Source organism: uncultured Pelagimonas sp., from assembly GCF_947498515.1.
Taxonomy (GTDB): Bacteria; Pseudomonadota; Alphaproteobacteria; order Rhodobacterales; family Rhodobacteraceae; genus Pelagimonas.
Genome location: NZ_CANMKO010000008.1, coordinates 222966 through 277904, shown reverse-complemented (window position 1 = coordinate 277904; position 54939 = coordinate 222966). Strand labels below are relative to the sequence as shown.

Annotated in this window: 59 protein-coding genes (2 of these 59 running past the window's edge); 35 read left to right on the top strand and 24 right to left on the bottom strand. The window is 56.2% G+C overall.

Annotated elements, in window-relative coordinates; all coding sequences use genetic code 11:
- Nucleotides 1–36 carry the 5' end (the start) of a hypothetical protein gene (locus Q1A43_RS16615; protein ID WP_299937003.1) on the bottom strand. It extends 213 nt beyond the left edge of the window, so 36 of the gene's 249 nt are visible here — the first part of the coding sequence; it begins with the start codon at nt 34–36; the stop codon falls past the left edge of the window.
- Nucleotides 37–1038: 1002 nt separating this feature from the next.
- Here Q1A43_RS16615 and Q1A43_RS16610 point away from each other — a divergent pair.
- Nucleotides 1039–2715 carry a methyl-accepting chemotaxis protein gene (locus Q1A43_RS16610; RefSeq protein WP_299937000.1) on the top strand — a complete coding sequence of 559 codons (1677 nt, stop codon included), beginning with the start codon at nt 1039–1041 and terminating at the stop codon, nt 2713–2715.
- A 476-nt stretch (nt 2716–3191) separates the two neighbouring features.
- On the opposite strand, the gene Q1A43_RS16605 is transcribed toward Q1A43_RS16610, so the two are convergent.
- On the bottom strand, nt 3192–3614 hold the full coding sequence (locus Q1A43_RS16605; RefSeq protein WP_299936997.1) for a MarR family transcriptional regulator: 423 nt from the start codon (nt 3612–3614) through the stop codon (nt 3192–3194).
- 172 nt (nt 3615–3786) lie between these two features.
- On the opposite strand from Q1A43_RS16605, the gene Q1A43_RS16600 reads away from it, so the two are divergent.
- Nucleotides 3787–5700 (top strand): FAD-dependent monooxygenase, encoded by a 1914-nt coding sequence (locus tag Q1A43_RS16600; RefSeq protein ID WP_299936995.1) that lies wholly within the window; start codon nt 3787–3789, stop codon nt 5698–5700.
- Nucleotides 5701–5769: 69 nt separating this feature from the next.
- Here Q1A43_RS16600 and Q1A43_RS16595 read toward each other — a convergent pair whose 3' ends face one another.
- From Q1A43_RS16595 to Q1A43_RS16585, 3 genes are read right to left on the bottom strand one after another with little or no spacing between them, the layout of a single operon-like run.
- A complete protein-coding gene (locus Q1A43_RS16595) occupies nt 5770–7176 on the bottom strand; it encodes an aldehyde dehydrogenase family protein (protein ID WP_299936993.1) in 1407 nt (468 codons plus the stop codon).
- A 21-nt stretch (nt 7177–7197) separates the two neighbouring features.
- Entirely contained in the window at nt 7198–8814 is a 1617-nt protein-coding gene (locus Q1A43_RS16590; protein WP_299936991.1) for a thiamine pyrophosphate-dependent enzyme, read from the bottom strand.
- A 59-nt stretch (nt 8815–8873) separates the two neighbouring features.
- A complete protein-coding gene (locus Q1A43_RS16585) occupies nt 8874–9557 on the bottom strand; it encodes a GntR family transcriptional regulator (protein WP_299936988.1) in 684 nt (227 codons plus the stop codon).
- 195 nt (nt 9558–9752) lie between these two features.
- Between Q1A43_RS16585 and Q1A43_RS16580 the strand changes: the two genes are divergently transcribed.
- Both Q1A43_RS16580 and Q1A43_RS16575 read left to right on the top strand, forming a co-directional pair.
- Nucleotides 9753–11186: an FAD-binding oxidoreductase gene (locus Q1A43_RS16580; RefSeq protein WP_299936986.1), complete on the top strand. Its 1434-nt coding sequence runs from the start codon at nt 9753–9755 to the stop codon at nt 11184–11186.
- 46 nt (nt 11187–11232) lie between these two features.
- Nucleotides 11233–12186 (top strand): MBL fold metallo-hydrolase, encoded by a 954-nt coding sequence (locus tag Q1A43_RS16575; RefSeq protein WP_299936984.1) that lies wholly within the window; start codon nt 11233–11235, stop codon nt 12184–12186.
- Between the two features lie 166 nt (nt 12187–12352).
- Here the strand turns inward: Q1A43_RS16575 and hpaR are convergent, their stop codons facing one another.
- Complete coding sequence (gene hpaR, locus Q1A43_RS16570) at nt 12353–12793, bottom strand: homoprotocatechuate degradation operon regulator HpaR (protein WP_299936981.1); 441 nt, start codon at nt 12791–12793, stop codon at nt 12353–12355.
- Nucleotides 12794–12919: 126 nt separating this feature from the next.
- Between hpaR and Q1A43_RS16565 the strand changes: the two genes are divergently transcribed.
- The 9 genes from Q1A43_RS16565 (at nt 12920) to Q1A43_RS16525 (ending at nt 21517) form a co-directional block, all read left to right on the top strand.
- Nucleotides 12920–13309, top strand: a complete 390-nt coding sequence (locus Q1A43_RS16565; RefSeq protein ID WP_299936979.1) for a 5-carboxymethyl-2-hydroxymuconate isomerase — start codon at nt 12920–12922, stop codon at nt 13307–13309.
- On the top strand, nt 13306–14817 hold the full coding sequence (gene hpaE / locus Q1A43_RS16560) for a 5-carboxymethyl-2-hydroxymuconate semialdehyde dehydrogenase (RefSeq protein ID WP_299922444.1): 1512 nt from the start codon (nt 13306–13308) through the stop codon (nt 14815–14817). The genes Q1A43_RS16565 and hpaE overlap by 4 nt, the downstream gene beginning before the upstream one ends.
- On the top strand, nt 14817–15671 hold the full coding sequence (hpaD, locus tag Q1A43_RS16555; protein ID WP_299936976.1) for a 3,4-dihydroxyphenylacetate 2,3-dioxygenase: 855 nt from the start codon (nt 14817–14819) through the stop codon (nt 15669–15671). The genes hpaE and hpaD (Q1A43_RS16555) overlap by 1 nt, the downstream gene beginning before the upstream one ends.
- Before the next feature lie 9 nt (nt 15672–15680).
- Complete coding sequence (gene hpaD / locus Q1A43_RS16550; protein WP_299922447.1) at nt 15681–16664, top strand: 3,4-dihydroxyphenylacetate 2,3-dioxygenase; 984 nt, start codon at nt 15681–15683, stop codon at nt 16662–16664.
- Nucleotides 16661–18133, top strand: coding sequence for an NAD-dependent succinate-semialdehyde dehydrogenase (locus tag Q1A43_RS16545; protein ID WP_299936973.1), 1473 nt, complete (start codon nt 16661–16663; stop codon nt 18131–18133). The genes hpaD (Q1A43_RS16550) and Q1A43_RS16545 overlap by 4 nt, the downstream gene beginning before the upstream one ends.
- Before the next feature lie 2 nt (nt 18134–18135).
- On the top strand, nt 18136–18990 hold the full coding sequence (locus Q1A43_RS16540) for a fumarylacetoacetate hydrolase family protein (protein ID WP_299922451.1): 855 nt from the start codon (nt 18136–18138) through the stop codon (nt 18988–18990).
- Nucleotides 18987–19787, top strand: a complete 801-nt coding sequence (gene hpaH / locus Q1A43_RS16535; protein ID WP_299936970.1) for a 2-oxo-hept-4-ene-1,7-dioate hydratase — start codon at nt 18987–18989, stop codon at nt 19785–19787. Before Q1A43_RS16540 ends, hpaH begins: the two co-directional genes overlap by 4 nt.
- A 10-nt stretch (nt 19788–19797) precedes the next feature.
- The gene (locus Q1A43_RS16530) at nt 19798–20580 is read left to right on the top strand and encodes an HpcH/HpaI aldolase/citrate lyase family protein (RefSeq protein ID WP_299936967.1); all 783 of its coding nucleotides are present in this window, start codon (nt 19798–19800) and stop codon (nt 20578–20580) included.
- A gap of 415 nt (nt 20581–20995) precedes the next feature.
- Nucleotides 20996–21517: an acyloxyacyl hydrolase gene (locus tag Q1A43_RS16525; RefSeq protein ID WP_299922459.1), complete on the top strand. Its 522-nt coding sequence runs from the start codon at nt 20996–20998 to the stop codon at nt 21515–21517.
- A 31-nt stretch (nt 21518–21548) separates the two neighbouring features.
- Here the strand turns inward: Q1A43_RS16525 and rnc are convergent, their stop codons facing one another.
- The 10 genes from rnc to folK form a co-directional block, all read right to left on the bottom strand.
- Entirely contained in the window at nt 21549–22226 is a 678-nt protein-coding gene (gene rnc / locus Q1A43_RS16520; protein WP_299936964.1) for a ribonuclease III, read from the bottom strand.
- Nucleotides 22223–23059 carry a signal peptidase I gene (gene lepB / locus Q1A43_RS16515; protein ID WP_299922462.1) on the bottom strand — a complete coding sequence of 279 codons (837 nt, stop codon included), beginning with the start codon at nt 23057–23059 and terminating at the stop codon, nt 22223–22225. Before lepB ends, rnc begins: the two co-directional genes overlap by 4 nt.
- A 111-nt stretch (nt 23060–23170) precedes the next feature.
- The gene (gene acpS / locus Q1A43_RS16510) at nt 23171–23599 is read right to left on the bottom strand and encodes a holo-ACP synthase (RefSeq protein ID WP_299936961.1); all 429 of its coding nucleotides are present in this window, start codon (nt 23597–23599) and stop codon (nt 23171–23173) included.
- A gap of 12 nt (nt 23600–23611) precedes the next feature.
- The gene (locus Q1A43_RS16505; protein WP_299936958.1) at nt 23612–24058 is read right to left on the bottom strand and encodes a hypothetical protein; all 447 of its coding nucleotides are present in this window, start codon (nt 24056–24058) and stop codon (nt 23612–23614) included.
- A 69-nt stretch (nt 24059–24127) separates the two neighbouring features.
- Entirely contained in the window at nt 24128–24562 is a 435-nt protein-coding gene (locus tag Q1A43_RS16500; protein ID WP_299936956.1) for an ABZJ_00895 family protein, read from the bottom strand.
- A gap of 15 nt (nt 24563–24577) precedes the next feature.
- Nucleotides 24578–25330 (bottom strand): pyridoxine 5'-phosphate synthase, encoded by a 753-nt coding sequence (locus Q1A43_RS16495; protein WP_299936954.1) that lies wholly within the window; start codon nt 25328–25330, stop codon nt 24578–24580.
- Nucleotides 25331–25420: 90 nt separating this feature from the next.
- Complete coding sequence (locus Q1A43_RS16490; protein WP_299922472.1) at nt 25421–26059, bottom strand: DUF2062 domain-containing protein; 639 nt, start codon at nt 26057–26059, stop codon at nt 25421–25423.
- A 15-nt stretch (nt 26060–26074) separates the two neighbouring features.
- Complete coding sequence (locus tag Q1A43_RS16485) at nt 26075–28213, bottom strand: bifunctional (p)ppGpp synthetase/guanosine-3',5'-bis(diphosphate) 3'-pyrophosphohydrolase (protein ID WP_299936952.1); 2139 nt, start codon at nt 28211–28213, stop codon at nt 26075–26077.
- A 28-nt stretch (nt 28214–28241) separates the two neighbouring features.
- The gene (gene rpoZ / locus Q1A43_RS16480; RefSeq protein ID WP_099242972.1) at nt 28242–28595 is read right to left on the bottom strand and encodes a DNA-directed RNA polymerase subunit omega; all 354 of its coding nucleotides are present in this window, start codon (nt 28593–28595) and stop codon (nt 28242–28244) included.
- 77 nt (nt 28596–28672) lie between these two features.
- A complete protein-coding gene (folK, locus tag Q1A43_RS16475) occupies nt 28673–29233 on the bottom strand; it encodes a 2-amino-4-hydroxy-6-hydroxymethyldihydropteridine diphosphokinase (protein ID WP_299936949.1) in 561 nt (186 codons plus the stop codon).
- 142 nt (nt 29234–29375) lie between these two features.
- On the opposite strand from folK, the gene Q1A43_RS16470 reads away from it, so the two are divergent.
- Nucleotides 29376–29948, top strand: a complete 573-nt coding sequence (locus Q1A43_RS16470) for an NYN domain-containing protein (RefSeq protein WP_299922480.1) — start codon at nt 29376–29378, stop codon at nt 29946–29948.
- A gap of 119 nt (nt 29949–30067) precedes the next feature.
- Here Q1A43_RS16470 and Q1A43_RS16465 read toward each other — a convergent pair whose 3' ends face one another.
- Nucleotides 30068–30541 (bottom strand): cytochrome c, encoded by a 474-nt coding sequence (locus Q1A43_RS16465; protein WP_299936947.1) that lies wholly within the window; start codon nt 30539–30541, stop codon nt 30068–30070.
- Nucleotides 30542–30689: 148 nt separating this feature from the next.
- Between Q1A43_RS16465 and ispH the strand changes: the two genes are divergently transcribed.
- The 5 genes from ispH (at nt 30690) to Q1A43_RS16440 (ending at nt 34320) form a co-directional block, all read left to right on the top strand.
- Complete coding sequence (ispH, locus tag Q1A43_RS16460) at nt 30690–31631, top strand: 4-hydroxy-3-methylbut-2-enyl diphosphate reductase (protein WP_299936944.1); 942 nt, start codon at nt 30690–30692, stop codon at nt 31629–31631.
- 385 nt (nt 31632–32016) lie between these two features.
- Complete coding sequence (locus Q1A43_RS16455) at nt 32017–32631, top strand: LysE family translocator (protein WP_299936941.1); 615 nt, start codon at nt 32017–32019, stop codon at nt 32629–32631.
- Nucleotides 32631–33218: a class I SAM-dependent methyltransferase gene (locus tag Q1A43_RS16450; protein ID WP_299936938.1), complete on the top strand. Its 588-nt coding sequence runs from the start codon at nt 32631–32633 to the stop codon at nt 33216–33218. Before Q1A43_RS16455 ends, Q1A43_RS16450 begins: the two co-directional genes overlap by 1 nt.
- Nucleotides 33211–33672 (top strand): ribonuclease HI, encoded by a 462-nt coding sequence (gene rnhA, locus Q1A43_RS16445; RefSeq protein WP_299922490.1) that lies wholly within the window; start codon nt 33211–33213, stop codon nt 33670–33672. Before Q1A43_RS16450 ends, rnhA begins: the two co-directional genes overlap by 8 nt.
- A gap of 30 nt (nt 33673–33702) precedes the next feature.
- Nucleotides 33703–34320, top strand: coding sequence for a trimeric intracellular cation channel family protein (locus tag Q1A43_RS16440; RefSeq protein WP_299936935.1), 618 nt, complete (start codon nt 33703–33705; stop codon nt 34318–34320).
- A gap of 32 nt (nt 34321–34352) precedes the next feature.
- On the opposite strand, the gene Q1A43_RS16435 is transcribed toward Q1A43_RS16440, so the two are convergent.
- Nucleotides 34353–35528, bottom strand: coding sequence for a MalY/PatB family protein (locus Q1A43_RS16435; protein ID WP_299936932.1), 1176 nt, complete (start codon nt 35526–35528; stop codon nt 34353–34355).
- Nucleotides 35529–35726: 198 nt separating this feature from the next.
- Between Q1A43_RS16435 and def (Q1A43_RS16430) the strand changes: the two genes are divergently transcribed.
- The 7 genes from def (Q1A43_RS16430) to Q1A43_RS16400 all read left to right on the top strand — a co-directional run bounded on the left by def (Q1A43_RS16430) (nt 35727) and on the right by Q1A43_RS16400 (nt 39913).
- On the top strand, nt 35727–36245 hold the full coding sequence (gene def / locus Q1A43_RS16430) for a peptide deformylase (protein ID WP_299936929.1): 519 nt from the start codon (nt 35727–35729) through the stop codon (nt 36243–36245).
- Nucleotides 36242–36733 carry a peptide deformylase gene (def, locus tag Q1A43_RS16425; protein ID WP_299936925.1) on the top strand — a complete coding sequence of 164 codons (492 nt, stop codon included), beginning with the start codon at nt 36242–36244 and terminating at the stop codon, nt 36731–36733. Before def (Q1A43_RS16430) ends, def (Q1A43_RS16425) begins: the two co-directional genes overlap by 4 nt.
- Entirely contained in the window at nt 36730–37227 is a 498-nt protein-coding gene (gene def / locus Q1A43_RS16420; protein ID WP_299936922.1) for a peptide deformylase, read from the top strand. The genes def (Q1A43_RS16425) and def (Q1A43_RS16420) overlap by 4 nt, the downstream gene beginning before the upstream one ends.
- An 89-nt stretch (nt 37228–37316) precedes the next feature.
- Nucleotides 37317–38228 carry a methionyl-tRNA formyltransferase gene (gene fmt / locus Q1A43_RS16415; RefSeq protein WP_299936919.1) on the top strand — a complete coding sequence of 304 codons (912 nt, stop codon included), beginning with the start codon at nt 37317–37319 and terminating at the stop codon, nt 38226–38228.
- Nucleotides 38229–38328: 100 nt separating this feature from the next.
- Nucleotides 38329–38565, top strand: coding sequence for a hypothetical protein (locus Q1A43_RS16410; protein ID WP_299922504.1), 237 nt, complete (start codon nt 38329–38331; stop codon nt 38563–38565).
- A gap of 3 nt (nt 38566–38568) precedes the next feature.
- Nucleotides 38569–38805 carry a GlsB/YeaQ/YmgE family stress response membrane protein gene (locus Q1A43_RS16405; RefSeq protein ID WP_299936916.1) on the top strand — a complete coding sequence of 79 codons (237 nt, stop codon included), beginning with the start codon at nt 38569–38571 and terminating at the stop codon, nt 38803–38805.
- 118 nt (nt 38806–38923) lie between these two features.
- Nucleotides 38924–39913 carry a glutathione S-transferase family protein gene (locus Q1A43_RS16400; protein WP_299936913.1) on the top strand — a complete coding sequence of 330 codons (990 nt, stop codon included), beginning with the start codon at nt 38924–38926 and terminating at the stop codon, nt 39911–39913.
- Nucleotides 39914–39915: 2 nt separating this feature from the next.
- Here Q1A43_RS16400 and Q1A43_RS16395 read toward each other — a convergent pair whose 3' ends face one another.
- On the bottom strand, nt 39916–40278 hold the full coding sequence (locus Q1A43_RS16395) for a hypothetical protein (RefSeq protein ID WP_299922510.1): 363 nt from the start codon (nt 40276–40278) through the stop codon (nt 39916–39918).
- Between the two features lie 181 nt (nt 40279–40459).
- Between Q1A43_RS16395 and Q1A43_RS16390 the strand changes: the two genes are divergently transcribed.
- Nucleotides 40460–41635, top strand: coding sequence for a lytic murein transglycosylase (locus tag Q1A43_RS16390; RefSeq protein ID WP_299936911.1), 1176 nt, complete (start codon nt 40460–40462; stop codon nt 41633–41635).
- Nucleotides 41636–41708: 73 nt separating this feature from the next.
- On the opposite strand, the gene ade is transcribed toward Q1A43_RS16390, so the two are convergent.
- Nucleotides 41709–43403 carry an adenine deaminase gene (ade, locus tag Q1A43_RS16385; protein ID WP_299936909.1) on the bottom strand — a complete coding sequence of 565 codons (1695 nt, stop codon included), beginning with the start codon at nt 43401–43403 and terminating at the stop codon, nt 41709–41711.
- Between the two features lie 146 nt (nt 43404–43549).
- Between ade and choX the strand changes: the two genes are divergently transcribed.
- The 4 genes from choX (at nt 43550) to choV (ending at nt 46995) form a co-directional block, all read left to right on the top strand.
- Nucleotides 43550–44473 (top strand): choline ABC transporter substrate-binding protein, encoded by a 924-nt coding sequence (gene choX, locus Q1A43_RS16380; protein WP_299937027.1) that lies wholly within the window; start codon nt 43550–43552, stop codon nt 44471–44473.
- 72 nt (nt 44474–44545) lie between these two features.
- A complete protein-coding gene (locus Q1A43_RS16375; RefSeq protein ID WP_299936907.1) occupies nt 44546–45157 on the top strand; it encodes a LysE family translocator in 612 nt (203 codons plus the stop codon).
- Between the two features lie 3 nt (nt 45158–45160).
- Nucleotides 45161–45997: a choline ABC transporter permease subunit gene (gene choW / locus Q1A43_RS16370; RefSeq protein ID WP_299922518.1), complete on the top strand. Its 837-nt coding sequence runs from the start codon at nt 45161–45163 to the stop codon at nt 45995–45997.
- The gene (gene choV, locus Q1A43_RS16365) at nt 45994–46995 is read left to right on the top strand and encodes a choline ABC transporter ATP-binding protein (RefSeq protein WP_299922520.1); all 1002 of its coding nucleotides are present in this window, start codon (nt 45994–45996) and stop codon (nt 46993–46995) included. The genes choW and choV overlap by 4 nt, the downstream gene beginning before the upstream one ends.
- A gap of 76 nt (nt 46996–47071) precedes the next feature.
- Here choV and Q1A43_RS16360 read toward each other — a convergent pair whose 3' ends face one another.
- On the bottom strand, nt 47072–47677 hold the full coding sequence (locus Q1A43_RS16360; RefSeq protein WP_299922522.1) for an enoyl-CoA hydratase/isomerase family protein: 606 nt from the start codon (nt 47675–47677) through the stop codon (nt 47072–47074).
- Complete coding sequence (locus Q1A43_RS16355) at nt 47674–48423, bottom strand: SDR family oxidoreductase (protein WP_299936904.1); 750 nt, start codon at nt 48421–48423, stop codon at nt 47674–47676. The genes Q1A43_RS16360 and Q1A43_RS16355 overlap by 4 nt, the downstream gene beginning before the upstream one ends.
- 130 nt (nt 48424–48553) lie before the next feature.
- Between Q1A43_RS16355 and Q1A43_RS16350 the strand changes: the two genes are divergently transcribed.
- Complete coding sequence (locus Q1A43_RS16350; protein ID WP_299936902.1) at nt 48554–50071, top strand: DUF2125 domain-containing protein; 1518 nt, start codon at nt 48554–48556, stop codon at nt 50069–50071.
- Nucleotides 50072–50235: 164 nt separating this feature from the next.
- Nucleotides 50236–51204 (top strand): glycerophosphodiester phosphodiesterase family protein, encoded by a 969-nt coding sequence (locus tag Q1A43_RS16345; protein WP_299936899.1) that lies wholly within the window; start codon nt 50236–50238, stop codon nt 51202–51204.
- Here Q1A43_RS16345 and Q1A43_RS16340 read toward each other — a convergent pair.
- Both Q1A43_RS16340 and Q1A43_RS16335 read right to left on the bottom strand, forming a co-directional pair.
- The gene (locus tag Q1A43_RS16340; RefSeq protein WP_299936896.1) at nt 51201–51953 is read right to left on the bottom strand and encodes an SDR family oxidoreductase; all 753 of its coding nucleotides are present in this window, start codon (nt 51951–51953) and stop codon (nt 51201–51203) included. The genes Q1A43_RS16345 and Q1A43_RS16340 overlap by 4 nt on opposite strands.
- 86 nt (nt 51954–52039) lie before the next feature.
- Nucleotides 52040–53287, bottom strand: a complete 1248-nt coding sequence (locus tag Q1A43_RS16335) for a UbiH/UbiF/VisC/COQ6 family ubiquinone biosynthesis hydroxylase (RefSeq protein ID WP_299936893.1) — start codon at nt 53285–53287, stop codon at nt 52040–52042.
- Nucleotides 53288–53335: 48 nt separating this feature from the next.
- Here Q1A43_RS16335 and Q1A43_RS16330 point away from each other — a divergent pair, with 48 nt between their 5' ends.
- Both Q1A43_RS16330 and Q1A43_RS16325 read left to right on the top strand, forming a co-directional pair.
- Entirely contained in the window at nt 53336–54664 is a 1329-nt protein-coding gene (locus Q1A43_RS16330) for an amidase (protein WP_299936891.1), read from the top strand.
- Nucleotides 54665–54810: 146 nt separating this feature from the next.
- Nucleotides 54811–54939 carry the 5' portion of an aminotransferase class I/II-fold pyridoxal phosphate-dependent enzyme gene (locus Q1A43_RS16325; RefSeq protein WP_299936888.1) on the top strand. Its footprint extends 1041 nt past the window's final position, so 129 of the gene's 1170 nt are visible here — the first part of the coding sequence; its start codon is at nt 54811–54813; its stop codon lies beyond the right edge, outside the window.

Genomic DNA, 54939 nt, shown 5'->3' with positions numbered 1-54939 from the left:
CAACAGAATATTCCACCCCTTCTTGGTCAGCATCATAGGCAGAACTTGGGTAGGAATTGATCCCGATTAGGGAAGCTTTCGCGCGGAGATGCACCTCCATTTCGAAAATATGTAAGTCGATATGAGCAAAGGTGTGCGCCATTGAGGTTGCGCTGGCCTAGTTTGTAAGGTCGCTCTGATCAGCACCTGAGTTGACACTCGTCGGGCCCGCGGTCACGTCCAGATCTGCATAGTTTTCCAGAGAGATGACATGAAAGGTCGCTGCGGTCGGCGGCGTCCTTTATCCCAAAAACAGTTGAGCGAAAGTAGTGGGCTATTCTCTAAGAACACTTAAAAACCCGGTCGCATCTCCCAGAAACTATGAGAAAAACCGCGTTTCTTCGCAAAACAATCAGTTTTATTGCCCGTGTTGGTCCCGCGAATAAAATGGATACGCGCAATTACAGTTTACCGATGTTTTAAACTGTATAGACCAAGATGCAGCACCTTTGGGTCAGCAAAAGGCCGCAATGGATGAGCGGTTGCCCTTCGCACGTCGCTTGACGGCAGATGCGTCAACAATCCCACCTTTGACCGTCAATATTGCTAGGTACGGTCTCGAACCTCAGCTCAGTTGATGCGGCGCTTCGCAAAATCTATGCCGACTATGCAAACTTTTGGCATGATTTCTCACTCTTTGATGATGCTCTCACGGACATCACAGTAGCACATCACGAAGCCGGCGGGCGGGGCATTCCCACCAATAATTTGGTCGGTTCAAACCTAAAATTGTCTAGGTTTTGGTGACCATTCGTCGGGGCAAGAAAACGATGTCTTCAGCCTTATAGGGCAGGAATAGCGCCGAGCCTCCCAATCGATGAACATCATAGGAATTGCATGGAAAATTTTTCACTGCGCACCAAGATATTTCTTTTTGCTTCGCTGCTTATTGCCATGCAGCTTGCAATGACTGCGGCCTCTTGGGCGATAAACCAAAAGCTAACTTACAGCATAAGTCATTCGCAACATTTGGTAACTCAGCTGAAAAGCTTGGATGACATGAAAGAAGACATCGAACAGGGTATTGGTGACATTTTGGCGTATAGCTTGGGCGAAGATCAAGGGATTACACGACTGCGCGGCAACTTGGACGAAGTCCAAACCGAAGTCGATCTAGCGCAAGGTCGGTTCTTTGACGTCGAGGTCAAAGCATTTCGCCAAGAGGCCGCTTTTGAAGTGGTGATGTCAATTCAAGGCCAACTTGACGAGCTGAGTGTCGCGCTAAAAGCCCTAGAAGCGGTCGACATGACGGACCGGCACGCGTTTGTGAAACAAAATGTTCTTTCCCTAATCGGTTCCATTCGCGATGCGGTGAACGGTCTGCAAGACACGCTTTTGGAACAAAACACGGCTGCGAAAACAGCGATTTCGCAGCTCGTTACCAGAAGCGAAACCATTCAACTTGTTATTAGCCTGATTGCGACGATCGTCGCGGTTTTGATTGCTGTCGTTTTTGGAAACCGTTTGACCGCACCAATCATTGACATTGCTCACGTCGTCCAGAGACTTTCCCAAAAAGACTATGCCAATGCGATTTCCAATACAGATCGTGGAGATGAGGTCGGTGTCATCGCCCAGAATCTGGATGAATTACGAGGCCGATTGCAGTGCAGCGATGAAGCCGATCAACAGGCTGTGGCCGCCAATGCACGGCGCGTTCAGCTTTTTGAGCAATTGGGACAAGTTATGAGTAACCTGCAAAAAGGTGACCTTTGGCAAAGCATTCCCTCAGAAGAGTGGAACGACTTGGGACCAAACTATACCGGTCTTTGTGACGACTTTAATCGTTTGGCAAAATCGCTGCAAAGCTTGGTGACCCGACTTGATGAAAGCTCGGAAGCAGTTGATAGAAACGCCACAAATCTGGCAACAATGTCCAACCAAATGGCGAATAGGGCTGAGACGCAAGCCGCAACATTGGAGCAATCTGCTGCAGCCCTTGAAGAGTTGTCGACCGGTTTGGCTTCAAATGCATCTCAGGCCCGTCAATCCGACGATCAAGCCAAAGAAAGCTTGCGGTTCGCGGAACAGGGTAGCCACGAAATGGAACAAGCTATGAATGCCATGAGTGCGATTTCGGCTTCATCCCAACAGATCAGCCAAATTATCACATCAATTGATGATATTGCCTTTCAGACCAGCTTGCTTGCACTTAACGCGGGTGTCGAAGCGGCAAGGGCCGGTGAATCAGGACAGGGGTTTGCGGTCGTCGCGTCCGAAGTTCGCGGATTGGCCGAAGTTGCCGCACGATCCGCTAGTGAAATCAAAACCTTGGTTGAGGAAAGTTCGTCGCATGTGAGCGATGGTGAACGCCTGGTGGAATCAACAGCCGAAACGCTCGGCAAGATTGCCGTTAGTGCAGCAGCCGTGTCGTCAATGGTGTCCGACATTTCCCATTCTGCTGGTGAACAAGCAACAGCGTTGCAAGAAATCAATGGTGGCATATCGCATTTGGATAGTGTCACACAACAAAACGCCGCAATGGTTCAAGAAACCAACGGCGCTAGCCAAAGCATGCAAGTTGAAGCCTCTCAGCTAAAGCAAGTTTTGGGCAGTTTTGTAAAGACGAACAGCCTCGCGCCACAAGACACCGATGGCGGTCCACATGTTGTAAAAGAACCGATGGATTTGGATGAAGAATCCGGATTGCGCATGGCGCGCGCAGTGGGGCGATAACCACTATTGGCCCGGGAAATGCCTTCGAAATCCGGCGTGTTGCGACCCAGTTTTGATAGGGCACATCTATTGTAGAATGGGCTACCCAGTCGTCGGATGAACCAAGGTACTTGGCTTTAGTCGTTGGCTCGGCACTGTGTCGATCAACCCGTGCCTCGTGCGAGAGGCATTATGGTCAAGCATAACTGAGTTCTCTTACGTCAGCGCAGCGTTTCTCCACTCTTGGCAAGACTTCCGAGTTCGCACCCAAAGCCACACAGACTCGGTGGTGCGAAACGGCGGCCCATATCGAGATCGACGAGAAAACGCTACAGCTCCGCATGGCCGTACCCAACGGTGACACTGCACTCGGCCAATCCGGAACAGTGGCCATAGTGCAAATCCCGTCGGGAAAAGGGGACGTCCGGCCTGCAACAGATTTGGAACATCGGTCCATGCAAAGGAACGCGGATACTCCGGGTGGGAGGGGAGGCGGATCAGGTGGACGGCAAGGCTTGGCGCGCCAGCGCGAGAAATTGCTGTTGTTCGGCTTCTGTTAGGCCGGACAGAATATCGCTCTGCAATGCAGAAACCACTGGCAAAAGACCGCTATAAATTTTTTCCCCTTCAGGGCTCATGCGAACCTCTCTGGCTCGACGGTCCCGACTACTGGTTTCGCGCAGCACAAAGCCCTTCTTTTCAAGCCGGTCAATTACGCCACCGATCGTAGCCCGGTCATAGGCGATTAGGGCGGCTATTTTGGCTTGATCAGCCCCCGGGTTGGCGTGGATGGCATCCATCGCGGCAAACTGGACAGGGGTTAGGTCAAACCCGGCCTGCTGAGTTTCCTTAGCAAATACCTGCGTTGAAACTTGGTGCAGACGCCGTATCAGATGTCCGGCCATTGCGTTTGCTTCCATGTGCGGCCCCTTTCGTTTCGCCCAGCAATCATCCCTAAAAAACATCATTTTCAGACCGAGTACACAATAAAGTATGCATGCATATCTTTTTTAGTTGACCGAATAAAGTATGTACAGTTACTAATTGAGGCGAGCCAATGTGCAACGCGACGCCAAAAAGCAGGGACGAGACATGCAGTTTCATATGAACGGTTTCAAACCGGGGGATCCGGACGAGTTTGAGCCAGCCGCTGGGCGCGCTCGGGTTAATGGGGCAAACGGCCTGCCTGAAAAGGTCGACGTTCTTGTCGCGGGCTGTGGCCCGGCGGGGTTGTGTCTTGCTGCACAGTTGGCCGCTTATCCGGAAATCGCTGCGATGATCGTCGACCTTAAAGATGGACCTATGGAAAAGGGGCAAGCGGACGGGATCAACGTGCGTTCGATGGAGATGTTCCAAGCCTTCGGATTTGCCGACAAGGTCAAGCGGGAAGCAATGTGGATCAACGAGACAACGTTCTGGACGCCAGACCCGGATCATCCCGAAGCCATCCGTCGGGTCGGACGGGTTCAGGATGTCGAGGACGGATTGTCCGAGATGCCGCACGTGTTGATTAATCAGGCACGGGTGCATGACATGTATCTTGACCTCATGCGCAATTCTCCGTCGCGGTTAGAACCTGACTATTGCCTGCAAGTAGTGGATGTTGTGGTTGATCCTACAGCCACAGAGTATCCAGCGACCGTGACGCTTGAACGCACGGACCCGGACCGAGTGGGGCAAACCGAAACTGTTCGGGCCAACTATGTTGTCGGTTGTGATGGGGCCCGTAGTAAAGTGCGTCAGGCCATCGGCGGATCGCTGCATGGCGACGCGGCGCATCAGGCCTGGGGTGTGATGGATGTGCTGGCGGTTACCGATTTTCCCGATTTCCGCATGAAAGCGATTATTCAGTCGCGCACGGACGGCAACATCCTGTTGTTGCCCCGCGAAGGCGGATATCTGGTCCGCCTCTATGTCGAACTTGATAAACTTGACGAAACAGAGCGTGTGGCTGATCGTGGCCTGTCGATTGACAGCATCGTCGCCAAGGCCAAACGAATTCTGCACCCATACGCGTTTGATGTGAAAGACGTGGTCTGGTGGTCGATCTATGAAATCGGTCATAGGTTGACCGACAAGTTTGACGACGTCCCTGCGGGTCAAGGCAACAATCAGAAACCGCGCGTGTTTACCGCTGGCGACGCCTGTCACACCCACAGCCCCAAGGCCGGTCAGGGTATGAACGTCTCCATGGGTGACACCTTCAATCTGGGTTGGAAGCTGATTTCAGTGCTGACGGATCGCGCGGAACCAGACTTGTTGCATTCCTATTCGCAGGAACGCCGCGCCGCCGCTCAAGGACTTATCGACTATGACCACAAATGGTCACGTATCGTTAGTGCCACTCCGGGCAAAACCGACCCCAGCGATACTAGCATGCCGCGTTTTCAGAGGCAGTTCATCGACGGCGCGCGCTTTACGGCGGGTTTGACGGTGCAGTACGAGTGCTCCGCACTGACGGGGCAGGGTGTCTGGCAGGGGCTGGCCAAAGGGTTCGAGATCGGGACTCGTTTTCACTCGGCGCCCGTGGTTCGGCTGGCGGATGCCAAACCGATGCAGCTGGGCCATTCGATCGAAGCGGGTATTCGCTGGACGCTTTTTGCGTTCACGCCTCAGGACGATACAGATTTGCGTAGCCTGTGTGACTACCTTGGCGCTAATCCGGCATCGCCAATGGCCAAGTTTCGGCGCGAAGGTGACGAGGCCGATACGGTTATCGACCTGCGCGCCGTCTACCAGCAGGGGTTCCGCGAGATTGAATTTGCCAATATGCATCCGCTTCTAAAGCCCGTCAAAGGCCGGTTCGGATTGACGGATTATGAAAAGCTGTTCTGCGCCGATGCGAAAAACGGAGAGGACATCTTTGACATGCGCGGTGTCGACAGGGACAAGGGCTGCTTGGTGATTGTCCGCCCGGATCAGTACGTTGCGCAGGTCTTGCCGCTTGACGCGCATGCAGCGTTGTCAGCCTTCTTTGACGGGATTTTGAAGCCCGCACGTGGTTGAATTACGCCCCCACCGGTTCACCGCATGGGCAATCGGGCGGGGGCAATGCGGGCATCATCCCCGGCAAGATCAGGCGTGCAAAGTCTGGATTGCAGTAAATTCTTTGAGGCCGTCAACGCCGAACTCTGTGCCGATACCGGATTGCTTTACCCCGCCGAAGGGGGCGTTGGGGTTCAAGCCACCGTGCCCATTGATCCACACCGTCCCGGACTCAAATTGTAGAGCCAGCTTCTTGGCGGCATCCATATCCTTGGACCAAACCGAGCCGCCCAATCCCATGCTGGACGCGTTGGCGCGGGTCACTGCGTCTTCGATGTCGGTATAGCGGATCACCGGTAGAACGGGACCAAACTGCTCTTCGTCGACAAGGCGCATTCCGTCGGTGGCATCGGCCACAATCGTCAGGGGATAAAAATAACCGTTCCCCTCGGGGACTTCACCTCCCAAAAGGACACGGGCTCCGCTGGCTTTCGCATCGTTAACCAAATCGCGAACCTTGGCAAATTGCATAGCATTTTGCACAGGGCCCAGCACGCTGTCTTCGTCCAAACCATCGCCCACAGGGATTTTGGCTGCGAATTCGACAAGGGCCGAACAGACGTCGTCATAGATGTCATCATGCACATAAAGCCGTTTCATGCAGGCGCAGGTTTGGCCGCTGTTGATGAACGCACCCCAAAATATCCCTTCTGCCACCGCAGCGGGTTCGACATCCGGCAGAACGATTGCCGCGTCATTTCCACCAAGCTCCAGCGTCAGGCGTTTAAGCGTGTTCGTTGCGGATGCCATCACCTTCTTGCCTGTCTCGGTCGAACCGGTGAACGTCACCTTGGCGATGTCTGGATGGCTTGTCAGAACCGGCCCGATGCTGTCAGGCCCGGTAACCACATTCAGCACACCGGCGGGCAAAACAGTGTTCAATATCTCCACCATTCGCAGGGTCGACAGCGGTGTATAAGGCGAGGGTTTGACCACCACAGTGTTACCCGCCCGGATGGCTGGTGCGATGTGCCAAATGGCAATCATCAATGGCCAATTCCACGGTGTAATCGACGCCACAACACCCAAAGGTTTGCGATGGATTTCGATCCGGCCTTCGTTGTCGTCCTTGACCACTTCAACCGGTAGTTCTAGGTCCGCTGTGTTGCTGGCCCAGGCCTGGCATCCGCCAAGTTCGAACCGGGCACCAAGCCCGCCGAGCGGTTTGCCCTGCTCGGTGCTCAGCAAAACCGCAAGCTCTTCGGCATGCTCGCCGAGAACCCGCGCCATATCTCGGCAGGCCTGACTGCGGGTGTGATCGCTTTCCCAGCGCCAGCTGGCAAATGCAGCTTTGGCTGCGGCGATGGCGGCGTTAACGTCCTCGGCTGCGCCCGATGGGCATTGACCGGCACTGCCGCCTGTTGATGGGTTAATCACGTCAAAAGTGCCCGTGGCGGAAACAGGATTGCCGTCGATTGTCATGGTGAAATCGGTCATTTGGACCTCCGGGAATTGGGATCAGCTATGCGGTGCGGGGTGCAAAAATTGCCATGGCGACGTTTCAGACCCCGTTTCGACCGGCACTTCGATGAGTGCGGGGCCGCCATGGGCCAAGGCGCGTTCGATGGCATCTTGCAATTCTTTTGGGGTTTCAGCCTTTTCGGCAGGCATGCCAAAGCTTTGCGCCATGGCGACAAAGTCGGGGTTTTTCAACTCTGATCCCACCAAACGCCCGTCAAAGACGTTCATCTGATCACGTCGCACATTGCCGTAGGCGTTGTTGTTGAACACGATCGCGATCACGCCGATCCCATGCTGAACGGCGGTCGCCATCTCCTGCATGCCGAACATAAAGCCGCCATCGCCATTGATCGAAACAACAGGCTTGTCCGGGTTAGCCACTTTGACGCCAAGCGCGGTGTTGTAGCCAAATCCAAGGTTGTCTTGATAGGCGCAGGTTACATATTGGCGCGGCTCATAAACTGGAAAGCCAAAACGCGCTGTGAACCCCATTTGGCTGACTTCTTCCACAAAGAACCCGTCACGGGGTAGGGCGGTGCGGATCGCATCTAGATAGCTCATCTGCGGCTGGACAACCTCGCTGGCTTTGCGGGCGGCATCCTTCATAGCGGTAAACTCGGCACTACGATCGGCTGCTTTGTGACCAGACAAGGCTTTGGTCAGCGCGGCGGTGGCTTCTGCGGCGTCACCAACAATTGCGTGGTCTGGTTTTAGGCGCACCATTTCGGTTGGGTCGATATCAATGCGGAGGATCTTGAGATTTGCCGGTTTCCATTGCCAGCGCATCATCTGCAATTCCAGACGGCTGCCGATACCGATCAACAAATCGCACTCTTTATAATAATCATAAGCTGCGATCAGGTTCATGGCATGTGGGCTATCGTCGGCAACAATGCCCTTGCCCGATCGGTGCGAGGCCACGGGGGCCTGAATTTTTTTAGCCAGCGCGAGCACCTCAGCCGCTGCGTCCAGCGCACCACCGCCGACCATGATCATCGGGTTACTTGCGGCGGCAATCAATTTTGCTGCTGTTTCAATGCTTTCGGGGTCAAGCGTTGTGTGTCGGACCGGTGCCGCCTCGATTTCCGGGGCCACGCCCTTTTGGCCAAAAACATCCCAAGGAACTTCGATCGCAACAGGACGTTGGCGATCCGAGTTCATTTCGGTAAATGCCGTCGTCATCTTTGCCGCCGCCTGGGTCGGGTGGTCAATGCGATCCGCCCATTTCGTCAGACCTTTCAGTGTGGCAAGTTGGTCCGGCAATTCATGCAATTGTCCACGCCCCTGACCAATCAGATGCGACATGATATTGCCGGTTAGGCACATCATCGGCGCGTTGCCCCCATAGGCGGTGCAAATAGCCGCCCCCGCGTTCAGCACTCCGGGCCCCGGAACCACGGTAAAAACCCCGGGCTTGCCGCTGGATTTGGCATAGCCATACGCCATATATCCCGATCCCTGTTCATGACGTGTGTGGATGAACCTGATGTCATTGGACCGACGCGCCAGCGCATCGGAAAGCTCATAGGAATGGGCCCCGGGGATACCAAACACGGTGTCCACATCGTTGCTCACCAGCGCATCAAGCATAATGTCAGCGGTTGTCTTTTTCACGTCGTCATCCTTTGGTGTGGGTCGCCAATCTGCAGGCGATATGGGTCTAAAAGTTGGGACTATAGTGCAGCCCGTTTGAGTTCGGCTTCCTGAGAAAGCTTGAAACGGAAGGCTTCCGTAAGATGGCTGATGTGCTCTTCCAGACGCGATGCCGCGAGGTCGGCATCCTTGGCATGGCAAGCTTCGAGTATTGCGATATGCTCGCTCATCGAGCGGTCTCCGCTTTCGTCCATGATTGTGAACAAATGGGTTCGAAGTGCTTTCACCGGGCCGATCGTGTGATTGTAAGCTTTGACAATGGAGCGGTTGTCACAGCCTTCGATGATTGCTTTGTGAAACCGCAGGTCTCCAGTTGAATATCCTTGGGTGTCGGAGGTCTCGAGCGCGGTTTGCATCATCTCCACGGCCTTTTCCAACCGCTCAACAAGACTGTCAAAATTGCGGGCTAGCCCCATTCGGAGCGCAGCGGTTTCCAATACGGCGCGGTGTTCGCAAAGCTCATCGACGTCTCGTAAATCGGGGGTAAAGACAAAGGACCCCCGTTTTGGCGAGATGTTGACCAACCCTTCGGCTTGCAGCGCAGCAAGGGCATCGCGCACCGGAGATCGGCTAACGCCAAGCGTGTCGGCAAGGCGTTGCTCTGAGAGTTTTGAGCCCAAGGGTAACTCACCAGAGATGATGGCACTCCGAATCTGTTCCGCAGTGACTTCCATCAGGGATTTCGGATGATTGATCGGTTCCACGGGTTGCTGCTCCTTTTTTACCTGACAAAGCGCTGGGTGCCGGAAGGTTTAACACTTACTACCATGTTACATGGTACTTGACAAGTTAACTACCATACAGAATGTTAGATTCTGCAAGCACGAGGCCCCTAACGACTTTTCGGTCGTTAAAAACAGAGTGGAATTAGGAATTTGACTGCCGAAAACCCCATCCAAATGAGCGCAGCTATTGTCGACGCGGTTCGCGACATTGTCGGTAGCGAGAATGTTCTGACATTGCCCGAGGATGTTGCGGGGTATGTCAGGGACTGGACAGGTCGGTACCAGTCAAAGGCACTGGCTATTGTTCGCCCTGCCACCACCGAAGATGTTGCAAAAATCGTCAAGCTTTGTGCGGCCCAAAACATCGCCATAGTCCCACAAGGTGGCCGAACCGGCCTGTGCGGTGGCGGTGTCCCGCGCGCGGGGCATCCCTCCATTATCTTGTCTTTGACGCGAATGAACGCGGTGCGCTCGGTTGATCCTGTGGGCCGGACCGTGGTCGTCGAAGCGGGCGTGGTTTTGGACGTTCTGCATCAACATGTACTGGAACATGATCTGGTCTTTCCGCTGATGTTTGGTGCCAAGGGTAGCTGCACAATCGGCGGCAACCTGTCCACCAATGCGGGTGGCTCGAACGTCGTGCGTTATGGAAATACCCGCGAACTTTGCCTCGGGATCGAGGCCGTCATGCCCGATGGTTCCGTGATCAACGCGCTGAGCGGGCTGCGCAAAGACAACACGGGCTATGATCTCAAGGATTTGTTGATCGGAGCGGAGGGCACTTTGGGGATCATCACCGCCGCCGTTTTCAAGCTTGTCCCGAACCCAAAAGTGACCGCGACGGCGTTTTTGTCGCTGCCGTCTTTGGAGGCGGCCATTGAGGTTCTCAATCGGCTGCAAGATCAAACGGGCGATGCGGTCGAGGCGTTTGAATTCATGCCGCGGGCGGCAGTTGACGTCATCTGCAAGGTTTTTCCTGATACGCGACGCCCTTTGGACGGGGATGTTGAGAATGGGGTTTTGGTTGAAGTCGCGTCAAGCCGACCGAATGATTCAGAGCAAGGCGAAGATGGCAGCATCCGATTGCAGATCGAGGTGATGGAGCTGCTTGGAGATCTGATGGAAGAGGGGCTGATATTGGACGCGATGGTTGCCCAATCGGATCAACAACGTTCCGATCTTTGGAGAATGCGAGAGTCCATTCTGGAGGCCATCACCGAAAACGGCCCTGCTTACCATCTGGATGTCTCGCTGCCATTGGGACGTATCGCACCCTTTGTCTCAAAAATGGACGTCGAGATGGCCCGGCTTGGGTTCCAACCATTGACGGTCGGGCATCTTGGCGATGGCAACCTGCACTATGCGCTTGCCGCAGCCGAGGGTCAGGATTGGGAGTTATTGCCTTTGGAAGCCGCCAAGGAAATGGTCCTCGACCATCTGATCGGGTTGAACGGTTCGTTCAGCGCCGAGCATGGGATTGGGCAAAGCAAATTGGGCGAGATGGCCAAGTTGAAACAGGCCAGCCAACTCGCAGTTATGCGCGCCATCAAACGCGCGCTGGATCCGAAAAACATCATGAATCCCGGAAAGCTAATTCCGGAAAAATGATCATTGTTCTGCAGTGATTTGCAGAGCGTCTTCAGGGAGCGAGAATATGGGTTTCAAGAAACTGACGAAGGCAGGATTGATCGCCGTTGGTCTGGCGACCGCGGCACCGGCGTCGGCTGAATTGTTCGACGGGTGCCCCTCGGTGCCCATTCTTGGGAAGTTTATTGAATTCGGAAAAACCGGAAAGATGCCCATGGATTTGGGTAAGTGGCTGAACACGCCATCCGCACAGAAGGTTGAACCGTGGAAGCCCTTCGAAAATGTCGATTATGTGGGGATTTGCTGGGTGTCGGCTTGGTTGGTGCACACCGATGATGGCGTGATCCTCATCGACACGCTTTATGGTCCGTTCACCCAACAGTTGATCGACAACATCCAATCGGTTGGTGTTGATATGTCCGACATCAAATATGTTTTGATCACACACGGTCACTTTGACCACGCGGGCGGTGCCGCAGATCTCAAGCCACTTTTGCCCAATGCCAAGTTTGTAATGACACAAGGTGGCTGGGATGAGGCGATAGAATCCGCCGCAAAATCCGAGGGTCGCCGCAAGTGGGACATGATCGCACCGGAAATTGTTGCAAAAGATGGTGACACAATCAAACTGGGCGGCATGGAAATCGGTATCATTGAGACGCCGGGCCACACATGGGGCACCGCTTCTTTTCTCTATGACGTCAAAGATGGTGAAAACATCCACCGCGCCATTACAATCGGTGGTCTTGGCCTAAACGCGATCGATGGCCCGGCCCAGGTTGAGTCCTATATTGAAAGTGTGGATCGGGTCCGCGCGCTTGTCGAGGCGAAGGACCAAAGAGTTGAGGCTCATCTAACCACGCATGGCTTTTCGGCGAATTTGGATGAAAACCGTCAGATTCTAGAACGCCGCGAAGCAGGGGACCCGAATGTGTTCGTGAACTCTGACGCAATTTTGAAGGATGTTGCGGGGCTGCGCAGCCGCGCCGTCAAGCGGTTGGAACTCGAAAACGGCAAGTGATGCGCGCTTGATGGAAACCCATCGGGAAATAGCGTTGACGACTATAGGGGCCGCTTTGTGATGCGAGGGGGCGGGTGCAGCCCGCCGCCTTGCGTGTCGTATTGTTAAAATGAATGTGCGAACAAGGCCTTGGGCGTGTTCGGTGGTTGGCCTGCGGGTGGCGTGATCAGGGTTTAGGCTTGGCGTTGGGGTCTAGCATTGCCAAGAGGTCAAGCAAGGTTTCGTAGTTTTCCTCGCCCAGCGTTTCCTTGAAACCCGCAACAATCTGAGCCGCCTGAGATGCGTGATCATCGATCAAGCGCTGACCTTCTGGTGTGATCTCGATGAACTGGCGTCGGCGGTCTTCGTGATCTCGGGTTTGGGTAATAAGGCCTTTTTCCCGCAAGGTGGCGGCAATACGGGTCAGGCTCGAAAACAAGAGGCTAGAGCGGTCCGCGACCGTCTTGCTGTCGGTACGCCCGTATTCTGCCAATATGCGCAAGATCCGCCACTGTTGTTCCGTGATTCCTGTTTCGGACAGCATATCCCGGATGGGGGACATGACACCTTCACGGGCACGAATGAGAGCAATGGGGAGGGAGCGCGCGGTCGTAGGGAGCGTTTTCATTGTGTGGGCCTCAAGAGAGTCGATGTCTTTGACTTGCACCACAACATGCACCTTGACAACCGGTCGAGAAACTAATTATTAAAGCAATAATTGCTATGACAATTAAAATATTTAGGGGAGGGGTGTATGCCACACTTTCAGATCGATTATTCGGCCAATCTTGAGGAGGTCGTGGACATGGGCGCGTTGTGCGAGGTGATCCGTGCTACGGCGGCGCAAATCGAAACCTTTCCAACGGCGGGCATTCGCGTGCGTGCAACGCGGGTCGATTATGTGGCGATGGCAGATGGCGACCCCAAGCATGGCTTTATCGATCTGAGTGTGCGCCTTCGTGAGGGTCGCCCGGTTGACGTCAAAAAAGACGCCATCACGCGGGTCTTTACGGCCCTCAAGGATTTCATGGCTCCCGCGATGGGCACCCATTCCATCGCTCTGTCAGCCGAGATGCGCGACATCGATGCTGACCTTTCACCAAAATTCGGAAACGTCCGTGACCATCTGGAGGACTTGTCATGAGCATACTTGATGAAAACATCGCAAAGCTGGATGGATACCTGTCGCGCTTCCGAGAAACGGGCATTTTGAACCGGGTCGGGGGCAAGGATGTGGTTGGCGCTGCTGGCGCGTTCCAGAACACCTCGCCGGTTGATAAATCGCTGATCTGTGATGTCGCGCATGGGACCGCAACCGATATTGGCGCTGCGGCTGATGCGGCTCACGATGCCTTTGCGGCTTGGCGTGATATCCCTGCGTTGGACCGCAAGAAAATCATGATCCGTATTGCGGAGGGCATCGAAGCCCGCGCTGAGGAAATCGCGCTTTGTGAGTGTTGGGATACGGGGCAGGCGTATAAATTTATGTCAAAAGCCGCGCTTCGTGGGGCCGAAAACTTTCGCTATTTTGCAGATCAAGTCGTGCAGGCCCGCGACGGGCAGCATCTGAAATCACCGACCTTGATGAACATCACAACCCGTGTGCCGATTGGGCCTGTTGGTGTCATTACGCCGTGGAATACGCCCTTTATGCTATCGACCTGGAAGATCGCTCCGGCGCTGGCCGCCGGGTGCACGGTTGTCCACAAACCCGCCGAGGCCTCGCCGTTGACGGCGCGTCTGTTGGTCGAGATCGCCGAAGAGGCCGGTCTGCCACCGGGTGTTTTGAACACAGTGAACGGATTTGGCGAAGGTGCAGGCAAGGCGCTTTGTGAACATCCAAAAATCAAAGCCATCGCCTTTGTTGGCGAAAGCCGCACCGGTAGTCTCATCACTAAACAGGGGGCGGATACGCTCAAGCGTAACCATCTCGAGCTGGGGGGAAAGAACCCGGTAATCGTGTTTGACGATGCTGATCTGGACCGCGCCTTGGATGCGGCAATCTTCATGATCTATTCGATCAACGGCGAACGCTGTACCTCGTCTTCGCGGCTGTTGGTACAAGAAACCATTCGCGAAGAGTTTGAAGCCAAGCTGATCGCGCGGGTCAACAACATTAAGGTCGGCCATCCTCTCGACCCCGCGACCGAGATCGGCCCGCTTGTGACCGAGGAGCATTTCAACAAGGTCACAAGCTATTTTGACATCGCAAAGGAAGACGGCGCGACGGTTGCCGCGGGCGGTGTTACTGTCGGCGACGAAGGCTATTTCGTGCGTCCGACGCTTTTCACGCAGGCCAACAACCAAATGCGCATCGCTCAGGAGGAAATTTTTGGCCCTGTGCTGACATCGATACCGTTCTCGACGGAAGAAGAGGCTTTGCAAATCGCCAATGACATTCCCTATGGCTTGACCGGATATGTTTGGACCAATGATCTGACCCGAGCGCTTCGTTTCACCGACAAGCTTGAAGCGGGGATGATCTGGGTGAACTCTGAAAACGTGCGTCACCTTCCGACGCCCTTTGGCGGCGTTAAGGCCAGCGGTATCGGTCGCGATGGCGGTGATTGGTCTTTCGAGTTCTACATGGAGCAAAAGCACATCGGTTTTGCCACCGGGCAACATAAGATCACCAAACTAGGAGCGATGTGATGGGAAAGATCGTACTCGCCGCCAAATGCACACATGTGCCGACCATGTTGATGTCCGAACAGGATGGCCCTGTGAAAGGCAAGCGCCAGCAAGCCATTGACGGGCATTTCGAAATTGCCCGCCGCGCAAAGGAGCTTGGCGCAGATACGATTGTGGTCTGTGACACGCACTGGGTCATCAACGCCGGCTTTCATATCAACGCCAACAGCCGCTTTGAGGGTCTATTCACCTCAAACGAATTCCCGCAGTTTATCCAGAACATGCCCTATGAATACGCGGGCAATCCGGAATTGGGGGACGCGATCGCCAAGGAGGCGTCCGATCGCGGTGCCTACACCTTGGCCCACCATCTGGACTCACTTGAGTTGGAATATGGTACACTGGTTCCGATGCGGTTCATGTCGCGCGCCCATGACATGAAGGTTGTGTCGGTTGCGGCGTGGTGCACGGTGCATGGCCATGACGAAAGCCGCATTGTTGGTGAGGCGATCCGTGCGGCGGTTGAGGCATCCGATAGCAAAGTCCTTCTCGTCGCGTCGGGATCGCTGTCGCACAAAATCTGGCCGAACAAAGACTATGCCGCTAACAACGGCACATTCACGATCAGTTCCGAGTTTAACCGCCAAATGGATTTGCACGTGCTGGACATGTGGCGGCGCGGTGATCACGTGACGTTCCTCAAAATGCTGCCGGAATATGCTGAATATTGCTGTGGCGAAGGATCGATGCATGACACAGCCATGCTTTATGGTGCGCTGGGCTGGGACCAATATGATGCGAAATGCGAAGTTGTGACTGAGTATTTTCCGTCGTCCGGAACCGGGCAGACCAACGTCATCTTTCCCGTTCAATAGGAGGCTCTGATGCCCGTCCCCGCACCAAACCTTTACCCCGATTTCAATACGATCCGCCTTAGCCACGTGTGTCTGAACGTCCAAGACCTCGCGGCGTCAAAGACGTTCTACACAGAGATACTTGGCCTTCAGGTAACCGATGAAACCGACAGCCACATCTATTTGCGCGCGATGGAAGAACGCGGCCATCACTGCATTATTCTGCAAAAGTCCGATCAACCCGGCACTGTCGAAGTCATGGGGTTCAAGACGTTCGACGAAGACGATTTGGACAAGGCCGAGGCGTATTTCAAAAGCAAAGGGCGCCCTACATCATGGGTGACCCGTGCCTATCAAGGCAAAACGCTTTTGACGTCTGACAACATGGGCATCCCGCTGGAGTTTTACCACAAGATGGACAGGCTTGAGCCGATCCATCAGAAATACGCGCTTTATCGCGGTGTGAAACCGCTCCGGATCGATCACTTCAACTGCTTTAGCCATGACGTCGATGCGTCCGTCGCATTCTATTCCGACTTTGGTTTCCGCGTCACCGAATACACCGAAGATGAAGATAGTAAAAAACTTTGGGCCGCGTGGATGCACCGCAAGGGCGGCGTGCACGATATGGCCTTCACCAATGGCACCGGGCCACGCATGCACCATGTTGCGTTCTGGGTGCCGACTCCGCTGAACATCATCGATCTGCTCGACCTAATGGCAACGAGCGGCTACGTCAGCAACATCGAACGCGGCCCCGGGCGGCACGGCATTTCTAATGCGTTCTTCCTTTATATACTTGATCCTGACGGGCACCGGATTGAAATCTATTGCTCCGATTATCAGACGGTTGATCCTGATCTTGAGCCGATCAAATGGGACCTAAAGGACCCCCAGCGGCAGACCCTGTGGGGCGCACCTGCACCGGAAAGCTGGTTTAAGCATGGAACGACCTTCGTGGGTGTCGATACGAAAGACTCAGACATCCAAGCAAGCCCGATTATCGCACCATGAATTTGGCATTGAATAACACTGACCTGCTGCGCCAAGCAGCCTTGGTTGGCGGCCGGTGGGTTGCCGCGAATGGCACCGGCATCGCGGTGAGCAATCCAGCAACCGACGAAGTGTTGGGCTATGTGCCCGATCTCGGTGCTTCAGAAGCGCACGAGGCGATTGCGGCCGCCCAAGAGGCTCAAACGGCCTGGGCCAAGCGCACCGCCAAAGAGCGCGGCGACGTGCTGCGCCGCTGGTATGATCTGATGATGGCAAACCAAGCGGATTTGGCAACGATCTTGACCGCAGAGCAAGGCAAACCTCTGACCGAAGCGCGCGGCGAAATCGCTTATGGTGCGTCCTTCATCGAGTGGTTTTCCCAAGAGGCGCGGCGCGCGTATGGGGATATCACCCCGGCGAGCACAGCTGACAAACGTCTTCTCACCGTCAAACAGCCCATTGGGGTCACGGCGGCGATCACGCCTTGGAACTTTCCGAACGCGATGATCACCCGCAAAGCAGCGCCCGCCTTTGCCGCCGGATGCGCAATGGTGTTAAAGCCGTCCGAGCTCACGCCGTTTTCCGCTATCGCAATGGCACTATTGGCCGAAGAGGCCGGGCTTCCGCCGGGGCTCTTCTCTGTTGTGACGGGCAATGCGGCCTCGATTGGTGGCGCGCTGACAAGCAGTCCGGTTGTGCGCAAACTAACGTTCACGGGCTCAACGGGCGTCGGGTCAAAGCTTTATGCGCAATGTGCCCCGACGATCAAAAAACTTGGGTTGGAGCTTGGCGGCAACGCGCCCTTTATCGTGTTTGACGATGCAGATCTCGATGCCGCTGTGGATGGTGCGATTGTGTCCAAGTTTCGCAACAACGGCCAGACCTGTGTCTGTGCCAATCGCATCTATGTTCAGGCGGGTGTCTATGATGCCTTTGCGGACAAGCTGACGACCAAGGTGGCGGGCCTCAAAGTGGGCTCTGGCATGGACAAAGACACTGTTTTTGGCCCGATGATTAACGCCGCAGCGGTGCAAAAGGTGACCCAACACATATCTGACGCAACATCCAAAGGTGCGGAAGTCGCGCTAGGTGGTCGGCCCCATGAATTAGGGGGCACGTTTTTTGAACCAACGGTTCTAACAAATGTGACCAATGACATGGCGGTGGCAACCGAAGAGACATTTGGCCCTGTTGCGCCGCTTTTTGCTTTCCAGACAGAGGCAGACGTCGTTGATGCCGCCAACGCCACGGAATTCGGTCTGGCGTCCTATTTCTATAGCCGTGACATTTCCCGTGTTTGGCGGGTGTCTGAGGCATTGGAATACGGGATGGTGGGTGTGAACACCGGCCATATCTCTACCGCCGAGGCCCCGTTCGGCGGGGTCAAATCGTCTGGTCTGGGCCGCGAAGGTGCCCGTCATGGACTCGATGAGTTTATGGAAACGAAATACATTTGCATGGGCGGGATCTCTCCCGTCGAGGAGGCTTGAATATGCGTTTTGCCACTTATTCTTTCGAGGGCGCGGAGTTTTATGGTGCCGTGAGCGATGAGGGCATGATTGCCTTGAACGGCAACTTTCCCCAATGGCCGACATTGTTGGACGCGGTACAGGCCGATGGCCTTGCGGCACTTGCAAAGGCAGCCGATGGGAAAGCTGTCACTCATACTGAATTTCAGTATGAAATGGTGCTGCCCAATGCCCGTCGTATTCTCTGCGTGGGTGTCAACTTTCCAGATCGCAACGCCGAATACAAAGATGGGTCTGAGCAACCCAAATACATGTCTTTGTTTCCACGGTTTGCCTCTGGATTTACGGGCCACAATCGCCCCTTGATCCGCCCGCCCGAAAGCCCGCAGCTGGACTATGAAGGGGAGGTCGCAATTGTCATCGGCAAAGGCGGTCGTCGGATTGCTCAGGCTGATGCCTATGATCACATTGCGGCCCTTACGCTTTGCAACGAAGGTACAATTCGCGACTGGGTTCGGCACGCAAAATTCAACGTGACCCAAGGCAAAAACTGGGATCGTTCCGGCGCTATTGGTCCGTGGCTTGTGCCTTTCACTGACGCCTCCCAACTGGACAATGCGCGGATCATCACGCGCGTGAATGGAGAGGTGCGCCAGGACGACGTTTTGTCCCGCATGATGCACCCGATCCGGCGCGAGATTGAATACATCTCGACCTTTATGACCCTAGAGCCCGGCGACATTATCGTGACCGGGACGCCAACAGGCTCCGGTGCACGTCTCGATCCCCCGCAATTCCTCAAGCCGGGCGATGTGGTCGAGATCGACGTGAATGGCATCGGCACCCTTAGCAATACCATCGAAGACGAAGTCCTATGACGCCTGACTGCCACAAGACGGCCGCCAAAGACCTGCTGCGTGCAGAACAGACAGGACAGCAGATCGGTCTACTAAGCAAACGTCATCCTGAAATGGATATGGATGATGCCTATGCCATCCAGAATGCTATCTATCACGCGAAACTGAGCGCGGGTCGGTCGGTCGTTGGCTGGAAAATCGGATTGACCTCTAAGGCGATGCAATATGCGCTCAATATCGACATCCCTGATAGTGGCATCTTGTTTGATGACATGGTCTTCGATCATGGTGCGCGCGTCCCAAAGGGCCGTTTCATACAGCCCCGCATCGAAGCCGAGATCGCATTTGTGATGAAAACGGGAATTGGCGGTGCCGATGTTACGCGCGACGACGTGATCGCCGCGACAGACTATGTGGCCCCGTCCATCGAGATTCTAGACACCCGCATCCTGCGGGCAGATCCGGAGACGGGTCAAACGCGGTCCGTCCTCGATACGATTAGCGATAACGCTGCGAATGCCGGCGTCGTGTTAGGGCCACAGCGGCACCCTATCGACAAGTTTGATTTGCGGTGGGTCGGTGCGATCACCTTGCGCAATGGAGAGGTCGAGGAAACGGGGCTTGGCGCTGGCGTTCTGAATGATCCGGTCGAGAGTGTAGTCTGGCTTGCCCGTCGGATGGCGCAATACGGGCAAAACATCGAACCCGGACAGATCATCCTTTCGGGTAGCTTTATTCGACCGGTTGAATGCCCCTCGGGTACAGAAATCCATGCAGATTTCGGCGCGTTTGGCGCGGTCGATATCACGTTCGCCTAAAGGAGCCGACATGCCAGCACCAATGAATCCATTCAAATCGGCGATAGCCAAAGGCGAATTGCAACTGGGGTGTTGGCTTGGGCTTGCCGACCCCTATATCGCGGAAATCAGCGCCGGTGCGGGCTTTGACTGGCTTTTGATCGACGCAGAGCACGCGCCCAATGATCTACGCTCGATCACGGCGCAGCTTCAGGTGATCGCGGGGCGAGATAGCCACGCCGTTGTCCGCCCGCCAATAGGCGAAACATGGATCATCAAGCAGCTTCTGGATGCCGGGTCGCAAACCTTGTTGATCCCCATGGTCGAAACCGGGGCACAGGCCCAAGAGTTGGTCGATGCGGTTACCTATCCGCCCCATGGCGTTCGTGGTGTTGGATCGGCCTTGGCAAGGGCGTCGGATTTTGCTGCGATCGGTGACTATCTGACCACCGCGCGGGACGAGATATGTTTGTTGGCACAGGTAGAAAACCGCAAGGGGATGGCAGCTCTGGATGAGATTTTGGCAGTAGAGGGCCTTGATGGAGTCTTTATCGGCCCGTCCGATCTGGCCGCCGACATGGGCTTTATTGGTCGGCCGGGGGAGGCGGACGTAAAAGCCGCTGTTTTGGACGCAACAAAACGCATTGTTGCAGCGGGCAAAGCCGCGGGAATCCTGACTTTGGACCCCGCGTTGCAATTGGAGTGCCGCAAGCTGGGGGCAACATTCATTGCGACCGAAATTGATGTCACGCTTTTTGCACGGCACATGAGGGCGGCAAGCAAGTCTTCTCGGATGATGCTAGCAGACGGTTGACCCGCATCTGGTTGGGCACTTTTGACGCACGATGTGATGGGGTTCCACTGCCTAAGTGGAGCCCTGCGATGCTTAGGAAACCTAGACAAACACGCGACCAAAGCCAGAAGAAATAGCAACGAAGTCGCGGCAAGTTGAAGTTCTTACCGGCAAGGGATGCGGTGGCTGGATGCGATCCCCCAATTGGGCATCGCCGCCCAAACCCATTCTTGCTGGAAGAAAAACGGTGGAACGGCCGCGGCGCAATTTAAAGAACTGAAGCCATCGGGCAGATGCGCCAAAGGCCGATCACGCGCTTACACGCACACCGAACCAATCGTGTGGGGCTGAACAACACAGATAGAAAATTGAAATCTCTCGCCTAGACAGTAGGACAAAACTGTTCCATGGATTGGTCCAACAGGAGGCGAATTCCATGGCTGATGGTACTTTTGCAGTTCTAATGTTGGTTCTTGGTTTGGCAGATATGAGCACAAACCATTGCGGAACATCCAACGGGTGTATGGGCAAGTCCTATGACACACCCCGTCTCGCGTTTTCGTTTGGCGAAGTGTTGGAACGTCGTGCTGAGCCTGCATCAGAGGTCTATCTACGCTATGACCTTGGTTTCAAGCTAGGGCCGTTTGGCAACGCTGTTGGGGCTTCGGTTGGTGAAAACGGTGAAGTTTGGGTTGGTTTTGGACAGACCTACAAAATCGACATCGGGGACACGCCATTTTACACAGAGCTGCACGCCATGCCAGGGTTGTACCTAGACAATGGTGGTTTTGACCTTGGTGGCCCACTCGAATTCAGATCAGGCATCGAATTTGGTTATGAAAACCGCCGTGGTTGGCGGTTCGCAGCAAGCTATGACCACCGTTCAAACGCCGGAATTTACGATGAAAATCCGGGTATCGAGACGGTCCAGCTTCGGATGTCAATTCCGTTCAACTAGCCTTGACGCTAAGTGGGGATCGGTGATCGCCTTAGGCCAGCTTGTCTAGCAACGATTTGGCCGCGGCCTGTTCCGCTTGTCGCTTGGACCCGGCCGTCGCGGTTGAGGTCTGACCAGAGGCAAGTCGCGCTTCGATGGTAAAGACGGGCGCGTGATCCGGTCCCGATCGTGAGATTTGGTCGTACTTCGGGGGTTCCAACCCACGGGCTTGCGCCCATTCCTGAAGCGCGGTTTTAGCGTCTTTGGCATCGCTCTCGACGCTTTCGATCCGCGTACCCCAAAGCCGTAGGATCAGGTCTTTGGCGGCGTCAAAACCGCCATCGATATAGACCGCCGCAATGACCGCTTCCATAGCATCGCCCAAAAGGGCCAGCTTGCGCCGACCTCCGGACATTTGCTCGGACCTGCCAAGTTTCAGCGCAGCACCGAGGTCAACCTCTCGGGCGACATCTGCACAGGTTTCTTTGCGCACCAAGGCATTAAAACGTGGCGCAAGCACACCTTCGGTGGCCTCGAGATCATGAAGCAAAAGCGCCTCGGACATAACGAGGCCAAGAACGCGATCCCCCAGAAACTCAAGCCGCTGGTTGTCACTGCGCGCTGGGCTCGACATTGAGCTGTGGGTAATCGATTGGCGCAGCAATTCGGGCTTGGAGAATGTGTAACCCAGCCGGTCTTGCAAGGCGATCAAGTCAGCAGAAATCTTCATTGGACTGCTTTGAAAAACCGATCACTACGCCACGTCCAGAAGTACAACATAGACGTGCCAGCAGATGAGAACATGACGCGATCCGCCCGACCAATCAGGTTTTCAAACGGGACAAAGCCGACGCCGTTGACGATGTTTGGCACGCGACTATCCGAAGAGTTGTCGCGGTTGTCGCCCATAAAGAAAAAGTGACCTTCGGGGACGGAATAGACTGATGTGTTATCTGAGGGCTGATTGCCGATATTCAGAATGCTGTGCGAACGCCCATTTGGCAGGGTTTCGATAAACTTGGATTTTTCACAAGATCCGCCAACTCCAACCGGGCCGTTTTCGCAACGTGGTGACAGGCGCTGGGGGCCTTGAGGTTCGGCGACCTCAACAAACTTGCCATCGGCCTCAACTTTGACAGGTGTGCCGTTGATGAACACCACGCCGTTTTTGACCTGCACTTTGTCACCGGGCATGCCGATCACGCGTTTGATGAAATCACGGCCGGTAACGGGATGGCGGAAGACAACAACGTCACCGCGTTCAGGTTCGGATGCAAACAGGCGGGAATTGTCGCCATCGGCCCAGCTACAAATGTCGCCGGCATCAATGTTGATGCCAAAACGTGGAATGATCACCGAGGGGCAGGAGGCGTAGGAATAGCCATAGGCCATTTTGTTGACAAAGAGGAAATCACCGATCAACAAAGTGTCCTTCATCGATCCCGACGGAATCCAGAACGGTTGAAAGAACAAGGAGCGGAAGACACCGGCGATCACCAGAGCATAGACCACGGTTTTGATCGTTTCTACGATCCCGCCGCTCTTTTTTTCCTTGGCCGCCATGCATTTCTTCCTTGCCTGAAAATCTCATCGCTTCATGCGGGGGGGCGGCGTTGGAGTCAAGCCGCGCCAAGCTGGATTGTCGCATTCACCGGCATGCTTTGCCCCAAGATTTTAGGGTGATTGCGTCTCTGGTGTGCCCGATGGCAAAGGGCGGGCCTCAATTAACACCATCGCCTGCGCCCACGGGTGGTCATCGGTTAGCGTTACGTGAATGATCGCCTCATGTCCCGCAGGGGTTAGGCTTTCGAGCCGCTCTTTGGCCCAACCCGTCACTTCCATCACTGGCTGGCCGGTTTTTAGATTGGTCACCGACATGTCTTTCCAAGCGATCCCCATCCGCAACCCGGTGCCAAGCGCCTTGGAACAGGCCTCCTTGGCGGCCCAGCGTTTGGCATAGGTGCCGGCGACGTCGCGGCGACGTTCGGATTTTCGTTGCTCGGTTTCTGTAAAAATCCGATTCCGAAAGCGATCTCCGAACCGATCCAAAGTGCCTTGGATTCGGTCGATATTGGCCAAATCGGTGCCTATTCCAATGATCATAGTGTGAATTGCCTAACGTAGGTCAGTCAGGATCGCGCCGGTGGCCTGATTGAGTTGAAACCACAAAAGGCGCGGCACCCCGGCCCCGGTGTCGAAATTATACTCGGCCACAGGGACGGTAAAAGACAAGCCGCGATTTGGGTCGTAGCTGCTTTGCAATTGGCTAAAATCCATCCCGGCAAAGCCCATGCCGTTTATGCCTATCACCTTGCATTGGCGGCTGCCCAGTTCGTCATAGGGGGGGGATAGAACCAAAACATAGGCCCAACCCGCAGCCGGTTCGATGGTATCCAGCGCCGCTATGCGGGTTTTACCGTTGGAAAAGGTGCGGGTGTTGGCCTCCCAAGGTTCGACGATATTGCGAGCATTTGACTGCCAATCACAATCCAAGACCTGAACATCGGCGGCCATGGCCGGGGCGCTTGCAAGGGTGAGGACAGCTAGGATTAGGCGCAACATCTGGAACTCCTGACGCGGGGTTTTAGGCAAGGTAGCATGACTTTATCAAAACGCTATGCCCGGTATACCTTACGCGTTGCGTTTGGCCTGCGCTTTCAACTCGTTCTTGGCACCCATGGATAGGGCAAAGCGATTGGTGAGCAAAACGACGACAAGGCTGATGGCGACAAGTATCATAAGCCCGACCGACCCCAGCGCCGCAAAGAGCCCGGCAAAACCGGGAGCAAAAACCAAGAATGCGGCGACAAGCAAAATTGATACCACGATGACGATACCTGTGGCCGCCAGCGCTGATTTCCATGCGTCACTCGATTCAAGTGGCTGCTTGGTTTCGCGGGCAATGCGCTGACCTTCTAACATCGCGGCCATCATGACCGGCAAAACGGTTGATACACCTGTTGGCATTTCAATGTTCGCAAAGGTTTCGAGCGCGACGGATAGGGCCATCAAAATGGCGATGGCCAACACATAGATGACGGTGTAGCGGGATAGGTTGATGCTCACGAGATACTCCAAACGTTAGGTGCGCGCCTCGTCCATGAGACGCCGCATTTCGGCGATGGCGGGTTGAAGGCCACGAAAGATGCTTTCGCCAATCAAGAAGTGCCCGATGTTGAGTTCCATCACTTCGGGGAAGGCCGCGATGGGCTTTACCGTGTCATAGGTCAACCCGTGCCCGGCATGAACCTCAAGCCCCAGCGTATGGGCATAGGCACACATATCACGCAAACGGGCCAGCTCTTCGTCGCGCTCGTCGAATTTGCCCTCGGCGTGGAAATCACAATAGGCCCCGGTGTGTAGCTCGATGACCTGTGCGCCGATGCGATTGGCGGCGTCGATCTGCTTTTGATCGGCGGCGATAAAGATCGACACGCGGCAACCAACATCGCGCAACGGGGCAATGAAATGCGCCAGCTTGTTTTCCTCGCGCGCAACCTCAAGCCCGCCTTCGGTGGTCCGCTCTTCGCGCTTTTCGGGCACGATACAGACCGCGTGCGGCTTGTGGCGCAGGGCGATGGCTTGCATCTCATCCGTCGCGGCCATTTCAAAGTTAAGAGGCACAGATAGTGCCTCCATCAACCCGTCAATGTCGGGATCGGTGATGTGGCGACGGTCTTCGCGCAGGTGTGCAGTAATGCCATCGGCCCCGGCCTCCTCGGCCAGTTTTGCGGCACGGATCGGGTCGGGATAGGCCCCACCGCGGGCATTTCGTACGGTGGCCACATGGTCAATGTTCACCCCAAGGCGCAAGCGTCCGGCATAGTTGGTCATGGTCGATACCCCGTCTGAAATCAGGCTCGCAATGGCGAGTCGAATTTGATCATATGAGGGAAGCCTGTGCGCTCCAACCCGCTAATCGGATCACTTGGCGCTGTTGTCGGCCTTTTTCTTGCGCAGCGCCGCCAGCCGCGCCTTGAGCGCGCCCTTGCGACGGTTCTGATAGGCGGTGATCAGTGGCAGCGAGATGTAGTAACACACGGTCGCGGTGATCAGACCGGGGATGATGCCGCCGATCATGTAGGGATAGAACACCTCGTCATAAAAGATCAAAAGGTCCGTCCAATCGACATCGGACCCATTGAACAGCGCAACAAGATTGTCCCACAAATCTTCGCCCGCTTTGACAAATTTATGTGCCAAGCCGCCATGTTCACCGGTGTTTTCCAGTCCAAGCAACCAAGTCCCGGTGGTCATCGACGCAACACCGATTGGCACATAGGTCAGCGGATTGCCGAAAAAGGTCGACAGGATCGCGGCAAGGAAATTGCCCCGCATCGCCCAAGAGATCAAAGCGGCCGTCAGAAAGTGCAGGCCATAAAACGGCGTGAAGGTGGTGAAAACCCCGGCAAAAATCCCGCGTGCAATACGATGGGGCGGATCGGGTAGGCGGTGCAGGCGGTGTTTGACGTAACGCGCGGCGCGCCCCCAGCCGCCACGCGGCCAGAAGAACTCGAGCACGATCTTCCAGATCGGGCGCCTGTCACGTCGTTTGAAGACCACAGTCTTCCTTTCAAGTCACTCCGTCGGAGCAGGTGCAGCGGCCAAAGCGGGATCACGGCGCCGCTCAACCGAGGCGACGTTGCTTTCTGCTTCTACTGCGGACATCACCGTATGGAGATGCTCTGCGTCTCTCAGATCCACATCAACCAGAAGTCTGTAAAAATCAGGTTTCCGGTCGACAAATTTCAAGTCTGAGATATTGGCCTTACGCTCACCAATCAATGTGCAAATCCGTCCCAGGACGCCTGCGTCATTCCCAATGGTCAATTCGAGGGTCACGGTATAAACCGGAGGGTGAGTTCCTTCGGCCCAATGCAAGTCTAACCAGCGCTCTGGTTGGTCCTCAAAATCGGCCAAGGCCCCGCAATCTATGGTGTGAACGGCGACGCCGCGCCCGCGACGCGCCAAACCGATGATCCGTTCACCGGGTAGGGGCTGACAACATGCCGCACGGGCAAATCCCTGCCCATGTTCAAGGCCAACAACCGCCCGGCCGGCGTCAATTTCGGCCTCATTGCGAATCGCTAGGTTAGGATAAACCGCTTCGACAACCTCGCGCGCGGTGACTTCGGCGCTGCCCAACCGGGCAAGCAACGTGTCCGTATCACCAAATCGCAAAGTCGCAGCGGCCTTTTCAAGCACCTTATCGGTGGCCTTCTTGCCGTTGTTTTCAAAGGCCGCGCGGGCAAGTTCCGCCCCGAGTTTGACATAGCGCTCTTTGTTGGCTTCGCGCAGTGAGCGGCGGATCGCGGTTTTGGCCTTGCCGGTGGTTGCAATGTCGAGCCAAGTCGCCTGAGGTGTTTGCCCTTCGGCGATGATGATCTCTACCGACTGGCCGTTTTTCAACCGTGTCCAAAGCGGCACGCGGATGCCATCGACCTTGGCCCCGACACATTTGGAGCCGATCCGGGTGTGAATCTGATAAGCATAATCCAACGGCGTCGCGCCCTTGGGGAGCTTCACAACATCGCCCTTGGGCGTGAAACAAAACACCTTATCCGAATACATCTCAAGCTTGACCGCTTCGAGGAATTCGTCGTGATCGTCGTCTTCGTCAAACTGTTCGGTGAGCGAGGCAATCCATTTTGCCGGATCGACGGCAAACGGGTTTTCGGCGCGCTGACCATCCTTGTAGGACCAATGCGCCGCCACCCCGGTTTCGGCAACTTCGTGCATTTGCCGGGTGCGAATTTGAACCTCGACCCGTTTGCCATCGCGCCCCGAGACGGTGGTATGAATAGAGCGGTAACCGTTTGATTTCGGCTGGCTAATGTAATCCTTGAACCGGCCCGGAACCGCGCGCCAACGTTGATGGATAGCACCTAACGCGGCATAGCATTCCGCTTCGTTCATAGTGATGATGCGAAAGCCGTAAATATCGGAAAGACGGGAAAAGCCAATCTGCTTTTCCTGCATCTTGCGCCAGATCGAATAGGGTTTCTTGGCGCGACCAAAGACCTCGGCCTCGATCCCGACCTTGCCAAGTTCGTGGCGCATGTCGCCGGTGATGCGATGGATCACATCGCCGGTTTCTTTTTGCAGCGTGATAAAGCGGCGGATGATGCTGCTGCGCCCCTCGGGGTTCAGTACGCGAAAGGCCAAATCCTCAAGCTCTTCGCGCATCCACTGCATCCCCATACGACCGGCAAGCGGCGCATAGATATCCATGGTTTCACGCGCCTTTTTGATCTGCTTTTCGGTCTTCATGGCACGGATGGTACGCATGTTGTGCAGACGGTCGGCGAGTTTGACCAAAATCACCCGCATGTCCTTGGACATCGCCATGAACAGCTTGCGGAAATTTTCGGCCTGTTGGGTTTCGGTGCTCGACAGCTGAAGGTTGGTCAGCTTGGTCACACCATCGACCAGATCGGCGATCTCACGCCCGAATTTCTCAGAGACTTCGGTATAGGTCGACCGGGTGTCTTCGATGGTGTCGTGCAGCAGGGCGGTGATGATGGTGGCGTCATCCAGCTGTTGCTCGGTTAGAATGGCGGCAACGGCGACGGGATGGGTAAAGTAAGGCTCGCCCGACTTGCGGAACTGGCCTTCGTGCATCTCGCGGCCATAATCATAGGCCGCGAGGATCAGCTTTTCGTTTGTCTTGGGGTTGTAGTTGCGAACGAGGGCAACAAGGTCTTCCGCCGCGATCATTAGGCGTCTTTATCCCCCAATTGTCAGGTTAACCCTGACCTTGCGCTTCCATCAGGGCGCGCAGCAATTTCTCTTCGGACATGTCGTCGTCTTGCGGCTTGTCCTGTTCAGCCCCCATCAAAAGCGCCATGGCGTCTTCTTCTGGTTCGTCAACTTCGATCTGTGTCTGGTTCGATTCGATCAAACGTTCACGCAGTTCTTCGACCGACTGTGTTTCTTCTGCGATTTCGCGCAGGGCAACAACGGGGTTTTTATCGTTGTCACGATCCACAGTTATCGCTGCACCAGCAGACACTTCGCGCGCCCGGTGGGCGGCAAGCATCACCAGTTCAAACCGGTTGGGAACCTTGTCAACGCAATCTTCAACGGTCACGCGGGCCATGTGGCGACTACCTTTATTGGGTGTATACGAAGTTGCGCTTTTAGCGTGGCTCTAAGGGCTTGACAAGCCAAATCGGATTAGATCGGCTGAACCTCGTCGCGCATCGCTTGGGGCAGGGCGTCAACCATGTCGCGCACTGTGGTTCCCAAGACCGGATGTCGCCAATTTGGGGCAATGTCACAGAGGGGAACCAATACGAAAGCACGCTCATGCATCCGGGGATGCGGTAGGATCAATTCATCAGGTGCGCGGATTTTTTGATCTTCTAGCGGCAGGTCGCGCCACATGGCATGAACCCGGTTAGACGGCATCACAGTGTCGCCCATCGCGACTAGGTCAAGATCCAGTGTTCGGCTACCCCAACGCTGAACCCGTTCGCGTCCAAACGCGGCTTCGATGTCGTGTAGATGCTGCAAAACTGTCTTGGCAGAATGCTGGCAAGAGATGGTTATACACGCATTGATATAGTCCGGTCCTGTCCCTGCAGGAAAGCAAGGTGTCGAAAAAAAACGACTGACGCTACGTATCGTATATTTGCGATGTGCCAATTCAAAAATCGCACTTCCCACTGTTTTCAATGGGTTATTCTGGCCATCACCGAGGTTTGACCCCAGTGCAATTAAGAAATCTTGTACCATGGAACAGTTCCGTCTATCCTTTTGCACAGGTTCGGGTTCTTGCACCTGCACCTATATTCTTTACTGTATCTGATCTGATCCGCATCACTCACACTCACTCACACACTTTTTGGCGGATTGCATTACATGAAAGGACTTTTCGATGTTCTACAAAGACGAACGGCTGGCGCTGTTCATCGATGGATCGAACTTATATGCTGCAGCCAAAGCGCTTGGGTTCGATATCGATTACAAGCTGCTGCGCCAGGAATTCGCTCGCCGCGGTAAAATGGTTCGTGCATTTTACTACACGGCCTTGCTCGAAAATGACGAATATTCGCCGATCCGCCCATTGGTTGATTGGCTGCACTACAACGGTTTCACCATGGTCACCAAACCGGCCAAGGAATACACTGATGCCCAGGGCCGCCGTAAGGTCAAAGGCAACATGGATATCGAGCTGACCGTTGACGCAATGGAGCTGGCCCCACGAGTGGACCACATCGTTTTGTTCTCCGGGGATGGTGATTTCCGCCCGCTGATCGAATCATTGCAGCGTCAGGGCGTACGCGTATCGGTTGTCTCAACCATTCGCAGCCAGCCGCCGATGATTGCTGATGAACTGCGCCGCCAGTGCGATAATTTTATCGAACTGGATGAGCTACGCGATGTCATCGGGCGCCCTCCTCGTGAGAACCCGATTGAGCGCAGCTTCGAAGTGGCGACTGGTCAATAAACGTCTGCTTCGGTTCTTCTTTGGAATGAACTGATCCAAACTGAAAATTAGAAAAGGCCGCTCAGATTTTGGGCGGCCTTTTTAGCATTTGCGGACCTTGCACCAGGGTTATTAGCGCTTTATTGGCCTGCGCGGGTGTTGAAGTCGTTGTGGCGAAGGATGATGTGATCGGGCCATGTGCTTTTGATAAAAGCCAAGACATCGACAATGTCGTGCGGTTCAAGACTGTCAGCAAACCCAATCATTTTGGATTGATATCCGTTGCCAACAATGGCCTCCGTTCCCAACGCGACGATCTGGATTAATTGGGCATCTGGATGGTGCCACGTATGCCCGGTTTCATCATGGGGCGGCGCGGGCAAATAGCCGTCGGCGTCCCGTTCGCGCCAATTGGGTTCACCTTGTAATTGATCCCCGTGACAAGAGGCACAGGCGTCTTCGTAGATGTCTGCGCCCTTGGCGATGCGATCAGCGTCTTGATAGGGCAAAAGCCCATTGGCGTTCGCAGGGTCGCTTTGCCAAAGATAGGCCGCTGTGGCGATGCCGCCGATAACGGCCAACCCAACAAGAGAAAAGCGCAAAGTTCGGGTCATAGAGTTGTCCTTTTTGAGAGGTGATCGCTCTTCCAGTCGGTGGAAGGTCAAGACACGAAAACGTGACATCGTTGGGTTGTCGGGCTGGACGATGCACCCACATTGTCTATAGGTCGTTTTGAACAGGATGACGTTTAGGAGTGACGCCATGACCCAAGCTCTGACCCTATACCTCGCGGCACCGCGTGGCTTTTGCGCAGGTGTTGACCGGGCGATCAAGATTGTCGAAATGGCGATCGAGAAATGGGGCGCTCCGGTTTATGTGCGCCATGAGATCGTGCACAACAAATACGTCGTCGATGATCTGCGCGCCAAAGGGGCGGTGTTTGTCGAAGAGCTTGAAGAATGCCCCGATGATCGCCCGGTGATCTTTTCCGCTCATGGGGTGCCGAAATCGGTACCCGCCGAGGCATCGCGGCGCAAAATGGTCTTTGTCGATGCGACCTGCCCTTTGGTGTCCAAAGTGCATATCGAAGCGCAACGCCATGCCGAAGCCGGGTTGCAGATGATTATGATCGGCCATGAGGGACATCCCGAAACCGTCGGCACCATGGGCCAGTTGCCCGATGGTGAGGTTTTGTTGGTTGAGACCGAAGCCGATGTTGAGACGGTTGAGGTGCGCGACCCCACGCGTTTGGCCTTTGTCACGCAAACCACTTTGTCGGTTGATGACACCAAAGGCATCGTCGCGGCGTTGAACAAACGGTTCCCGGCGATTGTTGGGCCGCACAAAGAAGACATTTGTTACGCCACCACAAACCGCCAAGAGGCGGTCAAAGCCATTGCACCGGATTGTGATGCTTTGCTGGTGGTTGGGGCCCCCAATTCGTCAAACTCCAAGCGCTTGGTTGAAGTGGCGCGCAAGAATGGCTGTGACTATGCGCAGCTTGTTCAGCGGGCCACCGACATTGATTGGCGCGCATTGGGGAATATCGGATCGGTTGGGATTACGGCCGGGGCCTCTGCGCCAGAAGTGTTGATCGAAGAGGTGATTGATGCCTTTCGGGCGCGGTTTGATCTGCGCGTCGAACTGGTGGAAACCGCCGAAGAGAATGTTGAGTTCAAAGTGCCACGGGTGTTGCGCCAGTAAGCTTAGACCCAAGCCACCCCGCTTTCTTCGCAGCACAGCCCACCCGCCCGCCCCTGCGCTCCGAACAAATCGGGGTGGCTTGGCGCGCGCACAGGGAGCGGCCCGCATCAGCGATAGGCTGGCGGGGGAAGGGGATGGGTAGCCGTTGGTATGGCTCGTGAAAAAGAGAAGATCGGCGCCGTGCCCGGAGGGGCGACATGATCACAGGGGCGTAAACCCTGTGATACCCGATAAGGAGCCTGATAGGGCATCCTTGTGATCAATTGGGGCGGGGGTGTCCGCCTGTTTGTCATCTTCGGTGCTGCAGCGTTGGGTAGACTGCAGAAAAAGGCTTGGCAATTCCTTGCGCCACCGTACGTTAGGTCTAACGTTCGGGAGGCGATTGATGATTTCACTACAGTTCCTATTGACCGCATTTGTTGTGGTTCTCGCGCCGGGCACCGGCGTTCTATATACGCTGGCAATTGGTTTGGGGCAGGGGCGTGGCCCCTCTCTTGCGGCGGCTTTTGGCTGTACGCTTGGAATTGTACCGCATCTGCTTGCTGCGACCTTGGGTTTGGCGGCGGTCTTGCATGCCTCAGCTGTTGCTTTCAACATCGTAAAGTTTGCCGGGGTGGCGTATCTGCTCTGGCTGGCATGGCAAAGCCTGCGCTCGGGTGGCGCGCTTAGCCTAAGTGCGGAGAAGAGCGCCGAACCGGCTTGGCGCATCGCCCGCCGTGCCGCGTTGATCAACATCTTGAACCCAAAGCTGTCGATATTTTTCCTTGCTCTTTTGCCGCCGTTCTTGTCCGGCAACCCGGCAACCGCAAGCCTTGAGATGACCGTGTTGGGCGGGGTGTTTATGGCGATGACCTTTGGGATTTTCGCCGCCTATGGTGCCTTTGCCGCGCTGGCGCGTCGCTGGCTCTTGGGGAGCGAGCGGGTGATGCGGTGGCTGAACCGCTCCTTTGCGGCTGTTTTTGCCGCTCTGGCTGGGCGTTTGGCGTTGGAGCGCGCCTGATGACGGATAAGACCACCCTCGACGTCTATGGTGAACGGGTTGACGAATACGTGTCTGTTCCGGTGACGGGCACCCAAGCCGAGGCTTTGGCGGGGTTCTTGGAAAAGTTACCACCGCAATCGCATATTCTTGACTTGGGATGTGGCCCCGGTTTGCACGCCGCCGAGATGATGGAGGCCGGGCATCGGGTTTCGGCGATTGACGCAACACCGGAATTTGTATCCGCCGCCAAGGCGCTGGGCGTCGACGCCCGGCTGGGCCGTTTTGACGATGTGACCGAGCAAGCCGCATATGATGCAGTTTGGGCAAGCTTCTCACTCCTTCATGCGCCGCGAACCGAGTTTCCGCGCCATGTGGCGGCGGTGCATCGCGCTTTGCGCCCCGGAGGTGTGCTGTTCTTGGGTATGAAACTTGGCCAAGGCGAAGAACGCGACGCGCTGGGCCGGTTTTATAGCTACTATTCCGAAGAGGAGTTGCGCGAGAGGCTTGCACAGGCTGGGTTCACTGCTATTGAAGCGGTTCACGGCACGGGCAAAGGCCTTGCTGGAACCGATGACCCTTATATTTTGATGACCGCTTATGCCTGATCTCTATGCCTATACTGACGGAGCTTGCTCTGGGAATCCCGGCCCCGGCGGCTGGGGTGTTTTGCTCTTTGCCAAGGATGGCGAAAGCATCCTCAAAGAGCGGACGCTAAACGGCGGCGAGGCCGAAACCACCAACAACCGTATGGAATTGATGGCGGCGATCATGGCCTTGGAAACATTGGCCAAACCGTCGTCTTTGACCGTGGTGACCGATAGCGCCTATGTCAAAAACGGCGTAACCGGTTGGATCCATGGGTGGAAGCGCAATGGCTGGAAAACCGCGGCCAAGAAACCGGTCAAGAATGTCGATCTATGGCAGCGGCTGGACGAAGCGCAGGTGCGCCACGACGTGACGTGGAAATGGATCAAGGGCCACGCGGGCCACGCCGAAAACGAGCGCGCCGATGAGTTGGCGCGCGAAGGCATGGCACCGTTCAAACCGGGCAAATCCTAAGAGGCCCGAAAAGAGCGCGAGGGAGAGGGCATGACCGTAATCTCAATACTCGACCACGCGGCGGTTTTGGTCTTTGCCTTGACCGGAGCCTTGGTGGCCAGTCGTGCCCAACTTGACCTGATTGGGTTTGGTTTCTTTGCCTGTTTGACGGGGCTGGGGGGCGGTACCTTGCGCGATCTACTACTTGATCGCACCCCGATCTGGATCGATAGCCCAACCTATCTGGCCGTGGCCTGTGGTGCGGCGATCTTGGTGTTTTTCACGGCGCATATGCTCGAAAGCCGGTACCGCGCGATCCTATGGCTTGATGCGGCGGCGCTAGGCGTTGCGGTGGCCGCCGGGGCGGGCGTTGCTCAGGCGATGGGGCAACCCGGTACGATCATTTTGGTTATGGGCGTTGCAACGGGATGCGCCGGGGGATTGATGCGTGACGTTGTCGCCAATGAGGTGCCTTTGGTGCTCAAACAGGGCGAGCTTTATGTGACCTGCGCCTTGGTCGGGTCTTTGGCGCTTTTGTTTGCCCCGATTGTCGGCGCGCCAGTGGCGAGCTTGCTCTGCGCCTGTCTCACCTTTGCCCTGCGCGCCGGGTCATTGGTTTGGGGGTGGTCGATGCCAACGTATAAGCCGCGTCCACCCCGCCAGGATTAAGTGGGGATTAAGCGGGTAATTACCCCCCCGTCTTATTGTAAATCCCCAAAGGCCTTTTGCAGACGTTCACCAGCTTCGATCACACGGGTGCGTGGTGTCGCAAAATTGAACCGCAGGAAGCTTTCGCCACCTGAACCAAAGGTCGGCCCAAGGTTGGCAGCAATCCGGGCGTCTTTTTGCACACGGGTTGTGAACTCGTCGCGGGTCATACCTGTGCCGTCAAAATCGACCCAAGCGAGGTAGGTGGATTGCATATCCATCGAGGCCAAGCCCGGAATGGCGTTGACGGCGGCATCAAAGATTTTGCGATTGCCATCAAGGTATTGAACCAATTCATCCACCCATTCCGCACCTTCTGGGGAATAGGCGGCGGTGGCCATAAACAGGCCAAAGGAGTTGGACGACATCCCCATGCCGGCCATCGTGGCCGCAAAACGCGCACGCAGGTCTTCGTTGGGGATGATGACATTGCCGACATGGCTTCCGGCGACGTTAAAGGTTTTGGTGGTGGCGGTGAGCATCACCAGACGTTCCAAAACGTTGTCGTCCACGAGGGTCATCGGGATGTGGGAGTTGCCGGGCATAACCAGATCGTGGTGAATTTCGTCCGAGACCAGTATCAGGTTGTGACGCCGGGCAAATTCGGCAACGCCTTTAAGCTCGGCGCGGGTCCAGACGCGGCCACCGGGGTTATGGGGCGAGCACAGGATAACCATGCGCTCATTGCCGGTCATCATCGAATCATAGGCGTCGAAGTTCATTTCATAGCGGCCGTCGCGCTGGGCCAATGGGCATTCAACCACTTCGCGTCCGGCGGCGCGGATCACACGGGCAAAGGCGTGATAGACCGGGGTGAATAGGACAACACCATCACCGGGGTTGGTGTAGGTTTGAACACACATAGCGGTGCCATTGACCAAACCGTGTGTGGTGAAAATCGACTTGGGGTCGACTTTCCAACCATGCCGGTTTTCCATCCACCAACAAATGGCGTTCAGATAGGCACTGTCGTCACCGAAATAGCCGTAGACGCCGTGGTCGAGCATGGCCTGCAAAGCGTCTTGCACGCAGGCGGGCGGGCGAAAATCCATATCGGCCACCCACATGGACAAACCATCTTTGGCAGGAACGCCATAGATTTTCTCCATCATGTCCCATTTTACGGAATGGGTGCCAAAGCGGTCGATCTCTTCGTCAAAGCGGCTCATGTTGCGTCCTTGTTGTGCCCCACGCTGCGTCTTGTCCCAAATTTCATCGATGAAATTTGCAAATTCCGTGCACGGAATTTGGAGCGTGCCGCGGCGGGTGGGGAAAGGGTTACTGTTGCGCCCGACGCTAGCGGTATTTGCAGCAGGTGCAAGGGGGCTGGCTTGCGCATTGGGTTGGATTTGCCTAAGTGACAGGCCATGAAACGTCCTATCCTCATCCACCCCGACCCGCGCCTGAAAAAGCTATGCGACCCGGTTGCTGATTCCTCTGACGAATTGCGCAAACTGGCCGATGATATGCTTGAAACCATGTATGATGCGCCGGGCATTGGCCTTGCTGCGCCACAGATCGGTATCTTGCAACGCTTGATCGTTTTGGATTGCGTCAAGGAAGAGGACGGACCGCCGCGCCCCTTGGTGATGTTCAACCCCGAAGTTGTCGCCAGCTCGGATGAGATCAATGTCTATGAAGAGGGTTGTTTGTCGATCCCGGATCAATATGCCGAAGTCACCCGCCCAAAAATGGTTGAGGTGCAGTGGATGGATCAGCACGGCAATGCGCAAAGCGAAGAGTTTGACGGGCTTTGGGCGACTTGCGTCCAGCATGAGATCGACCATCTGAACGGCAAGCTGTTCATCGATTATCTCAAGCCGCTCAAGCGCCAGATGATCACCCGCAAAATGCAGAAGTTGAAACGCGAGCGGGCACGGGTGTGAGTATTCGCCCGGTCCTGACTTGGCCCGATAGCTGTTTGTCGCAGGTCTGTGCCGCAGTGGCCGCACCCGATCCGGGTCTGATCAGCGACATGTTCGAGACCATGTATGATGCGCCGGGGCGCGGCTTGGCGGCCCCCCAGATTGGTGTGATGCAGCGGCTGTTTGTCATGGATGTGGGCTGGAAAAACGGGGAAAAGACGCCGATGGTCTGTCTCAACCCCGAGATTGTGGCGGCGTCAGAGGACACAGTGGTTGGCCCCGAAGGCTGCCTGTCGATGCCCGGTGTTTTGGTTGATGTTGAACGCTCGGCGCAAATCGAGCTGCGCTATACAAATGCCGACGGTGACCGCCTTACCGAGACACTTACCGGGTTTGCGGCCATTTGTGCCCAGCACGAGTTGGATCACCTAGACGGCAAGATGCATTTTGATCGGGTGTCGCAGGGCAATCGCACCCGAATATTGAAAGAATACGAGGCTTTGACATGACTGTGCGCCCTTTCCTGCAATGGCCTGACAAGCGCCTTCGGACCGCTGCCGAGCCTGTGACCGAGATCACCGATGACATCCGCCAGATTTGGACCGACATGATCGAAAGCATGGATGCCATGCCCGGCGTTGGTCTTGGCGCGCCGCAAATTGGTGAGATGCTGCGCCTTGCGGTGGTGGATTGTTCGGATGAACGCGGGCAGGCGATCCGCATGGCCAATCCAGAGGTTTTGCACGCCTCGGTGCAATTGCGCATGCATGAAGAAGCCAGCCCTAACCTACCGGGGGTCTCGGCCCCAATTGATCGCCCCCGTGCGGTGACGGTGCGGTTTATGGATCAAAACGGCGATATGGTTGAGCGTGACTTTGTCGGGCTTTGGGCCACCTCGGTCCAGCATCAGATCGACCATTTGAACGGCAAGATGTATTTTGACAAACTGTCCAAGGTCAAACGGGATCGGTTGATCAAACGGGCGCAGAAACTGGCGCGGTAGCGGTTTTCAACCGGGGGAGGGGCCAGCCCCTCTTGGCCCAACGGCCAATTCACCCCGGAGTTTATTTGGCGAGATGAAAAGGTGAGCGGATGCGTGTGATCTTTATGGGAAGCCCGGACTTTTCTGTGCCTGTGCTCGACGCTTTGGCCGATGCGGGGCATGACATTGCCGCCGTCTATTGTCAGCCGCCACGTCCCGCGGGGCGCGGCAAGAAAGACCGGCCCACAGCCGTTCATGCGCGTGCCGAGGCGATGGGGTACGAGGTGCGCCATCCCGTGTCCCTGAAGGGCGAGGCCGAGCAGGCCGATTTTGCCGCGCTTGAGGCCGATGTTGCTGTGGTTGTGGCCTATGGGTTGATTCTGCCACAGGTGATTTTGGATGCGCCCAAGATGCGATGTTTGAATATCCACGCCTCGCTTTTGCCGCGCTGGCGCGGGGCGGCCCCTATTCACCGGGCCATCATTGAAGGCGACGGTGAGACCGGCATTTGCATCATGCAGATGGAAGCGGGCCTTGATACCGGGCCGGTTTTGTTGCGCGAAGTAACGGCGATTGGGACCGAAGAAACCACCGGCGGATTGCATGACCGGTTGTCGGAAATGGGCGCGCGGATGATTTGCGAGGCATTGGATCACTTGCCCGATCTGGTGCCAGAGGTACAGCCCGAGGACGGCGTGACCTATGCCGCCAAGATCGACAAGGTCGAGGCCGCGATTGATTGGTCCCGGAGTGCCGATCAAATTTCGCGCCAAATTCGCGGCTTGTCACCGTTTCCCGGTGCATGGACCCTTCAAAACGGTCAGCGCATCAAATTGTTGGGCGCGCGTGTCGTTGATGGGGCTGGACAACCGGGGCAAGCGCTTGACGACAGTTTGACCATTGCCTGTGGGATGGGTGCAGTCCAAATCACCCGGGCCCAGCGGGCCGGCAAAGGTGCGCAAGATGCCGACGTGTTTTTGCGCGGCAACCCGGTGACCAAGGGGGCGATACTAGGGGAGTGAGACACGCGCTTTCCCCTCAGTCGTGTCATTGGGATTGCGCCCCGGCCTTCCTATATTAAAGTCACGCGCAGAACAGGCACATAAACGCAAAGAGGCCCCCATGTTCCCGACCCTTATTGGCACCGTCGTGATTGCCGGGATTGTTGGCTATGCCTCGGAGCGTAGTCGTTTTACCCATAACGGCATCTTGCAAAGCATCATCATCTGTATCGGTGGGGCCTTCTTGGCCTATTTCGTCCAGTTGATGTTTGGGCTTGGGTTTCGATCACCGGGTCTCAACGCGATTGCGGCCTCGATTGGCGCGTTGATCATTGTCCCGACCCATTGGAGGAAATAAGCCATGTCAGTTGTGTTTTTGCTGATTGTCGGCGCGGCTGCCGGGTTTTTGGCGACGCGGTTTATGAAGGTTGAAACCGGTGTTTTGCAAACCGTTGGCATCGGCATTGCCGGAGCGTTAATTGGCGGTTTGGTGTTGCGGTTCATCGTGTCTGTGCTGGGGGCTTTTGCGGGCCTTGTAGGGGCTGTTCTAGGTGCGATGCTGTTGATCTATATTTGGAAATCCTACACCGGGCGGTAAATTTGACCGGATCACGCAATCGTTTCGTGCGATGGCGCGCCAAAGCTGCGCGCGGCTGGCTATTTGCGCACGGATCAACAGCGGTTACCTCTATCTCAACAGCAGATAGGAGTTTGACATGGGCCTGTTGATCGACGGCGAATGGCACGACCAATGGTATGACACGGGCAAAAGCAAAGGCCGCTTTGTCCGGCAAGATTCGGCGTATCGTCATTGGATTACCGCCGATGGATCGGCGGGGCCGACAGGCGATGCCGGGTTCAAGGCAGAGACCGGGCGCTATCATCTCTATGTCAGCATGGCCTGTCCTTGGGCACACCGCACCCTGATCTTCCGTGCTCTGAAGGGTTTGGATGAAGCCATCACCGTGTCCACCGTGCACCCGGATATGTTGCAAGACGGTTGGACATTCCAAAGCGACGACTTGGGCGGATCTGGCGATACGCTTTACGGTGTGCCGTTTGCCCGTGACATTTACCTTAAGGCCAATCCAATGGCGTCGGGGCGGGTGACCGTGCCGATTTTGTGGGACAAGAAACTGGAAACCATCGTTTCCAATGAATCCTCTGAAATCATTCGCATGTTCAATAGCGCCTTTGACGGCGTGACCGGCAACACCGACGATTATTGGCCCGAACAAATCCGAGATGAGATCGAACTGGTCAACGAGCGGATTTACAACACGCTTAATAACGGGGTGTACAAGGCCGGATTTGCGACGACACAGGCGGCCTATGATGAGGCGATAGAGCCATTGTTTGAGACACTAGAGTGGCTCGAAGAACGTCTGTCGGCGCATCGATATTTGATGTGCAATTGCCTAACCGAAGCCGATTGGCGATTGTTCACAACGCTGGTTCGGTTTGATCTGGTCTATCACGGCCATTTCAAATGCAACCGGGCGCGGATCGTCGATTACCCCAACATCTGGGCCTATCTACGCGAGCTGTACCAATGGCCGGGCGTCGCCGAAACGGTGGATTTTGATCAGATCAGCCGCCACTATCACTATAGCCAAACGTCGATAAACCCGCATCAGATCATCCCAACCGGGCCGGTGTTGGATTTCAACCTGCCGCACGGGCGCGAGCTGCGCTTCGCAGCCTGACGTTAATGAACCTGCGCGTAATGCTCGACCATCGTCGCCAGATCACTTGGCGGCGTGGTGCTGGGCAGAAAGGCGCAGGCATTGGCGCAATGCTGAAAGATCGAGCCATCCGAGAAAAAGCTCGAGTTGGTCACAAAGACCACGCGCGCCGCGGGGCGGCGATATTGGGCAAAATCGGACACAGCCAGCGCGCTGCCCTCTTGCAAGACAAGGTCTAAGACAATGACATCGAACGCGGTTTCAGTGATGAGATCGGTAGCCTGTTCTTGCGAACTTGCAATGCACACCTCGGCACCCAAACGTTCCAGGTGACGGAGCCAAAGGTTGGCGAGGGGAATTTGGCTTTCCACTATCAGTACGTTCAAGTGGGCCTCCTGGATACGAGTAAAAGTGAGGTTACGTTTCTTTCAGAATCCCTAACAAAGGGTTAACCGGCACGTAAAGTTTTTGGACAAATCGGGAACAAATTTGAGCTTCGGCGGGAAAGTGCCTTGCCGCGCAAATACCTGCTGATAGTCTGAACAATAAATGAAAAATGAGGATGTGATGCGCAAACTGGTAGCGATAGCAGGAATCGTCATGGCCGGGGCCGTATCGGCCCAAGACGTGCCCTGTGGGGGCAGCTTTGCCCAATTCAAAGCGGATATGGCGGCTGAGGCCGTTGCGGGCGGGCATGACCCGGATCTGACCCGGCGATTCTTTGACGGTATTCAGCATAGCCCAAGCGTGTTGAAAGCCGACCGCAGGCAGGGGATTTTTCAGGACCCATTCATTACCTTTTCGCGCAAGCTCATTAGCCAGAGCCGCTTGGACAAAGGACGTCAGATGGGGCGCAGTTATGCCTCGGTCTTTGATCGCATCCAATCGGAATACGGCATAGCGCCGGGGGTTTTGTTAGCCTTTTGGGCGTTTGAAACCGACTACGGGTCATTTCAGGGTGACTTCAACACCGCCAATGCGCTTGTGACGCTCGCACATGATTGCCGACGTCCCGAAATTTTCCGTCCTCAGGTGTTTTCGGCGCTGTCTCTATATGGGCAAGGCGATTTTGACCCCGACACAACCACGGGAGCTTGGGCGGGTGAGATTGGCATGGTGCAAATGCTGCCGAAGGACATTTTGGAAAACGGCGTCGATGGGGATGGCGACGGGCGTGTAACCCTCAAAACGTCACCTGCCGACGCGTTGTTGTCGGGGGCGAAAATGCTGTCTCATCTGGGTTGGCGTCCGGGCGAGCCATGGCTGCAAGAGGTGATTTTGCCGGATGGATTTGAGTGGTCCAAGGCCGGGTTGCAAACAACCCATACGGTTGCGGAATGGGAACAAATGGGCGTGCGCGCCCGACAAGGGGTTTTGGACGACGGGCGTTTGGCCTCGTCCATCTTGTTGCCGCAAGGGCGTGGGGGGCCAAGCTTTTTGGCCTACCCTAATTTCAGCGTCTATTTTGAGTGGAACCAAAGCTTTACCTATGTTTTGACCGCCGCCTATTTTGGCACGCGTCTAGAAGGGGCCCCGGTCTATGACGCGGGAAATCCCGCACAAGGCTTGTCTGGGGATCAGATGAAAGCCCTGCAAACCAAGCTGCAAAGCATGGGGTATGATGTGGGCAAGATTGATGGGATTTTGGGTGCTGGTACGCGGGCGGCGGTGCGCGACGTTCAGGTCAAACTTGGGCTGCCCGCTGACGCATGGCCTACGGCGGATTTGTTGAACCGACTGTGAGACGGGCGCGACCAAAAGTTTTGCAAAACTTTTGCAAATTCCGTGCACGGAATTTTAGCGCCCAGCCTGACCCTTAGCCAATAATTTCGAACCGGGTCACATCGACCATACCGCGATCGGTGATCTTCAAAGCGGGGATCACCGGAAGCGCCAGAAAGGCCAGTTGCAAAAACGGCTCTTCGAGTGTGACACCCAGATCGCGTGCCGCTTGGCGCAGATCGACCAGCTTGTCGCGCACCTCTTCAAAGCTCAGAAGGCTCATCAATCCGGCGACCGGAAGGGCCAATTCGGCCAACACCTTGCCGCCCTTTACAACAACGAACCCACCTTCAATCTCGCCCAAGCGATTGGCGGCAACCGCCATGTCGTCATAATCGACGCCGACGCAGGCAATGTTGTGGTGATCATGGCAAACGGTTGATGCAATTGCCCCAGCCTGCAATCCGAACCCTTTGACGAACCCGGTGGCGATGTTGCCGTTTTTTCCGTGCCGTTCGACAACGGAGATACGCACCAGATCGCGGGTGACATCGGGGCGTTTATCGCCATCTTCGATCGGAATGTCTTCGTGGAGATGATCGGTGAGAATTTGCCCTTCGCGAATGCCAATCACATCGGTTTCAACCCGGTTTGCGCGAGTTCGAAAGCTCGCGGCCTGTACCTTTGGGGCCTTTACGGAGTTGCGCCCTATCGGAGCGATTTCCTTTCGGGCGGCGAACGTGGCGTCGTTCACAACAACCCCACCTGCCAGAACAAGCTTGGCATGACATCCTTCTAGGCTATCAATCGCAACGATGTCGGCGCGCTTGCCCGGTGCGATCATCCCGCGATCTTTCAGGCCAAAGGCCTCGGCGGCGGAAAGGGACGCGGCGCGATAGGCGGCCAAGGGCGGCGTGCCAAGGCGGATCAGCTCGCGGATCATATAGTCGAGGTGGCCGTGTTCCCCGATGTCGAGCGGATTCCGGTCATCCGTACACAGACACATATAGGGTGACGTGCGTTCGCTTAGAAGCGGTTGCAAGGCGTGTAAGTCCTTAGAAACCGACCCCTCGCGGATCAGCACCCGCATACCCTTGCGCAGTTTTTCCAAGGCTTCCTCGGCCGATGTTGCTTCGTGCTCGGTCCGAATGCCTGCGGCGATGTAGGCGTTAAGGTCTTTGCCCGACAATAGCGGGCAATGCCCATCAATATGACCATCTTCAAACAAGGCCAGCTTGTCCATACATCCCGGATCACGGTGGATGACACCGGGGTAGTTCATGAATTCGGCCAACCCAAGGCCCGATGGGTGGTCACGCAGCGGGGCCAAATCTTCGGCCGAAAGGGCGGCCCCGGCGGTTTCCATATGGGTAGACGGCACACAGGAAGATAACTGAACCTTGATGTCCATCAAAGTGTGTTGCGAGGCTTCTTGGAAATAGCGAATGCCCGCCGCGCCGATCACATTGGCGATCTCATGCGGGTCACAAATCGCGGTCGTCACCCCGCGCGGGGCGACACAGCGATCAAACTCAAACGGCGTGACCAAAGACGATTCGATGTGCAAATGCGTGTCGATAAAGCCGGGGACTAAAATGGTACCGCTCACATCGATGATCTCATGGGCGTCATAGTCTTCAAAAACGCCAACAATGCGATCCCCACATATCGCCACATCACCGCTCAATAGCTCGCCGGTGATCAGGTCAAGAATTTTACCGCCTCGCAAGACTTTATCGGCAATTTCATCGCCCCGGCCTTGTGCGATCCTGTTCACCAGTGTGTTCATGGTCTAAGTGTCCCTTCATGACGCCATTGGGTTCTAAACTGCCGCTTTTGAGGGGCAGGTCAAACTTGATGTTGCTTTTTTAATGGAAACTGCGTTGATTGACTGACCAGTCAAAATAAGACGCCCAGGGAGATATAACAATGACCATGACAAAATTGACCACATCGACACTGGCGCTGATCGTTGCCGCAGGCACCGCATCCGCCAGCTGTGACAGCGTGACATTCTCGGATGTGGGCTGGACCGACATCACCGCCACCACCGCCGCAACCACCGTAGTCTTGCAGGCGCTGGGCTATGAGACCGACATCAAGGTGCTGTCTGTGCCGGTGACATACACCTCGATGGCCAAAGGCGACATTGACGTGTTCCTTGGCAACTGGATGCCAACCATGGAAGCCGACATCGCCCCCTACCGCGAAGCGGGCACCGTTGACACCGTGCGTACCAACCTAGAGGGCGCGAAATACACGCTGGCCACCAATGCCGCCGGTGCCGAATTGGGCATCAAAGATTTTGCCGACATCGCCAAAGCCGGCGACGCTCTGGAAGAAACCATTTACGGCATCGAAGCGGGCAATGACGGCAACCGCCTGATCATGGACATGATTGCGGCTGACGCCTTTGGCCTGACGGGCTTTGATGTCAAAGAAAGCTCAGAGCAGGGCATGCTGGCGCAAGTTGGCCGTGCCGATAACAAAGGTGAACCGGTTGTTTTCCTCGCGTGGGAACCACATCCGATGAACGCCAACTATGACCTGACCTACCTCACCGGTGGTGACGATTATTTCGGCCCCAATCTGGGTGGTGCCACCGTGGCCACTAATACCCGCGCCGGTTACGTAGCTGAATGCCCAAACGTCGGTGCGCTTCTGACCAATCTGGAATTCTCGCTCGCCATGGAAAACGAAATCATGGGTGCGATTTTGGACGATGGCCAAGAGCCTGACGCCGCCGCCACCGCTTGGCTCAAAGCAAACCCAGCCACGCTTGACGGTTGGTTGGCCGGTGTGACCACCAAGGACGGTGGCGACTCCATGGCCGCTGTCAAAGGCGCGCTGGGCCTCTAACGCCCTGACGTTCATAACCCGCCGCCTGATATCGGGCGGCGGGTTTTTTGTAGCCGTCCCGCGAAAGCAAACATGTCCCTGACCCTTCTCGCCCTCTTTATCCCCGCTTGTTTTGCGCTCAACCTGTCGCCGGGGCCCAACAACCTGTTGGCCTTTTCCAACGCGTCGCGTTTGGGGTTCTGGCCCGGACTGTTCGGTGGATTTGGGCGTTTGCCGGTCTTTGCAGCGATGATTGCTTTGGTGGCCTTCGGGCTCTCGACCCTGCTCAGTAGCTTTGAGGCCGCGCTCATCGTGGTGAAATACCTCGGGGCGGCTTATCTGATCTATGTGGGCTACAAAATGTGGACCGCGCCGGTGCCAAACGAAACCGTTTCGGCCCAAACAAACGTCTTTGCCTTGATGCGCCGCGACATGAGCTTTGCCGCCGCCAACCCCAAGGCCATCGCCGTGTTCACCGCCTTTTTCCCACAGTTTGTCGACAAATCCGGTGACCTGTTGACGCAATTTGCCATACTGGGCGCGCTGTTTCTCATACTGGAAGTGGCGGCCATCGCCATTTACGCGGCTCTTGGGCGCGCCATGAGCCACGTGCTTACACCACCACGCTTGCATCGCCTCAATCGCGGTGTCGGCGGCTTTTTGATCTTTTCCGGCCTGACCATGGCCCTCAAACCCGAGAGCTGATTTATGACCTGGCTGACCGACTATAAAATACCTGTGGGGGATGCGGCGGAAACCGTGTTCAATTGGCTGCAAAAACACGGCGCTGTTTTCTTTGATGGTATGGCCGAGGCAATGGAATGGCTGATCGATGCCATCTTGTTCATCCTTCAGGCCCCGCATCCGTTTATCGTCATTGCCGTGATCGCTGCCGCCACGTGGGTTGTGCATCGCACTTGGAAAGTTCCGGCTCTGATTGTTGCCGGTTTTCTCTTCATTTTGAACCAAGGTTATTGGGAAGAAACCACCGAAAGCCTGACGCTGGTTTTGTCGGCCTGTGTTGTCTGTATGGGTGTTGGTGTTCCGATTGGCATCGCCGCCGCACACCGCCCCAAGCTCTATGCTTGGATGCGTCCGGTGCTTGACCTGATGCAGACCTTGCCGACCTTTGTCTATCTGATACCGGCGATTGTCTTCTTTGGCATTGGCATGGTGCCCGGCCTGATCGCCACGGTGATCTTTGTGGTGCCCGCGCCCATTCGCTTAACCTATCTCGGCATTTCCTCAACACCGACCGCATTGATCGAGGCGGCGGATGCCTTTGGCGCCACCCCGCGTCAAAAGCTTTGGAAAGTCGAACTGCCAAGCGCCTTGCCGCAAATCATGGCGGGCCTAAACCAAACCATCATGTTGTCGCTCTCGATGGTTGTCATCGCGGCGCTGGTTGGGGCGGATGGCCTTGGCGTGCCGGTCGTACGCGCCCTAAACCGCGTGGACACAGGCCTAGGGTTTGAGGCCGGTTTGATCATCGTTGTTGTGGCCATCATGCTAGATCGTGCCCTGCGCGTAGGAGAAGACAAATGACCGCTGTTAGCTTTGACAATGTCTCGATCATGTTCGGCGACAAACCGAAATCCGCGCTGCCCCATGCCGACAACGGGTTGAACCGCTCTGAGATTCAGGAACAAACCGGTCAGGTTCTTGGCGTGCATGATTGTTCGCTTGAGGTTCAAGAGGGCGAGATTGTTGTTCTCATGGGCCTGTCTGGCTCTGGTAAATCAACGTTGCTGCGCGCGGTGAACGGCCTCAACCCCGTGGTGCGCGGTGCTGTTCGGGTGAATAGCGGTGACGGCATGGTTGATGTGGTCAGCTGCTCCAAATCCGATCTACGTGACATCCGCCAACATCGCGTGGCGATGGTGTTTCAGCAATTCGGCCTGCTCCCATGGCGCACCGTGGCCGAAAACGTTGGCTTTGGTCTGGAACTCGCAGGCATGCCCACAGATGAACGTGAGAAAACCGTGCAGCGCCAACTGGAGCTTGTTGGTCTGAAAGATTGGGCGACGCGCAAAGTGGGCGAGCTTTCCGGCGGGATGCAGCAACGTGTTGGCCTGGCCCGTGCTTTTGCCACCGATGCGCCGATCCTCTTGATGGATGAACCGTTCTCGGCCCTTGATCCATTGATCCGCACCCGCCTTCAGGACGAGCTTCTCGAACTGCAAAGCGAACTTAAACGCACCATCATCTTCGTAAGCCACGATCTCGACGAAGCCTTCAAACTGGGCAACCGGATTGCCATTCTCGAGGGCGGCCGCATCGTGCAATCCGGCACCCCGCGTGAGATTTTCTCAAACCCTATCAACGACTACGTTGCCGATTTCGTCGCTAATATGAACCCGCTCGGGGTTCTGACGGCTCGCGATGCAATGGAGGCGGGCACTGGCGAAACTCAGGTCGAAGCCGAAACACCGATCCGCGAGATCATGCCGCAACTCAGCTCCGGCCCGATCACGGTCACGGAAAACGGCCAACCCATCGGTCGCGTCTCCGCTCAAAGTGTTGTGAACCGGCTCGCCACCTGAACCCGGTTTCTTCTTTCCACTTTATTGCGGGGGGAGGCTGCAAAGCAGACAGGGGGCAGCGCCCCCCATCCCCCGCTTATCCGATCAACCGTTTGATCGCCGTGGCGTGCTCTTTGCTGGCTCCAGCAGTGTCAGCCGCCAAGGCTTTGGCCGCCTCTAGCACATCGCCGTCAACAACCTGATTGATCAATCCCCAGCTTTGCGCCTCTTCGACCGGGATTTTTTGACCGGCCATCAAGATCATCTTGGCTCGCGACGGTCCAACCAAGGCCGAAAGCCGTTTGGGATCAGACGGCTGTGGCAAAAATCCGAGTTTCATCACCGGGTAAAACACCTTGGCCCCCGGCACAGCAACCCGCAGATCACAGGCCAAGAACATCCCCATCGCCCCACCGGCAACCGTCCCGTTGGCCGCGCAAATCGTGAGCGCATCAAGCCGTGCAATCGCGCCAGAGAGACGTTCCCACAGAGGGGATGTCGCCAGCCCCGCCTTGGCCGCTTCCAAATCCGCCCCAGCGGAAAAAACCTTGCCCACCCCGGTCAGGATCAACACCCGCGCCGCGCGGGCGTCCTCGGCGATGACGCATAGCTGTTCGAGCATGTCCGCGGTCAGCGAATTGGCCTTGTCTGGGCGGTTGATGGTGGCGACCCAAAGATCGCCGTCTTTCTCAAGAGTGATCAAACCAAGCCCACCTGTTTGCGGATGCCTTCGTCTCGCAACGCAATTTCGCCGCCCATATGTTCATCCGCCTCCGGGCTGCACAACCAAAGCAGCGCTTTGGCCACCCATTCCGGTGGAATGTGATCGGACCAATCGAGCTGACTTACCGGGTTGATACCGCTGGCTTTGATCTCGCGCTGCATCTGTGTGGCGACGGTGCCCGGCGACAGGGAAATGGCCCGAATGCCTTTGTCTCGGTATTCCTTATCCGCCATTTTGGTGAGCATCAGCGCCCCAGCCTTGGATGAACAGTAGTGCGACCACGCCTCAACCGGGCCATGGGCCGCGCCTGATCCGATGGTCAACACCGTGCCGCCGCCGTTCTCTAGCATTCCGGGCAAAGCTGCGCGGAACCCGTTGAAAACACCCTTGAGGTTGATGTCGATCACCTGACCCCAGGCATCTGGGTCTGCTTCGGCCATATGGGCGACCGGTTCGATCACCCCGGCATTGTTGATGAGGATATCGAGGCCCCCAAAGGTCTTGATACAGGCCTCGACCGCTTGGCTGACTTCCCAGTAGCGGGCAATGTCGCAAGGAATGGCAATCGCTTGCTCTCCGATCTCGCCGGCAAGCTCGGCAATCGCCTCAGAGGACCGCGCCACCAGTGCCACATTGGCCCCGGCATTGGCGAATATCCGCGCAGCCTCGGCCCCGATTCCACGGCTAGCCCCTGTAATTAAAACGGTTTTTCCTGAAAGATTCATGACAATCGCCCCTCTACATCTCGTAATCTAGTTAGAGCGTACATAGTATGGAATCCAGTCCCTTGACCGTCTTTACCTTGCCTACGACACTAGGGGCATATTTTGACCAACCGACAGAAAGAGGTGGATTATGAAACGGCTTTCCGGGGTATCAGCGCTGGCCCTCTGCGCATTTGTGACCCCAGCCCTCGCGGATGTAACGCCGCAACAGGTCTGGGATGATCTTGAATCCTACATGCAAGGCTTTGGCTATTCGGTATCAGGGACCGAAACCGCAGATGGCAATAACCTGACTGTCTCCGACGTTGTCATGTCGATGCCGATCCCGGATATGGAAGGGACCGTAACCTTTTCGATGGGCAGTCTCGACCTGAGTGATCAGGGCGACGGCACTGTTATGATTAACTTCCCTGCCCAAATGCCTATTCAGGTCAAAGGCGTTGAAGATGGCGAAGCGATCGATGTGACCATCAACTTCGGCCAAGAAGATATGAAATTGATCGTGTCGGGCGAAGAAAACAACCTGACCTACGATTACACCGCTGCTAAAATGACCGTAGCCTTGGGCAAGATGATGGCCGACGGCGAGGAAATCACCCGCGATATGCTCCGTCTTGACGTCGAAGCCGGGCCAATCTCGGGCACGTCGACGGTTGTTCGCGCGGGTGGAATGCAAAGCGTTGCACAGACGTTTGATTATGGTGACCTGACCTATGACGTTGCCTTCAACGACCCCGACAGCGAAGATGCAGGCCTGTTTAACGGAGCCATGAATGGTGTCTTTGGCTCCGGTGAAACCGTGATGCCCGAAGGTGTGGATTACTCCGATTCCAGCGCGTTGTTCGCAAGCGGCTTTGGCATTGATTTCACCATGGGTCACAAAGGTGGGCGCATGGAATTTGCGGTTTCCGAACACGGGGACTCCACCACTGGCAAAACCAAATCCGCCAGCGGTGGTTTGACCATGGCAATGTCGGCGGACAACCTGACCTACAAAATCACCGGGACTGATTTCTCGATGGACATGACGGGCCCAGAAATCCCCGTTCCGGTTAGTGTTCAAATGGCTGAAACCGGGTTTACCCTTTCTGCCCCAATGAAACCTGCGGATGCGCCACAAGACGCCACTCTAGAAATCGTCTTGGGTGGCTTCCAGATGGCGGAAATGCTTTGGAACATGTTTGATCCGGCTGCCAATCTGCCACGCGATCCGGCCACAATCCGTATCGCCATGGATGCCAAAGTCTCCCCTTTCGCAAGCTTCTTTGACCAAGAAGCGATGGAAAAGATGGATGCCGAAGGTGGCGTTCCGGGTGAAATCAACTCGGTCAACCTGCGCGAAATCATCATTGATGCGGTTGGCGGCAAAATCGCCGGTTCCGGGGCCTTCACCTTTGACAACACCGACATGGAAAGCTTTGACGGCATGCCACGTCCCGAGGGCAAGCTGGACCTGGCGGTCTCTGGTGCCAATGGTCTGATCGACAAGCTGATCGGCATGGGGCTAATGAGCGACGAAGACGCTATGGGTGCCCGGATGATGATGGGCATGTTCACCGTGCCCGGTGCAGAACCCGACACCGCGACGTCTGTCATCGAAGTCAACGCCGAGGGCCACGTTCTGGCCAATGGTCAGCGCCTGAAATAACGCGTTTTGATGTGAAACAAGGAAGGGCGGGGGGGTCCTCGCCCTTTTTGTCGTTGGGCACCTTGGATCCCAAACTCGGTCATTTTCGGTTGTTTTTGCTGCTAGGTGTCTGAAATTGCTGTCTGGTTTTTTTGACACCTGCGCGCTCTTTGAAGGCAAGGTTCATGCGTGTTTTAAAGCGGTTTCTTTTTGGTTTGACCCTGATCTGTGTCGGAATCTGTGTTGCGCTCTGGCTCAACAACACGTCGCTGTTTAGTGAGGGCGGCGAAACCCGTCTGTTGGCGCACCGTGGCATTCATCAAATCTATGCAGGGTCGGATCGCACCAACACCACCTGTCGTGCTCAAAATGTGATCCCTTTGACCCATGGCTATATCGAAAACACACTGCCCTCGATCCGCGCCGCGATGGAGGCCGGGGCCGAGGTTGTCGAGATTGACGTGCATCTCACTCGTGATGGCCACTTTGCGGTCTTTCATGATTGGACGCTGGAATGTCAGACCAATGGCGAGGGGGTAACCCACAAACAAAGCTGGGCCGACCTGCAAAAGCTCGACATTGGCTATGGGTTTACGGCTGATGGCGAAACCTTTCCATTGCGCGGCAAGGGGCATCGCATGCCAAGTTTAGTTGAGGTGCTAGAGGCCGATCTCCCCGGCCAAATTCTGATCAACTTCAAAAGCAACCGCGAAGAAGAAGGTCACGCATTGGCCGAGCTGCTACATGACCCGGCTTATCGCGCCAAAGTGTGGGGCATCTACGGTGGGGCCAAACCAACACGGGCTGCCTTGGCTGCGCTGCCGGGTATGCGTGGCTACGACAAACCGAGCATCAAGGCCTGCGCCAAAGACTATATGCTGACCGGGTGGAGCGGCTATGTCGCCCCAACCTGCCGCGATGCCATAATAGTTGTGCCGCAAAACGTTGCGCCCTTTGTCTGGGGCTGGCCGCATCGCTTCACGGAACGGATGAAAAAAGCGGGAACAACCGTCATTTTGCTTGGCCCCTATGACGGGTCCGGTTTCTCTAGCGGCATCGAAGACGAGGCCGCTTTGGCCCGCGTCCCGGATGGTTTTGACGGTTATGTCTGGACCAACCGTGTCGAGGTGATTGGCCCATTGATGGGCGATTAGGTCTTGCGCAGCGCCGGTAGGCCAACACCCGTCGCCTCAAACCCGCCATCCGCCGCCAGCACCTGACCGGTGACAAAAGACGCCTTGTCAGAGGCTAGAAAACAGATCGCTTCGGCAATCTCGCGTTCACTGCCATAGCGGTTCAATGGCAGGGCGTCGTGATAAGCGTCGATGATCTCTTGGCTGTGCACCGCCATGGCCAGTTTCGTGCGCACCGGGCCGGGGGCAACACAGTTCACCCGAATGCCAAATTCACCGAGTTCCGCGGCGTGTTGTTTGCTCAATTGGATCACCGCCGCCTTGGAGGTCCCATAGGCCACCCGCAGAGTCGAGGCGCGCAGACCGCTGATTGACGCGATGTTGACGATGGACCCACGCGTCGCTTTGAGCGCATCCGTGCAGGCCTGTGTACATAAGAAAACACCATCTAGGTTGGTCTCCATCACCCGCCGCCACATGGCAAAATCGGTGTCTCCCACCGGACCAAACTCCGCCACACCGGCATTGTTGATCAAGGCATCAATCCGTCCGCCCCACGCCAAAACATCGCGGGTCATGGCGTCGACGGCCTCGGGGTCGGATACATCCCGCTCAACCGCCAAAACACCCGCACGTGGACCGGCGGCCAAAGCCAATTCAGGCCCGTCACGATCCATCATCGCCACGCGCCAACCCATCTCCAAAAACAAATCCGTCGTGGCAAGCCCGATCCCGCGCGCCGCCCCCGTTACAATCGCTACTTTATCCATCGAATTGCCTCCCCCGGCTTCTTCTTTCCCAAAATATCCCGGGGAGTCCCGAGCATGCTCGGGACGAGGCAGCGCCCCAATCTCCCCTAAAGTCGCATCAAATCGGGCAGATCGCCTGTCAACCCGGCGGCCTCGCGGATGAACCCGCGCCGCACCCCCGGCACGCCGCCGAGAAGGGCCATGCCAAAATCACGTCCCATGCGCAGCAGCGCATTGTCGTTTGAGAACAACCGGTTGAATAGGTCCGTCGCCGCAGCAAGCGACGCGGTGTCCCACCGTCGCCAGCTTTGATAACGCTCAAGAACAAGCACCGACGCAAAATCCTCCCCTCGTCGCACCGCATGTGTGATCACATGTGCCAGCGCCGCCACATCACGCAATCCAGCGTTCAATCCTTGGCCCGCAATTGGGTGCATCCCATGCGCCGCGTCGCCAACAAGCGCCATGCGTTCGGCGATAAAGCTATTGGCCAGCGTCAGGTTTAGAGGATAGGTAAACCGTTGCCCCTCCAAAGAAATATCGCCAAGAAAGTCGCCAAACCGCGGGCGCAACACGTCTAGGTATTGCTCTTCATTTAGCGCGTTGATCGCGCGGGCCTGAGCGTGTTTTTCGCTCCAAACGATGGAACTGCGATTGCCGGTCAGCGGTAGGATCGCCAGCGGGCCGGGGGGCAAGAACAACTGATGCGCCACACCGCCATGGGGCTTTTCATGCCCGATGGCACAGACCAGCGCGGTTTGACCATAGTCCCAACCGGTGCGGCGAATACCAGCGCGCGCACAGGTGCCGCTTTTGCGACCATCGGCACCGATCAACAACCGCCCAGTTAGGGTTTCACCACTGGCAAGGCTCACCTCGGTGTGGCGAACATCACAAGCTTGCGCAATCACCGTTTCGCCCGCGCGATGGGTGACAAGCGGCTCGGCCTCCATCGCGGCCAACAAGGCGCGGCGCAAATAGCGGTCTTCAAGCATATAGCCCATCGGGCCTTCTTCGATTTCGGCACTGTCGAAATGTAGCCCCAAAAACACCGAGGCATCGCCAACGCGCCCATCAGACACCTTGATTTCATTCATCGCCTGCGCGTTTTCCGCCAGATCAGCCCAAATCCCCAGCGCCGCCAACATCCGTTTGGAGGACTGCGCCAAGGCATAAGACCGCCCATCAAAATCAACCTTTTCGCGGGTGTCCGCCGGCAGGGCGTCAATCACAATGCTGCGTAGGCCAGTTTGGGCCGCCGCAAGCGCCAAGGCGGGGCCGTTCAACCCGCCGCCAACAATAATCAGATCGCTATCCATGAGGTGCAATATGCGCCTCTGACCGGGATTGTCCATGCGCAACGCTGCCGCTACCTTGGCGTTAAAACGAATAGGGGTGACGTGATGGATTGGACGATCAAAAGCGCAAGCGATATGGGGCGTGCGATTGGGGCAGGGGAGCTTGACCCGGTTGCCCTGACAGAGGCGTTTTTGGATAAGATCGCCGCGCATTCCATGAGTGATCGCATCTATGCCCGCGTCACGCCCGATCGCGCTTTGGCCGAGGCCCGCGCCGCCTCTGAACGCGCCAAGATCGGGCGGCGATTGTCGCCGCTGGACGGGGTTCCGGTAAGCTGGAAAGACCTGTTTGACACGGCCGGAACCGCGACCGAAGCCGGTTCCGCCTTGCTCAAAAACCGGGTGCCGGTGGCGGATGCAGAGGTCTTGAAAACCGCAACGGCCATGGGGTTGGTCTGTCTTGGCAAGACCCATATGTCGGAATTGGCCTTTTCCGGTTTGGGCTTGAACCCAATCACCGCCACGTCGCCTTGCGTCAATGATCACGGCGCAGTGGCGGGCGGGTCCTCGTCCGGGGCGGCGACCTCGGTAGCCTTTGGACTGGCGGCGGCGGCGATTGGCTCGGACACCGGCGGATCGGTGCGCATTCCGTCGGTGTGGAACGATCTTGTAGGTTTGAAAACCACCTCTGGTCGGTTGCCTCTGGCCGGAGTTGTGCCCTTGGCGGCCAAGTTTGATACGGTTGGGCCGCTCTGCCGCACGGTCGAAGACGCAGCGCAGGTCCTTGCCGCTTTGGAAGGGCGCAAAGCCCCGGATTTGCGTGGGGCAACGGGCGTAAAGGGGCGGCGTTTCGCAGCCCTGCAAACCATTGTGCTCGACGATTTGGCCCCCGAAGTCGCGCACTCATACGACGCCGCGCTTGCCAAGCTACGCGATGCTGGGGCCGAGATCGTCGAATTGGAGGTTCCGGAACTGGCCTTGTCGATGGCGGATGCCGGGGTGCTTTATACAACCGAAGCTTGGGCAACCTGGCGCGATCAGATCACCGCCCAGCCCGATGTCATGTTCGCACCAATCCGCGAACGTTTTGAAGCCGGGCAAGTGGCCAGCGGGGCCGACTACATCGCGGCGTGGCATCGGTTGGATAATTTGCGCGCCATTTGGGCGGATGTGACCGCCGGTTATGACGCCGTGCTTTGCCCGACGGCCCCCAATCTGCCGCCCAAGATTGATGAGCTGATGGAGTTGGGCGAGACCTATGTCACCGCGAACCTGTTGACCCTGCGCAATACGCGCGTTGGCAACTTGACCGGCGGTTGCGGCCTAACCTTGCCAACCGGGGTGCCAAGCTGTGGATTGTTGATGACGGCTGGGCCGATGCAGGAGGATCGTTTGTTGCGTTTGGGCACCGCAGTGGAAGCGGTGCTGGCCTAAGCCTGCCTCCCTTTGGACACAAACCTGCGACATTCGCGCCACATCCTACGGGGAACAAACGCGGTTTCTGGACAGGACCCGCCTCTATTTCGTATCTTACCTGCAAACGGGACGACAATGATCCCGTAACCTGAGGCAGTATTGATATGTTTCCCGAGCGGTTTTCGAACCTACCGGCTTATGCATTCCCGCGTTTGCGCGCCCTTTTGGACGTGCATGAACCGGGTGGTGACGTGCGCCATATGTCCATCGGTGAACCCAAGCACGCCTTTCCG

What these genes read in the sequence shown, in the direction of transcription:
- acpS (WP_299936961.1), bottom strand. Translation starts at nt 23,599, where the DNA reads ATGATCATTGGAATAGGCACCGATTTGGCCAATATCGACCGAATCCAA.
- Q1A43_RS16595 (WP_299936993.1), bottom strand. Translation starts at nt 7,176, where the DNA reads ATGACCGATTTCACCATGACAATCGACGGCAATCCTGTTTCCGCCACG.
- def (WP_299936922.1), top strand. Translation starts at nt 36,730, where the DNA reads ATGACTGTGCGCCCTTTCCTGCAATGGCCTGACAAGCGCCTTCGGACC.
- fmt (WP_299936919.1), top strand. Translation starts at nt 37,317, where the DNA reads ATGCGTGTGATCTTTATGGGAAGCCCGGACTTTTCTGTGCCTGTGCTC.
- Q1A43_RS16545 (WP_299936973.1), top strand. Translation starts at nt 16,661, where the DNA reads ATGAATTTGGCATTGAATAACACTGACCTGCTGCGCCAAGCAGCCTTG.
- rnhA (WP_299922490.1), top strand. Translation starts at nt 33,211, where the DNA reads ATGCCTGATCTCTATGCCTATACTGACGGAGCTTGCTCTGGGAATCCC.
- Q1A43_RS16375 (WP_299936907.1), top strand. Translation starts at nt 44,546, where the DNA reads ATGTCCCTGACCCTTCTCGCCCTCTTTATCCCCGCTTGTTTTGCGCTC.
- def (WP_299936929.1), top strand. Translation starts at nt 35,727, where the DNA reads ATGAAACGTCCTATCCTCATCCACCCCGACCCGCGCCTGAAAAAGCTA.
- Q1A43_RS16455 (WP_299936941.1), top strand. Translation starts at nt 32,017, where the DNA reads ATGATTTCACTACAGTTCCTATTGACCGCATTTGTTGTGGTTCTCGCG.
- Q1A43_RS16355 (WP_299936904.1), bottom strand. Translation starts at nt 48,423, where the DNA reads ATGAATCTTTCAGGAAAAACCGTTTTAATTACAGGGGCTAGCCGTGGA.
- Q1A43_RS16405 (WP_299936916.1), top strand. Translation starts at nt 38,569, where the DNA reads ATGTCAGTTGTGTTTTTGCTGATTGTCGGCGCGGCTGCCGGGTTTTTG.
- rpoZ (WP_099242972.1), bottom strand. Translation starts at nt 28,595, where the DNA reads ATGGCCCGCGTGACCGTTGAAGATTGCGTTGACAAGGTTCCCAACCGG.
- Q1A43_RS16605 (WP_299936997.1), bottom strand. Translation starts at nt 3,614, where the DNA reads ATGGAAGCAAACGCAATGGCCGGACATCTGATACGGCGTCTGCACCAA.
- Q1A43_RS16390 (WP_299936911.1), top strand. Translation starts at nt 40,460, where the DNA reads ATGCGCAAACTGGTAGCGATAGCAGGAATCGTCATGGCCGGGGCCGTA.
- Q1A43_RS16580 (WP_299936986.1), top strand. Translation starts at nt 9,753, where the DNA reads ATGAGCGCAGCTATTGTCGACGCGGTTCGCGACATTGTCGGTAGCGAG.
- ade (WP_299936909.1), bottom strand. Translation starts at nt 43,403, where the DNA reads ATGAACACACTGGTGAACAGGATCGCACAAGGCCGGGGCGATGAAATT.
- Q1A43_RS16540 (WP_299922451.1), top strand. Translation starts at nt 18,136, where the DNA reads ATGCGTTTTGCCACTTATTCTTTCGAGGGCGCGGAGTTTTATGGTGCC.
- Q1A43_RS16330 (WP_299936891.1), top strand. Translation starts at nt 53,336, where the DNA reads ATGGATTGGACGATCAAAAGCGCAAGCGATATGGGGCGTGCGATTGGG.
- Q1A43_RS16505 (WP_299936958.1), bottom strand. Translation starts at nt 24,058, where the DNA reads ATGTTGCGCCTAATCCTAGCTGTCCTCACCCTTGCAAGCGCCCCGGCC.
- choX (WP_299937027.1), top strand. Translation starts at nt 43,550, where the DNA reads ATGACAAAATTGACCACATCGACACTGGCGCTGATCGTTGCCGCAGGC.
- Q1A43_RS16610 (WP_299937000.1), top strand. Translation starts at nt 1,039, where the DNA reads ATGAAAGAAGACATCGAACAGGGTATTGGTGACATTTTGGCGTATAGC.
- Q1A43_RS16410 (WP_299922504.1), top strand. Translation starts at nt 38,329, where the DNA reads ATGTTCCCGACCCTTATTGGCACCGTCGTGATTGCCGGGATTGTTGGC.
- hpaH (WP_299936970.1), top strand. Translation starts at nt 18,987, where the DNA reads ATGACGCCTGACTGCCACAAGACGGCCGCCAAAGACCTGCTGCGTGCA.
- ispH (WP_299936944.1), top strand. Translation starts at nt 30,690, where the DNA reads ATGACCCAAGCTCTGACCCTATACCTCGCGGCACCGCGTGGCTTTTGC.
- Q1A43_RS16600 (WP_299936995.1), top strand. Translation starts at nt 3,787, where the DNA reads ATGCAGTTTCATATGAACGGTTTCAAACCGGGGGATCCGGACGAGTTT.
- Q1A43_RS16465 (WP_299936947.1), bottom strand. Translation starts at nt 30,541, where the DNA reads ATGACCCGAACTTTGCGCTTTTCTCTTGTTGGGTTGGCCGTTATCGGC.
- Q1A43_RS16350 (WP_299936902.1), top strand. Translation starts at nt 48,554, where the DNA reads ATGAAACGGCTTTCCGGGGTATCAGCGCTGGCCCTCTGCGCATTTGTG.
- hpaE (WP_299922444.1), top strand. Translation starts at nt 13,306, where the DNA reads ATGAGCATACTTGATGAAAACATCGCAAAGCTGGATGGATACCTGTCG.
- lepB (WP_299922462.1), bottom strand. Translation starts at nt 23,059, where the DNA reads ATGGCGGCCAAGGAAAAAAAGAGCGGCGGGATCGTAGAAACGATCAAA.
- Q1A43_RS16440 (WP_299936935.1), top strand. Translation starts at nt 33,703, where the DNA reads ATGACCGTAATCTCAATACTCGACCACGCGGCGGTTTTGGTCTTTGCC.
- choV (WP_299922520.1), top strand. Translation starts at nt 45,994, where the DNA reads ATGACCGCTGTTAGCTTTGACAATGTCTCGATCATGTTCGGCGACAAA.
- Q1A43_RS16345 (WP_299936899.1), top strand. Translation starts at nt 50,236, where the DNA reads ATGCGTGTTTTAAAGCGGTTTCTTTTTGGTTTGACCCTGATCTGTGTC.
- Q1A43_RS16575 (WP_299936984.1), top strand. Translation starts at nt 11,233, where the DNA reads ATGGGTTTCAAGAAACTGACGAAGGCAGGATTGATCGCCGTTGGTCTG.
- hpaD (WP_299922447.1), top strand. Translation starts at nt 15,681, where the DNA reads ATGCCCGTCCCCGCACCAAACCTTTACCCCGATTTCAATACGATCCGC.
- rnc (WP_299936964.1), bottom strand. Translation starts at nt 22,226, where the DNA reads ATGAAGATTTCTGCTGACTTGATCGCCTTGCAAGACCGGCTGGGTTAC.
- Q1A43_RS16435 (WP_299936932.1), bottom strand. Translation starts at nt 35,528, where the DNA reads ATGAGCCGCTTTGACGAAGAGATCGACCGCTTTGGCACCCATTCCGTA.
- Q1A43_RS16470 (WP_299922480.1), top strand. Translation starts at nt 29,376, where the DNA reads ATGTTCTACAAAGACGAACGGCTGGCGCTGTTCATCGATGGATCGAAC.
- hpaR (WP_299936981.1), bottom strand. Translation starts at nt 12,793, where the DNA reads ATGAAAACGCTCCCTACGACCGCGCGCTCCCTCCCCATTGCTCTCATT.
- Q1A43_RS16400 (WP_299936913.1), top strand. Translation starts at nt 38,924, where the DNA reads ATGGGCCTGTTGATCGACGGCGAATGGCACGACCAATGGTATGACACG.
- hpaD (WP_299936976.1), top strand. Translation starts at nt 14,817, where the DNA reads ATGGGAAAGATCGTACTCGCCGCCAAATGCACACATGTGCCGACCATG.
- Q1A43_RS16530 (WP_299936967.1), top strand. Translation starts at nt 19,798, where the DNA reads ATGCCAGCACCAATGAATCCATTCAAATCGGCGATAGCCAAAGGCGAA.
- Q1A43_RS16525 (WP_299922459.1), top strand. Translation starts at nt 20,996, where the DNA reads ATGGCTGATGGTACTTTTGCAGTTCTAATGTTGGTTCTTGGTTTGGCA.
- Q1A43_RS16565 (WP_299936979.1), top strand. Translation starts at nt 12,920, where the DNA reads ATGCCACACTTTCAGATCGATTATTCGGCCAATCTTGAGGAGGTCGTG.
- Q1A43_RS16495 (WP_299936954.1), bottom strand. Translation starts at nt 25,330, where the DNA reads ATGACCAACTATGCCGGACGCTTGCGCCTTGGGGTGAACATTGACCAT.
- Q1A43_RS16485 (WP_299936952.1), bottom strand. Translation starts at nt 28,213, where the DNA reads ATGATCGCGGCGGAAGACCTTGTTGCCCTCGTTCGCAACTACAACCCC.
- Q1A43_RS16340 (WP_299936896.1), bottom strand. Translation starts at nt 51,953, where the DNA reads ATGGATAAAGTAGCGATTGTAACGGGGGCGGCGCGCGGGATCGGGCTT.
- Q1A43_RS16450 (WP_299936938.1), top strand. Translation starts at nt 32,631, where the DNA reads ATGACGGATAAGACCACCCTCGACGTCTATGGTGAACGGGTTGACGAA.
- Q1A43_RS16335 (WP_299936893.1), bottom strand. Translation starts at nt 53,287, where the DNA reads ATGGACAATCCCGGTCAGAGGCGCATATTGCACCTCATGGATAGCGAT.
- folK (WP_299936949.1), bottom strand. Translation starts at nt 29,233, where the DNA reads ATGGTACAAGATTTCTTAATTGCACTGGGGTCAAACCTCGGTGATGGC.
- choW (WP_299922518.1), top strand. Translation starts at nt 45,161, where the DNA reads ATGACCTGGCTGACCGACTATAAAATACCTGTGGGGGATGCGGCGGAA.